General features: G+C 55.0%; 51 protein-coding genes, 1 pseudogene and 1 other annotated feature (2 of these 53 cut by a window edge). Of the genes and pseudogenes, 34 read left to right on the top strand and 18 right to left on the bottom strand.

Annotated features, from left to right (window positions below):
• Positions 1–235, top strand: partial view of a multifunctional transcriptional regulator/nicotinamide-nucleotide adenylyltransferase/ribosylnicotinamide kinase NadR gene (nadR, locus tag ACOTXC_RS15850; protein WP_003856522.1) — the end only. The gene continues 998 nt to the left of window position 1, outside the view; only the last 235 of its 1233 coding nucleotides appear in the window; its start codon lies beyond the left edge, outside the window; the stop codon is at positions 233–235.
• A gap of 99 nt (positions 236–334) precedes the next feature.
• Here nadR and ACOTXC_RS15845 read toward each other — a convergent pair whose 3' ends face one another.
• Positions 335–1336, bottom strand: a complete 1002-nt coding sequence (locus tag ACOTXC_RS15845) for a zinc-binding alcohol dehydrogenase family protein (RefSeq protein ID WP_032676682.1) — start codon at positions 1334–1336, stop codon at positions 335–337.
• A 107-nt stretch (positions 1337–1443) separates the two neighbouring features.
• On the opposite strand from ACOTXC_RS15845, the gene ACOTXC_RS15840 reads away from it, so the two are divergent.
• The gene (locus tag ACOTXC_RS15840) at positions 1444–2343 is read left to right on the top strand and encodes a LysR family transcriptional regulator (RefSeq protein ID WP_421767824.1); all 900 of its coding nucleotides are present in this window, start codon (positions 1444–1446) and stop codon (positions 2341–2343) included.
• Between the two features lie 128 nt (positions 2344–2471).
• Here the strand turns inward: ACOTXC_RS15840 and ettA are convergent, their stop codons facing one another.
• On the bottom strand, positions 2472–4139 hold the full coding sequence (gene ettA / locus ACOTXC_RS15835) for an energy-dependent translational throttle protein EttA (protein ID WP_014882470.1): 1668 nt from the start codon (positions 4137–4139) through the stop codon (positions 2472–2474).
• A 226-nt stretch (positions 4140–4365) separates the two neighbouring features.
• Here ettA and sltY point away from each other — a divergent pair, with 226 nt between their 5' ends.
• Positions 4366–6303, top strand: coding sequence for a murein transglycosylase (gene sltY, locus ACOTXC_RS15830; RefSeq protein ID WP_022646993.1), 1938 nt, complete (start codon positions 4366–4368; stop codon positions 6301–6303).
• A gap of 55 nt (positions 6304–6358) precedes the next feature.
• Positions 6359–6688, top strand: coding sequence for a trp operon repressor (gene trpR / locus ACOTXC_RS15825; protein WP_003856511.1), 330 nt, complete (start codon positions 6359–6361; stop codon positions 6686–6688).
• Between the two features lie 27 nt (positions 6689–6715).
• Here the strand turns inward: trpR and yjjX are convergent, their stop codons facing one another.
• Positions 6716–7231, bottom strand: coding sequence for an inosine/xanthosine triphosphatase (gene yjjX, locus ACOTXC_RS15820; RefSeq protein ID WP_157508460.1), 516 nt, complete (start codon positions 7229–7231; stop codon positions 6716–6718).
• A 48-nt stretch (positions 7232–7279) separates the two neighbouring features.
• Between yjjX and gpmB the strand changes: the two genes are divergently transcribed.
• Complete coding sequence (gpmB, locus tag ACOTXC_RS15815; RefSeq protein WP_006810187.1) at positions 7280–7927, top strand: 2,3-diphosphoglycerate-dependent phosphoglycerate mutase GpmB; 648 nt, start codon at positions 7280–7282, stop codon at positions 7925–7927.
• On the opposite strand, the gene robA is transcribed toward gpmB, so the two are convergent.
• Complete coding sequence (gene robA / locus ACOTXC_RS15810) at positions 7924–8793, bottom strand: MDR efflux pump AcrAB transcriptional activator RobA (protein ID WP_022646995.1); 870 nt, start codon at positions 8791–8793, stop codon at positions 7924–7926. The genes gpmB and robA overlap by 4 nt on opposite strands.
• 214 nt (positions 8794–9007) lie before the next feature.
• On the opposite strand from robA, the gene creA reads away from it, so the two are divergent.
• Positions 9008–9478 (top strand): protein CreA, encoded by a 471-nt coding sequence (gene creA, locus ACOTXC_RS15805; protein ID WP_421767823.1) that lies wholly within the window; start codon positions 9008–9010, stop codon positions 9476–9478.
• 48 nt (positions 9479–9526) lie between these two features.
• Here the strand turns inward: creA and arcA are convergent, their stop codons facing one another.
• On the bottom strand, positions 9527–10243 hold the full coding sequence (gene arcA / locus ACOTXC_RS15800; RefSeq protein ID WP_003856501.1) for a two-component system response regulator ArcA: 717 nt from the start codon (positions 10241–10243) through the stop codon (positions 9527–9529).
• Positions 10244–10338: 95 nt separating this feature from the next.
• Here arcA and yjjY point away from each other — a divergent pair, with 95 nt between their 5' ends.
• From yjjY to ACOTXC_RS15765, 7 genes are all read left to right on the top strand, one after another.
• Positions 10339–10479 (top strand): protein YjjY, encoded by a 141-nt coding sequence (gene yjjY, locus ACOTXC_RS15795; protein ID WP_001541509.1) that lies wholly within the window; start codon positions 10339–10341, stop codon positions 10477–10479.
• Positions 10480–10878: 399 nt separating this feature from the next.
• Positions 10879–11565 carry a tRNA/rRNA methyltransferase gene (locus tag ACOTXC_RS15790; protein WP_032625413.1) on the top strand — a complete coding sequence of 229 codons (687 nt, stop codon included), beginning with the start codon at positions 10879–10881 and terminating at the stop codon, positions 11563–11565.
• Between the two features lie 211 nt (positions 11566–11776).
• Positions 11777–11845 (top strand): thr operon leader peptide, encoded by a 69-nt coding sequence (gene thrL, locus ACOTXC_RS15785; RefSeq protein ID WP_015572623.1) that lies wholly within the window; start codon positions 11777–11779, stop codon positions 11843–11845.
• Positions 11784–11901 (top strand) — a sequence feature (Thr leader region). Its footprint overlaps the gene before it by 62 nt.
• 24 nt (positions 11902–11925) lie before the next feature.
• The gene (gene thrA, locus ACOTXC_RS15780) at positions 11926–14388 is read left to right on the top strand and encodes a bifunctional aspartate kinase/homoserine dehydrogenase I (RefSeq protein WP_022646997.1); all 2463 of its coding nucleotides are present in this window, start codon (positions 11926–11928) and stop codon (positions 14386–14388) included.
• 1 nt (position 14389) lies between these two features.
• Complete coding sequence (thrB, locus tag ACOTXC_RS15775) at positions 14390–15319, top strand: homoserine kinase (RefSeq protein ID WP_023299286.1); 930 nt, start codon at positions 14390–14392, stop codon at positions 15317–15319.
• Positions 15320–15322: 3 nt separating this feature from the next.
• Positions 15323–16609 carry a threonine synthase gene (gene thrC, locus ACOTXC_RS15770; RefSeq protein ID WP_003856490.1) on the top strand — a complete coding sequence of 429 codons (1287 nt, stop codon included), beginning with the start codon at positions 15323–15325 and terminating at the stop codon, positions 16607–16609.
• 248 nt (positions 16610–16857) lie between these two features.
• Positions 16858–17145 (top strand): DUF2502 domain-containing protein, encoded by a 288-nt coding sequence (locus ACOTXC_RS15765; protein ID WP_421767822.1) that lies wholly within the window; start codon positions 16858–16860, stop codon positions 17143–17145.
• 31 nt (positions 17146–17176) lie between these two features.
• Here ACOTXC_RS15765 and yaaA read toward each other — a convergent pair whose 3' ends face one another.
• Complete coding sequence (yaaA, locus tag ACOTXC_RS15760) at positions 17177–17950, bottom strand: peroxide stress protein YaaA (RefSeq protein WP_022650381.1); 774 nt, start codon at positions 17948–17950, stop codon at positions 17177–17179.
• Between the two features lie 66 nt (positions 17951–18016).
• Positions 18017–19450 carry an alanine/glycine:cation symporter family protein gene (locus ACOTXC_RS15755; RefSeq protein ID WP_023299289.1) on the bottom strand — a complete coding sequence of 478 codons (1434 nt, stop codon included), beginning with the start codon at positions 19448–19450 and terminating at the stop codon, positions 18017–18019.
• A gap of 262 nt (positions 19451–19712) precedes the next feature.
• Here ACOTXC_RS15755 and tal point away from each other — a divergent pair, with 262 nt between their 5' ends.
• The 3 genes from tal to ACOTXC_RS15740 all read left to right on the top strand — a co-directional run bounded on the left by tal (position 19713) and on the right by ACOTXC_RS15740 (position 22809).
• Positions 19713–20666, top strand: coding sequence for a transaldolase (gene tal / locus ACOTXC_RS15750; protein ID WP_003856481.1), 954 nt, complete (start codon positions 19713–19715; stop codon positions 20664–20666).
• A 110-nt stretch (positions 20667–20776) separates the two neighbouring features.
• Positions 20777–21364 (top strand): molybdopterin adenylyltransferase, encoded by a 588-nt coding sequence (gene mog, locus ACOTXC_RS15745; RefSeq protein WP_003856479.1) that lies wholly within the window; start codon positions 20777–20779, stop codon positions 21362–21364.
• A 122-nt stretch (positions 21365–21486) separates the two neighbouring features.
• Positions 21487–22809: an MFS transporter gene (locus ACOTXC_RS15740; RefSeq protein ID WP_023305417.1), complete on the top strand. Its 1323-nt coding sequence runs from the start codon at positions 21487–21489 to the stop codon at positions 22807–22809.
• On the opposite strand, the gene satP is transcribed toward ACOTXC_RS15740, so the two are convergent.
• The gene (gene satP / locus ACOTXC_RS15735; RefSeq protein WP_022647004.1) at positions 22786–23352 is read right to left on the bottom strand and encodes an acetate uptake transporter; all 567 of its coding nucleotides are present in this window, start codon (positions 23350–23352) and stop codon (positions 22786–22788) included. The two genes, ACOTXC_RS15740 and satP, sit on opposite strands and share 24 nt — an antisense overlap.
• Before the next feature lie 296 nt (positions 23353–23648).
• Here satP and dnaK point away from each other — a divergent pair, with 296 nt between their 5' ends.
• The 4 genes from dnaK (at position 23649) to nhaR (ending at position 29102) form a co-directional block, all read left to right on the top strand.
• Positions 23649–25562 (top strand): molecular chaperone DnaK, encoded by a 1914-nt coding sequence (gene dnaK, locus ACOTXC_RS15730; protein WP_006810169.1) that lies wholly within the window; start codon positions 23649–23651, stop codon positions 25560–25562.
• A gap of 87 nt (positions 25563–25649) precedes the next feature.
• Positions 25650–26795, top strand: a complete 1146-nt coding sequence (dnaJ, locus tag ACOTXC_RS15725; RefSeq protein WP_008502040.1) for a molecular chaperone DnaJ — start codon at positions 25650–25652, stop codon at positions 26793–26795.
• 173 nt (positions 26796–26968) lie between these two features.
• Positions 26969–28144 (top strand): Na+/H+ antiporter NhaA, encoded by a 1176-nt coding sequence (gene nhaA / locus ACOTXC_RS15720; RefSeq protein ID WP_045621246.1) that lies wholly within the window; start codon positions 26969–26971, stop codon positions 28142–28144.
• 58 nt (positions 28145–28202) lie between these two features.
• Positions 28203–29102, top strand: coding sequence for a transcriptional activator NhaR (nhaR, locus tag ACOTXC_RS15715; RefSeq protein WP_003856462.1), 900 nt, complete (start codon positions 28203–28205; stop codon positions 29100–29102).
• Between the two features lie 58 nt (positions 29103–29160).
• On the opposite strand, the gene rpsT is transcribed toward nhaR, so the two are convergent.
• Positions 29161–29424: a 30S ribosomal protein S20 gene (gene rpsT / locus ACOTXC_RS15710; RefSeq protein ID WP_003856458.1), complete on the bottom strand. Its 264-nt coding sequence runs from the start codon at positions 29422–29424 to the stop codon at positions 29161–29163.
• A 101-nt stretch (positions 29425–29525) separates the two neighbouring features.
• Here rpsT and ACOTXC_RS15705 point away from each other — a divergent pair.
• The 10 genes and pseudogenes from ACOTXC_RS15705 to ACOTXC_RS15660 all read left to right on the top strand — a co-directional run bounded on the left by ACOTXC_RS15705 (position 29526) and on the right by ACOTXC_RS15660 (position 41846).
• Positions 29526–29743, top strand: a pseudogene (locus tag ACOTXC_RS15705) (DUF2575 domain-containing protein).
• A 7-nt stretch (positions 29744–29750) separates the two neighbouring features.
• Positions 29751–30677, top strand: a complete 927-nt coding sequence (gene ribF, locus ACOTXC_RS15700) for a bifunctional riboflavin kinase/FAD synthetase (protein WP_023299293.1) — start codon at positions 29751–29753, stop codon at positions 30675–30677.
• A 45-nt stretch (positions 30678–30722) separates the two neighbouring features.
• Positions 30723–33539, top strand: coding sequence for an isoleucine--tRNA ligase (gene ileS, locus ACOTXC_RS15695; RefSeq protein WP_063148248.1), 2817 nt, complete (start codon positions 30723–30725; stop codon positions 33537–33539).
• Positions 33539–34039 (top strand): signal peptidase II, encoded by a 501-nt coding sequence (gene lspA / locus ACOTXC_RS15690; protein ID WP_421767821.1) that lies wholly within the window; start codon positions 33539–33541, stop codon positions 34037–34039. The genes ileS and lspA overlap by 1 nt, the downstream gene beginning before the upstream one ends.
• 116 nt (positions 34040–34155) lie before the next feature.
• Positions 34156–34605 (top strand): FKBP-type peptidyl-prolyl cis-trans isomerase, encoded by a 450-nt coding sequence (gene fkpB / locus ACOTXC_RS15685; RefSeq protein ID WP_022647009.1) that lies wholly within the window; start codon positions 34156–34158, stop codon positions 34603–34605.
• A 1-nt stretch (position 34606) separates the two neighbouring features.
• On the top strand, positions 34607–35557 hold the full coding sequence (ispH, locus tag ACOTXC_RS15680) for a 4-hydroxy-3-methylbut-2-enyl diphosphate reductase (protein WP_022647010.1): 951 nt from the start codon (positions 34607–34609) through the stop codon (positions 35555–35557).
• Positions 35558–35762: 205 nt separating this feature from the next.
• Positions 35763–36584 carry a 4-hydroxy-tetrahydrodipicolinate reductase gene (gene dapB, locus ACOTXC_RS15675; protein ID WP_022647011.1) on the top strand — a complete coding sequence of 274 codons (822 nt, stop codon included), beginning with the start codon at positions 35763–35765 and terminating at the stop codon, positions 36582–36584.
• Positions 36585–37038: 454 nt separating this feature from the next.
• Positions 37039–38187, top strand: coding sequence for a glutamine-hydrolyzing carbamoyl-phosphate synthase small subunit (gene carA / locus ACOTXC_RS15670; RefSeq protein ID WP_023299297.1), 1149 nt, complete (start codon positions 37039–37041; stop codon positions 38185–38187).
• An 18-nt stretch (positions 38188–38205) separates the two neighbouring features.
• On the top strand, positions 38206–41430 hold the full coding sequence (gene carB, locus ACOTXC_RS15665; RefSeq protein WP_022647013.1) for a carbamoyl-phosphate synthase large subunit: 3225 nt from the start codon (positions 38206–38208) through the stop codon (positions 41428–41430).
• Between the two features lie 182 nt (positions 41431–41612).
• The gene (locus tag ACOTXC_RS15660; RefSeq protein ID WP_003856439.1) at positions 41613–41846 is read left to right on the top strand and encodes a YgdI/YgdR family lipoprotein; all 234 of its coding nucleotides are present in this window, start codon (positions 41613–41615) and stop codon (positions 41844–41846) included.
• Between the two features lie 49 nt (positions 41847–41895).
• Here the strand turns inward: ACOTXC_RS15660 and ACOTXC_RS15655 are convergent, their stop codons facing one another.
• Positions 41896–44871 (bottom strand): autotransporter outer membrane beta-barrel domain-containing protein, encoded by a 2976-nt coding sequence (locus tag ACOTXC_RS15655; RefSeq protein ID WP_421767820.1) that lies wholly within the window; start codon positions 44869–44871, stop codon positions 41896–41898.
• Between the two features lie 374 nt (positions 44872–45245).
• On the opposite strand from ACOTXC_RS15655, the gene kefF reads away from it, so the two are divergent.
• From kefF to folA, 3 genes are all read left to right on the top strand, one after another.
• Positions 45246–45776 carry a glutathione-regulated potassium-efflux system oxidoreductase KefF gene (gene kefF / locus ACOTXC_RS15650; protein WP_023305423.1) on the top strand — a complete coding sequence of 177 codons (531 nt, stop codon included), beginning with the start codon at positions 45246–45248 and terminating at the stop codon, positions 45774–45776.
• Complete coding sequence (gene kefC, locus ACOTXC_RS15645; protein ID WP_022647016.1) at positions 45769–47634, top strand: glutathione-regulated potassium-efflux system protein KefC; 1866 nt, start codon at positions 45769–45771, stop codon at positions 47632–47634. The genes kefF and kefC overlap by 8 nt, the downstream gene beginning before the upstream one ends.
• A gap of 114 nt (positions 47635–47748) precedes the next feature.
• Positions 47749–48228, top strand: a complete 480-nt coding sequence (gene folA / locus ACOTXC_RS15640; RefSeq protein WP_003856431.1) for a type 3 dihydrofolate reductase — start codon at positions 47749–47751, stop codon at positions 48226–48228.
• Positions 48229–48267: 39 nt separating this feature from the next.
• Here the strand turns inward: folA and apaH are convergent, their stop codons facing one another.
• Genes apaH through lptD form a run of 6 tightly spaced genes read right to left on the bottom strand, consistent with a single transcriptional unit; the run spans position 48268 to position 54997 of the window.
• Positions 48268–49116, bottom strand: coding sequence for a bis(5'-nucleosyl)-tetraphosphatase (symmetrical) ApaH (gene apaH, locus ACOTXC_RS15635; RefSeq protein ID WP_154850103.1), 849 nt, complete (start codon positions 49114–49116; stop codon positions 48268–48270).
• A 4-nt stretch (positions 49117–49120) separates the two neighbouring features.
• Positions 49121–49498 (bottom strand): Co2+/Mg2+ efflux protein ApaG, encoded by a 378-nt coding sequence (gene apaG, locus ACOTXC_RS15630; RefSeq protein WP_003856425.1) that lies wholly within the window; start codon positions 49496–49498, stop codon positions 49121–49123.
• A 3-nt stretch (positions 49499–49501) separates the two neighbouring features.
• Positions 49502–50323, bottom strand: coding sequence for a 16S rRNA (adenine(1518)-N(6)/adenine(1519)-N(6))-dimethyltransferase RsmA (gene rsmA / locus ACOTXC_RS15625; RefSeq protein ID WP_003856423.1), 822 nt, complete (start codon positions 50321–50323; stop codon positions 49502–49504).
• Positions 50320–51306 (bottom strand): 4-hydroxythreonine-4-phosphate dehydrogenase PdxA, encoded by a 987-nt coding sequence (gene pdxA / locus ACOTXC_RS15620; RefSeq protein ID WP_022647019.1) that lies wholly within the window; start codon positions 51304–51306, stop codon positions 50320–50322. The genes rsmA and pdxA overlap by 4 nt, the downstream gene beginning before the upstream one ends.
• Complete coding sequence (surA, locus tag ACOTXC_RS15615; protein ID WP_003856417.1) at positions 51306–52592, bottom strand: peptidylprolyl isomerase SurA; 1287 nt, start codon at positions 52590–52592, stop codon at positions 51306–51308. The genes pdxA and surA overlap by 1 nt, the downstream gene beginning before the upstream one ends.
• Before the next feature lie 53 nt (positions 52593–52645).
• Entirely contained in the window at positions 52646–54997 is a 2352-nt protein-coding gene (lptD, locus tag ACOTXC_RS15610) for an LPS assembly protein LptD (RefSeq protein ID WP_421767819.1), read from the bottom strand.
• A 239-nt stretch (positions 54998–55236) separates the two neighbouring features.
• Here lptD and djlA point away from each other — a divergent pair, with 239 nt between their 5' ends.
• Positions 55237–56052 (top strand): co-chaperone DjlA, encoded by an 816-nt coding sequence (djlA, locus tag ACOTXC_RS15605; RefSeq protein ID WP_023299305.1) that lies wholly within the window; start codon positions 55237–55239, stop codon positions 56050–56052.
• Between the two features lie 31 nt (positions 56053–56083).
• Here djlA and rluA read toward each other — a convergent pair whose 3' ends face one another.
• Together rluA and rapA are read right to left on the bottom strand one after the other, a co-directional pair.
• Positions 56084–56743 carry a bifunctional tRNA pseudouridine(32) synthase/23S rRNA pseudouridine(746) synthase RluA gene (gene rluA, locus ACOTXC_RS15600; RefSeq protein WP_003856412.1) on the bottom strand — a complete coding sequence of 220 codons (660 nt, stop codon included), beginning with the start codon at positions 56741–56743 and terminating at the stop codon, positions 56084–56086.
• A gap of 12 nt (positions 56744–56755) precedes the next feature.
• Positions 56756–57671: the 3' end of an RNA polymerase-associated protein RapA gene (gene rapA / locus ACOTXC_RS15595; protein ID WP_046619877.1), read on the bottom strand. The gene runs 1991 nt beyond the window's last position; only the last 916 of its 2907 coding nucleotides appear in the window; the start codon falls outside the window, past its right edge; its stop codon occupies positions 56756–56758.

Below are 57671 nucleotides of genomic sequence, written 5' to 3'. Positions count from 1 at the left end.
GATTGATGAATACCGCTTTGATCTGGTTATCCTGCTGGAAAACAACACCCCATGGGTAGCCGACGGCATGCGCAGCCTGGGCAGCTCGGTGGACAGGCGTGAGTTCCAGACCATGCTGGTGGAGATGCTTAACGAGAACAACGTTGAGTTTGTGCATGTGGAAGAGTCGGATTACGACACCCGTTTCCTGCGCTGCGTCGAGCTGGTGAAAGAGATGATGGGTGAGCAGGGGTAAAAAACTTACCCCTCACCCCAAAGGGGAGAGGGGATCGCACGGAGCTGTCTTTACCCTCTCCCCCGTGGGGAGAGGGCAGGGTGAGGGGGAACAAACCACTCAGAACTCAACCACCACTTTCCCACGCATATGCCCCTCCAGCACCATGCGGTGCGCTTCGGTAATGCTTTCCACGCTCAGCCCGTGCAGCGTTTCGCTGAGCGAGCTTTCCACCACGCCGTTATCCACCAGCTTCGCCACCTCATTTAAAATCTCGCCCTGGCGCGCCATATCCGCGGTTTGGTACATGCTGCGGGTGTACATAAATTCCCAGTGCAGGGCGGCAGATTTGGACTTCAGCTTGTCCTGGTTTAGCGGATGCGCATTTTCAACGATGGAACAAATGTGTCCCTGAGGGGCAATCAGATCGCTGACCGCATCCCAGTGCCCGTCGGTGTCGTTGAGGATAAAAATGTAATCCACAAAGGTGAGCCCCTGTTTCGCCAGTTCACCCTTCAGGTCGCGGTAATCTACTACAACGTCAGCCCCGCGATCGCGACACCATCGGGCGGAATCTTCTCGTGAGGCGGTTGCGACGATCTTCACCTTGCTGTTGTGCTTCGCAAACGGGATCGCCAGCGATCCGACTCCACCCGCGCCGCCAATTATCAGCAGCGTTTTATCTGCGTCGGCATCCTGAATCTTCAGCCGTTCAAACAGGCCTTCCCACGCGGTGAGCGCCGTCAGCGGCAGTGCTGCCGCAGAGGCCCAGCCAAGGTTTGCAGGCTTGTGCCCGACAATGCGCGCATCGATAAGCTGGTGCGTGGTATTGCTGCCCGGTCGGGTGATATCCCCCGCGTACCATACTTCGTCACCCGGTTTGAATCCGGTGACGCCAGCCCCGACGGCTTTGACGATCCCGCTGGCATCCCACCCGAGAATGCGCGGCTCCTTCAGTCCGCTTTTGGCAATGCCTGCATGTACTTTGGTATCCACCGGGTTTACGGAGACGGCTTTCACCTCCACCAGCAGATCGTACTCGCCGGGCTGCGGCATCGGCGGGGTAATTTCAACGAAGGTGGAGGGATTTTCTGGGTTAACGGCAATGGCTTTAACAGACATGATGTTCTCCTCAATGAATGCGTTGTGTTGAGGCTAGTCTATTAAGTGGTCAGTTGCATGATAAGATGGACAATCAAGAACTCAGCGTTCGTACAGGGTGAACAATCATGTTTAAACAGCTACAGGATATGGCGCTGTTTGCGCTGGTGGCTGAGATGGGCAGCTTTACTGCGGCGGCGCAGAAGGCTGAACTGCCGAAATCCAGCGTCAGCCAGCGCATTAGCCAGCTGGAGCAGCAGGTGGGGATCCGCCTGCTTAACCGCACGACGCGCAGAATAAGCCTGACGTTTGCGGGCGAGCACTATCTGGTGAACTGCCGCGAGATGCTGGCGGCCAGCGAGCGCGCGGAGTATGCCATTCAGCGGCTGCGAGAAAACCCCAGCGGACGGCTGAGGATCACCTGTCCGGCAGGGATTGGCGCGACGCTGCTGGCGCATATGAATGCCGAGTTCCAGCTTCGCTACCCTGACGTGTCGCTGGATGTATCAATTTCAGACGATGTGGTAGATCTGGTCGAGTCGGGTTTTGACGTGGCGCTGCGCACCGGCAAACCGCAGGATTCTTCCCTGATTGGTCGCATGATTGGGCACTGTCCGCGCTACATGCTGGCCTCGCCTGACTATCTGGCACGTCGGGCGCCGTTAATCCATCCCCGACAGCTGGTGGATCACCGCTGCATTACGCACCGGGCATGGTCGGAGTGGCTTCTGCGAAGCGAGAGTGAGGATTACCGCTACCTGCCGGATAACGCCCACATGACGGATAACCTGGTGTACGCCCGAGAATGCGCCATTGCCGGGGCGGGGATCACGCTGTTACCCGCATTCCTGCTGGAAGATAAAATCGAAAAGGGCGCGCTGGTAAAGGTGCTACCGGAGTGGCGCGTTGAGGGGAACGATCTCTGGCTGGCCTATCCGAGCCGTAAGCTCAATTCGCCTGCGCTGATGAGCTATATCGACTTTGCGATGCAGTTTGATGAGGTGAAGCGGTATTACGTGGGCAAATAAAAAAGCCGGGTGGCGGCTTCGCCTTACCCGGCCTACACACTGTGCGGCCTGATGCCCTCACCCAGGCCCTCTCCCACGCGGAGAGGGAACAAACATAAAAAACGGCAACCGAAGTTGCCGTTTTGCTTTTATTTCGCAATACGCTTGTACTTAATACGCTTCGGCTCCAGCGCGTCTGCGCCCAGCGTGCGTTTCTTGTACTCTTCGTATTCGGTGAAGTTACCTTCGAAGAACTCCACTTTACCTTCGTCCTGGTAGTCCAGAATGTGGGTCGCGATACGGTCAAGGAACCAGCGGTCGTGCGAGATAACCATGGCGCAGCCCGGGAATTCCAGCAGGGCGTTTTCCAGCGCGCGCAGGGTTTCGATGTCCAGGTCGTTGGTAGGTTCGTCGAGCAGCAGAACGTTGCCGCCAACCTGAAGCAGCTTCGCCAGGTGCAGACGACCACGCTCACCGCCAGACAGCTCGCCCACGCGTTTGCCCTGGTCGGTGCCCTTGAAGTTAAAGCGGCCAACATAGGCGCGGCTTGGCATCTCGGTGTTGCCGATACGCATGATATCCAGACCGCCGGAGACTTCTTCCCACACGGTTTTGCTGTTGTCCATCGCGTCACGGAACTGGTCAACGGAGGCCAGCTTCACGGTCTCACCCAGGGTGATAGAGCCGCTGTCAGGCTGTTCCTGACCGGACATCATGCGGAACAGGGTGGATTTACCCGCGCCGTTCGGACCGATGATGCCGACGATAGCGCCTTTCGGTACGGAGAAGGTCAGATCGTCGATCAGCAGGCGGTCGCCGTATGACTTACGCAGGTTGGTCACTTCAACCACTTTATCCCCCAGACGTGCTCCAGGCGGGATAAACAGTTCGTTGGTTTCGTTACGCTTCTGGTATTCGGTGTTGTTCAGCTCTTCGAAGCGTGCCAGACGGGCTTTGCCCTTGGACTGACGGCCTTTCGCGCCCTGACGCACCCACTCCAGCTCTTTCTCAATAGATTTACGGCGCGCCGCTTCCTGAGACGCTTCCTGCGCCAGACGCTGATCTTTCTGTTCCAGCCAGGAGGAGTAGTTACCTTCCCACGGAATACCTTCGCCGCGGTCCAGCTCCAGGATCCAGCCCGCCACGTTGTCGAGGAAGTAGCGGTCGTGGGTAATTGCCACCACGGTGCCTTCGAAGTCGTGCAGGAAGCGTTCCAGCCACGCCACGGATTCCGCATCCAGGTGGTTGGTCGGTTCGTCGAGCAGCAGCATGTCTGGTTTTTCCAGCAGCAGGCGGCACAGCGCCACGCGGCGGCGTTCACCACCGGAGAGATTCGCGATTTTCGCATCCCAGTCCGGCAGACGCAGGGCATCTGCCGCGCGCTCCAGCTGCACGTTCAGGTTGTGACCGTCGTGCGCCTGGATAATCTCTTCAAATTTGCCTTGCTGAGCGGCCAGTTTGTCGAAGTCCGCATCCGGCTCGGCGTATTTGGCATACACTTCATCCAGACCTTTCAGGGCGTTAACCACTTCGGATACCGCTTCTTCAACGGATTCACGCACGGTGTGTTCCGGGTTCAGCTGAGGTTCCTGCGGCAGGTAGCCGATCTTGATGCCAGGCTGCGGACGGGCTTCACCTTCGATGTCTGTATCGATGCCGGCCATGATGCGCAGCAGGGTGGACTTACCGGCACCGTTGAGACCCAGAACACCGATTTTTGCGCCCGGGAAAAAGCTCAGCGAGATATTTTTAAGAATATGACGTTTCGGCGGGACAACTTTGCCGACACGATGCATGGTATAAACGAATTGAGCCACGTTGGACTTCGCCTCTTTTATCGTGATGAGAATGAATTTCAGCCTCGAAGTGTAGCCTTTTTCACGCCCTAATCCCAGCCAGGAACGTCGGGAGTGTTAAAACGCGCAAGAAAGGTAAAAAAGTGTCCATGACGTGGCGCGTTGTGGGATGCCTGGTTAGCATAAGTTGAGGTAACTTTAACGTGGCAAGACGCTGCAACTGACGAAAAACAATGAGGAAGAGCTTGTGGAAAAAGCCAAACGGGTGGTCTGGCGTCTGCTGGCTGCCAGCGTATGCGTAATGGCGGTAAGCCAGGCGGTGCATGCCGATTCACTGGATGAACAACGTAACCGCTATGCCCAGATTAAGCAGGCATGGGACAACAAGCAGATGGATACCGTGCAGGCGCTGATGCCGACGCTGAAGGATTATCCGCTGTATCCGTATCTGGAGTATCGTCAGATCACTGATGATCTCATGAATCAACCGACCGTCACCGTAAATAACTTCATTCAGGCGAACCCGACACTGCCGCCTGCGCGCACCCTGAAGTCCCGGTTTGTGAACGAGCTGGCCCGTCGCGAAGACTGGCGCGGCCTGCTGGCTTTCAGCCCGGATAAACCGGGCGCGACGGAAGCGCAGTGTAATTACTATTATGCGAAATGGGCGACCGGTCAGCAGGAGGAAGCCTGGACCGGCGCGAAAGAGCTGTGGTTGACGGGCAAAAGCCAGCCAAACGCCTGTGACCCGCTGTTCAGCGCCTGGCGCGCCTCGGGCAAGCAGGATCCGCTCTCTTACCTGGAACGTATTCGCCTGGCGATGAAGGCCGGTAACACCCGGCTGGTCACCGTGCTGGCGGGCCAGATGCCCGCGGATTATCAGACCATTGCCTCTGCCGTTATCAGTCTGGCAAACGATCCCAATACCGTGCTGACGTTTGCGCGTACCACCGGCGCGACCGATTTTACCCGCCAGATGGCGGCGGTGGCCTTTGCCAGCGTGGCGCGTGAGGATGTGGAAAACGCCCGGCTGATGATCCCGCAGCTGGTGCAGGCCCAGCAGCTTAATGACGATCAAACCCAGGAACTGCGCGATATTGTGGCATGGCGACTGATGGGAACAGATGTCACCGACGAACAGGCGCGCTGGCGTGACGACGCGGTAATGCGTTCAAACTCTGTCTCGCTGGTGGAGCGTCGCGTGCGCATGGCGCTGGGAACGGGCGATCGTCGTGGCCTCAATACCTGGCTAGCGCGCCTGCCGATGGATGCTAAAGAGAAAGATGAATGGCGTTACTGGCAGGCGGACCTGCTGCTGGAGCGTGGTCGTGAAGACGAAGCCAAAGCGATCCTCCACTCCCTGATGCAGCAGCGCGGCTTCTACCCGATGGCGGCGGCGCAGCGTCTGGGCGAGGAGTACACCCTGAAGATCGACAAAGCGCCAGCCAACGCGAACCCGGCGCTGACGCAGGGTCCGGAAATGGCGCGCGTGCGCGAGCTGATGTACTGGAATCTGGATAATACCGCGCGCAGCGAATGGGCCAACCTGGTCACCAGCCGTACCACCGACGAGAAGGCGCAGCTTGCCCGCTATGCGTTTGATAATCGCTGGTGGGATCTGAGCGTGCAGGCGACGATCGCCGGCAAGCTGTGGGATCATCTCGAAGAGCGTTTCCCGCTGGCTTATAAGGATCTGTTCGATCGCTACACCAGCGGCAAAGATATTCCGCAAAGCTACGCGATGGCCATTGCCCGTCAGGAAAGCGCCTGGAACCCGAAAGTGCGTTCGCCGGTGGGGGCCAGCGGCCTGATGCAAATTATGCCGGGCACCGCGACGCACACGGTGAAGATGTTTAATATCCCAGGCTACAGCAGCCCGTCCCAGCTGCTGGATCCGGAGACCAACATCAACATCGGTACCAGCTACTTGCAGTACGTCTATCAGCAGTTCGGTAATAACCGTATCTTCGCGTCAGCGGCGTACAACGCCGGGCCAGGCCGCGTGCGGACATGGCTTGGTAACAGCGCAGGGCGACTCGACGCCGTGGCGTTCGTCGAGAGCATTCCGTTCTCGGAAACGCGCGGATATGTGAAGAACGTGCTGGCGTATGACGCCTACTATCGGCACTTCATGGGGGAGAAAGATGCCCTGATGAGCGATGCCGAGTGGCAGAGACGTTACTGATCGGCGCGGGTTGTGTTATGCTGTACTCGCTAATGAGTACAAGAGGCAGCATAACATGACCCAGCATTCCCCGTATTCCTCGGCCATGGCCGAACAGCGTCATCAGGAGTGGCTTCGTTTTGTGGAGTTGCTCCGCCAGTCTTACGACAAAGATCTGCATTTACCCTTGCTACAGCTGATGCTGACGCCAGACGAGCGTGAAGCGCTGGGTACACGGGTACGCATTATTGAGGAACTGCTGCGTGGCGAAATGAGCCAGCGTGAACTGAAAAACGAGCTGGGCGCGGGCATCGCGACGATTACCCGGGGTTCAAACAGCCTGAAGTCGGCGCCGGTTGAACTGCGTCAGTGGCTGGAAGCGGTATTGCTTAAAAACGCCGGATGACGGCTTCGCCTAATCCGGCCTACAAACTTAACGATAAATCGCGTTATGGAACGGACTTAACGCCAGAATAACGGCCTGGTGGTAAACGCTCGAACGGGTGAGCTTGCCCGCGGTAAAGACGCCAATCGCCCCCTCTTTACGACCAATCTCATCAATGCCGGTGTAGTGCGACATTACCGGCCCCAGCGCCTCACCCGCGCGGACTTTCTCCAGTATGACCTCCGGCAGCGGCAGCGTGGCTGAACGCGCTTCGCCGTGCTGCTCGCGGCTTTCGATGACAACCCAGCTGAAGGTCGCCCCTTCGTCGATACCTGCTTCAATCGCGACCCAGAAGTCAGCATCTGGCGCGGCGGCTTTTGCATTCGCCACGCGATTTCGTGCGCCAGCGCGTGTTTCCTCGCTGCCAAACGGCTGTTCCGGCACACCGCTCTCGACGCCGACGGCGTCAATATGGCAGGATCCTTCGCCGAAGATCTCTTCAAATGCCCTTAGAATTGCCTGAATTTTGGCAGGATTGGTGGTAGCAGAGACAACATGGTGCATAATTAAGCTCGATTTAAAAAATTCATCGCAGTATAACGGAAAAAAAGCATGTTACAGGTATACCTTGTTCGCCACGGTGAAACGCAGTGGAACGCCGAGCGACGTATTCAAGGCCAGTCAGACAGTCCTCTCACCGACAAAGGTGTGCAGCAAGCGTGGCAGGTGGCGGAGCGCGCCAGAACGCTGGGTATCACTCACGTCATCTCCAGTGATTTAGGCCGCACGCAGCAGACGGCACGCATCATCGCCGATGCCTGTGGCTGCGACGTGACCCTTGAACCGCGCCTGCGCGAGCTGGATATGGGCGTGCTGGAAAAACGCCCTATCGATACGCTGACGGAAACCGAAGAAGGCTGGCGTCGCACGCTGGTGAACGGCACTGAAGATGGTCGCATCCCTGAGGGGGAATCCATGCAGGAGCTGAGCGTGCGCATGCATGCCGCGCTGGCCGAGTGCCTGAAACTCCCGGCAGGTAGCCGACCGCTGCTGGTGAGCCACGGTATCGCGCTGGGTTGCCTGGTGAGTACCATTCTGGGGCTGCCGGCTTACGCCGAGCGCCGTTTGCGTCTGCGCAACTGTTCCATTTCCCGTATCGACTATCAGGAAAGTGCCTGGCTGGCATCGGGGTGGGTGGTTGAGATGGCAGGGGACATTTCGCATCTTGATGCCCCTGCACTGGATGAGTTGCAGCGTTAACGACGTACCGGAATCAGGAATTCCATCCGCAGATTGATAGGGCCTTCTTCCGGTTTTGCATCTTGCGCCGGATAGTAGCGCTCAATGTCCTGACCTTTACGGCGATTCAGATTCAGCATTGGCATGCAGGTCCCGTAAACGGTCAGGATGAACTCCTGAACGCCCGTTCCTAACCCTTCGTATGAGAACATCACATACTCGCCGCCTTCCAGCACGACAGGCTTCGAGCCATGAATGTAACCGTTCGCCATGTCAGGCGTCAGCGCCGTGGTATAGAACACTTCCTGCTCGTCGTCTTTTTCCTGGCTTGGATACGTTTCGTTCAGGCCATACAGAATCGGCGGGATCGCCGGAGCGTGACTTAAAAATTCGCGCCAGAACTGAACGCGCATCTGATGGCGGAACTCGGAGATCTGCTCCAGGGAACAGGAGTAGCTCTGCGTGGTGCCGACCAGGTGCGTTTCCGGCAGGGTGATGATTTCATATTTTGGCATCGCAAACTCGCCCAGACGCAGCGGCGGACGCATACCAAAGGAGCTCCAGTCCGGCGAGCGGCGATAAAGCGCTGGCGTTAACGAGAACTGTTTTTTAAAGGCGCGAGTGAAGGTTTGCTGTGAATCGAAGCGATATTGCAGGGCAATATCAAGGATTGGTCGCGCGGTCAGGCGCAACGCGACAGCAGACTTTGATAAACGACGTGCGCGAATATAGGCACCGATAGCATGACCGGTGACATCCTTGAACATCCTTTGCAGATGCCACTTGGAATAGCCTGCTTTTGCCGCCACATTATCCAGTGACAAAGGCTGGTCGAGATGACCTTCCAGCCAGGTGAGCAGGTCGCGAATAATTCCAGCCTGATCCATATACTATCCTCATCCTTAAAACTGCCGCAGGTGCCTGTTTACAGGTTAGCGGATAATAGCATTTTTTGACGTTTTAGCATTCAGTGTTTTTTTTGCGCATAAATGCTTTTTGTGGTGATTTAAGTGCGGATATATTCTAATCCTGTGATCTTGCTACATTTTTATCTAACCTGTTGAATAATCGCTCAGCGTAATTTTTATGAATGGTAACAATATGAAATACAAGGTTTTAGTCTTTGCAGCACTGGCGCTGATGGCAGGGCGCATGGCACAGGCGGAGCAAATTGGCTCCGTGGACACCGTGTTTAAAATGTTTGGGCCGGACCACAAAATTGTGGTGGAGGCCTTTGACGATCCGGACGTTAAAAACGTCACCTGCTATGTCAGCCGGGCGAAGACCGGCGGGATTAAAGGCGGCCTGGGGCTGGCTGAAGACACGTCTGACGCGGCCATCTCCTGTCAGCAGGTTGGTCCGGTGGAATTGAGTGACAAAATTAAAAACGGCAAAGCGCAGGGCGACGTTGTATTCCAGAAACGGACCTCGCTGGTGTTCAAAAAGCTACAGGTGGTCCGTTTTTATGACGCGAAGCGTAACACACTGGCTTATCTGGCTTATTCCGACAAAGTCGTGGAAGGCTCACCGAAAAACGCGATTAGCGCGGTGCCGATTATGCCGTGGCATTGATAAAAAAAACGGCGCAAAAGCGCCGTTTTTTACTGCGTGACGGGAGGATTACTCCTGGAGGTCACCGCAGAAACGATAGCCTTCACCATGGATCGTGGCGATGATTTCCGGCGTATCAGGCGTAGATTCGAAATGTTTACGAATACGACGGATGGTTACGTCAACGGTACGATCGTGTGGCTTCAACTCACGACCGGTCATTTTCTTCAGCAGTTCTGCACGGGACTGGATCTTGCCCGGGTTTTCGCAGAAGTGCAGCATCGCGCGGAATTCACTGCGCGGCAGTTTGTACTGCTCACCGTTCGGGCTAATCAGCGAACGGCTATTGATATCAAGTTCCCAGCCGTTGAATTTGTAGCTGTCGACGCTACGACGCTCTTCACTGACCGTACCCAGATTCATGGTGCGGGACAGCAGGTTGCGTGCACGAATGGTTAACTCGCGAGGGTTGAACGGCTTGGTGATGTAGTCATCCGCGCCGATTTCCAGACCAAGAATTTTATCAACCTCGTTGTCACGGCCTGTCAGGAACATCAACGCGACGTTCGCCTGTTCACGCAGTTCGCGCGCCAGAAGAAGCCCGTTTTTGCCCGGCAGATTGATATCCATAATCACCAGGTTGATATCATTTTCAGAAAGGATCTGATGCATCTCTGCGCCATCGGTCGCTTCAAAGACATCGTAGCCTTCTGCTTCGAAAATGCTCTTTAACGTGTTGCGTGTTACCAACTCGTCTTCAACGATAAGAATGTGCGGGGTCTGCATGTTTGCTACCTAAATTGCCAACTAAATCGAAACAGGAAGTACAAAAGTCCCTGACCTGCCTGATGCATGTCGCAAATTAACATGATCGGCTTAACGTGACTAAAGTACGTAATTGCGTTCTTGATGCACTTTCCATCAACGTCAACAACATCATTAGCTTGGTCGTGGGTACTTTCCCTTTGGACCCGACAGTGTCAAAAACGGCTGTCATCCTAACCATTTTAACAGCAACATAACAGGCTAAGTGACACCGGACACCCAATAAAACTACGCTTCGTTGACATATATCAAGTTCAATTGTAGCACGTTAACAGTTTGATGAAATCATCGTAGCTGAATGCTAGCCTTTGTCACAATTTTTCAATAAACCAACTAGTTGCGGACATTGATTGATAAACGGTACGAATCCAATCGGAAAAGAGTATTCATAAGGTCATTATCATTACAAAACATAAGGATAATGGACTTCTGTTAACATTCTAACTGATTGTTCAGCCACAAAATAGTTTAGCTTTTTTTAATTGTTATGAAACGCTATTTCGGTGATTTGTGTTGCAAAATTGTAAATTCGTGCTGCGTAATATGTTGAAGTGAATCACATTTTTACCTGCTAACTGATTAAAAAGAGAGCATAAATGCATCTGTCGATTGTGCTGGTGGCACCAGCAAGAGCTGAAAATATTGGCGCTGCGGCGCGTGCCATGAAGACCATGGGTTTTACCGATTTGCGTATCGTAGACAGCGCGGCGCATCTGGAGCCTGCTGCGCGATGGGTGGCGCACGGTTCGGGTGATATTCTCGATAATATAACCACTTACGCTACGCTCGCTGAGGCGCTGCACGATATTTCGTTTACCGTCGCGACGACCGCGCGCAGCCGGGCGAAGTTTCATTATTACGCCACGCCTGCTGAACTGGTGCCAATGCTGGAAGAGAAAAGCCAGTGGCTGGAGAAAGCCGCGCTGGTGTTTGGGCGAGAAGATTCCGGGCTGACTAACGAAGAACTGGAACTGGCTGACGTCCTGACGGGCGCGCCGATGGTGGCGGATTATCCGTCACTCAATCTGGGGCAGGCGGTGATGGTGTACTGCTATCAATTAGCATCCTTAATACAAATTTCTCAGCCGCCAGCGTCAGTAACGGATGAAAACCAGTTGGCGGCGCTGCGTATTCGTGCAGATAAGCTTCTCGAGCAACTGGGCGTCGCTGACGATCAAAAAATGGTGGACTGGTTACAGCAGCGCCTGGGGCGTCTTGAACAGCGCGACACGGCAATGCTGCACCGATTGCTTCATGATATTGAAAAAAAATTAGCCGAGTAAAATAGTGTCATAAGTTTTTATTATGGCCGATCCTGCTAATGTCTGGGGTTGCATCTGGGGTATTCCGATGAAAATAATTCTGCACGCAGCGGGACGTGAGAATGTCCCGAATTGTGATCAAATTAAAAATTCATTGACTTAAGGTGTCCGATCCTTTAACCCTAAAAGAATAGAGCACAGACAGATAATAATGACAGAGTACACAACATCCATGAAACGCATCAGCATCACCACCATTACTACAACCATCATCATTACCACAGGTAACGATGCGGGCTGACGCGTACAGGAAAAACAGAAAAAAGCCCGCACCTGAACAGTGCGGGCTTTTTTTTCGGCTAAAGGAAATGAGGTAGAACCATGCGAGTGTTGAAGTTCGGCGGTACATCAGTGGCAAATGCAGAGCGTTTTCTGCGTGTTGCCGATATCCTGGAAAGTAACGCCAGGCAGGGGCAGGTTGCTACCGTGCTCTCTGCCCCGGCAAAAATCACGAACCACCTGGTGGCGATGATTGAAAAAACCATCGGTGGCCAGGATGCACTTCCGAACATCAGCGACGCCGAACGTATCTTCGCTGAACTGCTTCAGGGGCTGGCAGACGCCCAGCCTGGCTTCCCGCTGGCGCAGCTGAAAACCACCGTTGAACTCGAATTTGCCCAGATTAAACATGTCCTTCACGGTATCAGCCTGCTGGGTCAATGCCCGGACAGCATCAACGCGGCGCTAATTTGCCGGGGTGAAAAACTCTCTATCGCCATCATGGCGGGCGTGCTGGAAGCGCGCGGTCACCACGTGACGGTCATCGATCCGGTTGAAAAACTGCTGGCTGTGGGACACTACCTTGAATCCACCGTCGACATTGCCGAGTCGACACGCCGCATTGCGGCGAGCAAAATCCCGTCTGACCACATGATCCTGATGGCAGGCTTCACCGCCGGTAACGAGAAGGGCGAACTGGTGGTGCTGGGGCGTAACGGCTCTGACTACTCCGCTGCCGTGCTGGCGGCCTGTTTACGTGCAGACTGTTGTGAGATCTGGACTGACGTTGATGGTGTATATACCTGTGACCCGCGCCAGGTGCCGGACGCCAGGCTGTTGAAGTCGATGTCGTACCAGGAAGCGATGGAGCTTTCCTACTTCGGCGCCAAAGTGCTTCACCCGCGTACCATCTCCCCGATTGCCCAGTTCCAGATCCCTTGCCTGATTAAAAACACCGGTAATCCGCAGGCGCCGGGTACGCTGATTGGCGCCAGCGCTGATGAAGATGACCTGCCGGTAAAAGGCATTTCGAACCTTAATAACATGGCGATGTTCAGCGTCTCTGGCCCGGGTATGAAAGGTATGGTTGGCATGGCGGCACGCGTGTTTGCGGCCATGTCCCGTAATGGGATCTCCGTGGTGCTGATCACGCAGTCTTCTTCCGAATACAGTATCAGCTTCTGCGTCCCGCAGGGCGATTGCCTGCGCGCCCGTCGCGCGCTGGAAGAAGAGTTCTACCTGGAGCTGAAAGAAGAGCTGCTGGAGCCGCTCTCTATTCAGGAGCGTCTGGCCGTGATCTCCGTGGTAGGCGACGGCATGCGCACCCTGCGCGGAATCTCCGCCAAATTCTTTGCCGCCCTGGCGCGGGCCAATATCAATATCGTGGCGATTGCCCAGGGCTCATCAGAGCGTTCAATTTCCGTTGTCGTGGATAACGATGACGCCACTACCGGCGTGCGCGTGGTGCATCAGATGCTGTTCAACACCGACCAGGTGATTGAGCTGTTCCTGGTGGGCGTCGGCGGCGTCGGCGGCGCGCTGCTGGAGCAGGTAAAGCGCCAGCAGGAGTGGCTTAAGAAGAAACATATCGATTTGCGCGTCTGCGGAATTGCGAACTCGAAAGCGTTGCTGACTAACGTCCACGGTCTGAACCTGGAAAACTGGCAGGCGGAACTGGAAGAGGCGAAAGAGCCGTTCAACCTGGGTCGTCTGATCCGTCTGGTGAAAGAGTATCACCTGCTTAACCCGGTGATCGTCGACTGTACCTCCAGCCAGGCTGTGGCCGATCAGTACGCGGATTTCCTGCGCGAAGGTTTCCATGTGGTGACGCCGAACAAAAAGGCCAACACCTCGTCGATGGATTACTATCACCAGCTGCGTCTGGCGGCGAGCAAGTCGCGCCGCAAGTTTCTGTATGACACCAACGTGGGCGCAGGCCTGCCGGTCATCGAGAACCTGCAAAACCTGCTGAACGCGGGCGACGAACTACAGCGTTTCTCCGGCATCCTCTCCGGCTCCCTGTCGTTTATCTTCGGCAAGCTGGACGAAGGGATGAGCCTGTCGGAAGCCACCCGCGCCGCGCGCGAGCTGGGCTACACCGAGCCGGATCCGCGCGACGACCTCTCCGGTATGGATGTGGCGCGTAAGCTGCTGATCCTGGTGCGCGAAACCGGCCGCGAGCTGGAGCTTTCGGATATCGTGATTGAGCCGGTGCTGCCAGCAGAATTTGATGACAGCGGCGACGTCAGCGCTTTTATGGCCAGGTTGCCGCAGCTTGACGACGCCTTTGCCGCCCGCGTTGCGAAAGCCCGTGATGAAGGTAAGGTATTGCGCTATGTTGGCAATATTGAAGAAGACGGCGTCTGCCGCGTGAAGATTGCCGAAGTGGATGGCAACGATCCGCTGTACAAGGTGAAAAACGGCGAGAACGCCCTGGCGTTCTACAGCCATTATTATCAGCCATTGCCGCTGGTACTTCGCGGCTATGGCGCAGGGAATGATGTCACGGCGGCGGGCGTGTTTGCCGATCTGCTGCGTACCCTGTCATGGAAGTTAGGAGTTTAAGATGGTTAAAGTATATGCCCCGGCTTCCAGCGCCAATATGAGCGTCGGATTTGACGTGCTGGGCGCGGCGGTTACGCCGGTGGATGGTTCGCTGCTGGGCGATACGGTAACGGTTGAGGCGGCAGAGCGCTTCAGCCTGAATAACGTCGGCCGTTTTGCCAGCAAGCTGCCGCCTGAACCGCGTGAGAATATCGTTTATCAGTGCTGGGAACGCTTCTGTCAGGAGATCGGTAAAAACGTGCCGGTCGCCATGACGCTGGAAAAGAGCATGCCGATTGGTTCGGGACTCGGCTCCAGCGCCTGCTCGGTGGTCGCCGCGCTGGTGGCGATGAATGAGCACTGCGGCAAGCCGCTGAACAACAGCCGCCTGCTGGCGCTGATGGGCGAGCTGGAAGGGCGCATCTCCGGCAGCATTCATTATGATAACGTGGCGCCGTGCTTCCTTGGCGGCATGCAGCTGATGATTGAAGAAAATGGCATCATCAGCCAGCAGGTGCCAGGGTTTGATGAGTGGCTGTGGGTGCTTGCCTATCCGGGCATTAAGGTTTCTACCGCCGAAGCGCGTGCGATCCTGCCGGCGCAGTATCGTCGTCAGGACTGTATCGCCCACGGGCGTCATCTGGCGGGCTTTATTCATGCCTGCTATACCCGACAGCCGCAGCTGGCGGCGAAACTGATGAAAGACGTTATTGCCGAGCCGTATCGCACGAAGCTGCTGCCGGGCTTTAACGAAGCGCGACAGGCATCCATGGATATCGGCGCACAGGCGTGCGGCATCTCCGGCTCCGGCCCGACGCTGTTCGCCTTATGCGACAAGCCAGACACCGCGCAGCGTGTGGCGGACTGGCTCTCTAAACACTACCTGCAAAATCAGGAAGGCTTTGTTCATATTTGCCGTCTGGACACGGCTGGCGCACGAGTACTGGGATAACGAATGAAACTCTACAACCTTAAAGATCATAACGAGCAGGTCAGCTTTGCGCAGGCGGTAACGCAGGGTTTGGGCAAAAATCAGGGGCTGTTCTTCCCCCACGACCTGCCGGAATTTCAACTGACTGAAATCGATGAACTGCTTAAGCAGGACTTTGTCACCCGCAGCACCAAAATTCTGTCTGCGTTTATTGGCGACGAAATCCCGCAGGAGCTGCTCGAAGAGCGCGTGCGCGCGGCGTTTGCTTTCCCGGCCCCGGTGAAGCAGGTGGAGCCTGACGTTGGCTGTCTGGAGCTGTTCCACGGCCCGACGCTGGCGTTCAAAGATTTCGGCGGTCGCTTCATGGCGCAGATGCTGACCCACATCAGCGGCGACAAACCGGTGACCATCCTGACCGCGACCTCAGGTGATACCGGTGCGGCGGTGGCTCATGCGTTCTACGGCCTGAAAAACGTCCGCGTGGTGATCCTCTATCCGAAAGGCAAAATCAGCCCGCTTCAGGAAAAACTGTTCTGCACTCTTGGGGGCAACATTGAAACCGTGGCGATCGACGGCGATTTCGATGCCTGCCAGGCGCTGGTGAAGCAGGCCTTTGATGACGAAGAGCTGAAGGCGGCGCTGGGGCTGAACTCTGCCAACTCCATCAACATCAGCCGTCTGCTGGCGCAGATCTGCTACTACTTCGAAGCGGTGGCCCAGCTGCCGCAGGACGCGCGCAATCAGCTGGTAGTTTCCGTGCCAAGCGGGAACTTCGGCGATCTGACGGCGGGCCTGCTGGCGAAATCACTCGGCCTGCCGGTGAAGCGCTTTATCGCCGCTACCAACGCCAACGACACCGTGCCGCGTTTCCTGAAGGACGGAAAATGGGCGCCGAACGCGACGCAAGCCACGCTCTCCAATGCGATGGATGTGTCACAGCCTAACAACTGGCCGCGTGTGGAAGAGCTGTTCCGCCGTAAGGTCTGGCGTCTGGGCGACCTGGGCTACGCAGCGGTGACGGACGAAACCACGAAAGCCACCATGCGCGAGCTGAAAGCGGTGGGCTATACCTCTGAGCCGCACGCGGCGATTGCCTATCGTGCCCTGCGCGATCAGCTTCAACCGGGTGAGTATGGCCTGTTCCTCGGTACCGCCCATCCGGCCAAGTTCAAAGAGAGCGTGGAAGCGATCCTGGGTGAAACGCTGCCGCTGCCAAAAGAGCTGGCCGAGCGCGCCGACCTGCCGTTGCTGTCCCATGAGCTGCCCGCAGACTTTGCCGCACTGCGTAAGCTGATGATGACCCGAGCGTGAGTTTATTGCCCGGTGGCGGCTACGCCTTACCGGGCCTGGAACATTTCAGAAAGTAGGCCGGGTAAGGCGAAGCCGCCACCCGGCTTTTTTATGGAGAAAATAAGGAGAAAAACAGCAGGAAAAAAGCAGAAATTCCCAATAAATGCGGTTACTTAGGGTTTAGGATTGCAGAGAATAACATCCACCGTTCCCATCACGTACTCTCCTTACATCGGCCCACGTTGGGCAAGAAGAATAAGGAGTCACCTATGTCTACACTGAAACCTGCACTTATCGCGCTTTCACTGATGCTGGTCGCTCCCATGGCGGTGCAGGCAGCTGAGATCACCCTCGTCCCTGCGGTAAAACTGCAAATTGGCGATCAGGATAATAACGGACACTACTGGGATGGCGGCCGCTGGCGCGACCATGACTGGTGGAAAGCGCACTATGACTGGCGCGATAACCACTGGCGTCCGCACGATGAACATCGCGATCGTCACGATCATCACCGTCATGACGATCATCGCCCGGGGCCGGACCGGAAGCACCATTAACACAAACCCCGCCAGCTGGCGGGGTTGTCTTTTATTGCTCGTGACGCTTAAACACCAGCTCGTTTTTTCCTGACGATGCCTCGTCGAAGAAATACCCTTCACTGTTAAAGCCAGTGAGCTGCTCTGGCTTCGTCAGGCGGTTTTGAATGATGAAACGGCTCATCAGACCGCGCGCTTTTTTGGCGTAGAAGCTGATCACTTTAAATTTGCCGTTTTTCTCGTCGAGGAACACCGGCTTGATAATGTCCGCATCCAGCTTTTTCGGCTTCACCGATTTGAAGTACTCATCGGAGGCCAGGTTGATCACCACGTTGTCCCCCTGGGCTTGCAGCGCCGCGTTAAGCTTATCGGTAATGACATCGCCCCAGAACTGGTACAGATCTTTGCCTTTGGCATTTTCCAGGCGGATACCCATCTCCAGACGATACGGCTGCATCAGATCCAGCGGGCGCAGCACCCCGTACAAGCCGGATAACATGCGCAGATGCTGCTGGGCAAAATCGAAATCGGCTTCGCTAAACGTTTCTGCTTGCAGGCCAGTGTAGACGTCACCTTTGAAGGCCAACAGCGCCTGACGGGCGTTAGCGGGCGTGAAGTCAGGCTGCCACTCATGAAAACGGGTGGCGTTCAGGTCGGCGAGTTTATCACTGATGCTCATCAGCGAAGCGATTTGCGGAGCCGAAAGCTTACGCGCCTCGTGGATCAGCTGTTGCGAGTAGTCCAGCAATTCCGGCTGGGTATAACGCTCAGTGGCGAGCGGGCTCTGGTAGTCGAGCGTTTTGGCAGGTGAAATCAGAATCAGCATATCCAGTCCTTGCAGGAAATTTAGAGCGACTTTAACAAAAAATCGCCCTGAATTGATCGATAGCTGTTATTGCCGCGGCAAATCATCCCAGGTGCCAGGAGCAATTTGTGATTCGATTTCGGGATAGCGTGAGGCGTCAAAGACGGGCTGTACGCCGAGCTTGCGCTGACGCAGATAATCGCGCGCGATCAGCGCCACAACCGGTGAAAGAAGCAAAATTGCCGTCAAATTGGTGATGGCCATCAGCGCCATAATGACATCCGCCAGTTGCCAGATCATCGGCATGCTGAGCAGGCAACCGACAAATACCATGGCCAGCACACCCGCGCGAAGGATGTTGCGGGCCAGACGCGAGTCAACTTTCAGGAAAATAAGGTTGTTCTCGGCATAGATATAGTTCACCACAATAGAACTGAAGGCAAAAAGCCCCACGACAAGGGCGACAAGGCCTGCGCCCCAACCGCCGACGAGGGAGACCAGCGCCTGTTGTACCCAGTGAATGCCTGCTGTACTGCCGGATGGATGTTCAACGGCGCCGGACAGCAACATTATCATCGCACTGGCGGAGCAGATAACAATGGTGTCTGTGAAGACGCCAATCATCTGTACAATGCCCTGCGCGGCGGGATGCGGGGGCCAGGATGCGGCCGCTGCGGCGGCATTCGGCGTGGAGCCCATTCCCGCCTCGTTGGAGAACATGCCTCGCTGAAAACCCGCAGTGAGAGCCTGGCTAAGGGTGTAACCCAGCGCGCCGGAAGCCGCTTCGCGCCAGCCGAACGCGCTTTGGAAAATGGTGACGATGACGTTCGGCACTTCGTCGATATGTATCGCGCATACCAACAGGCTGGTTGACACCCACAGCAGCGCCATCAGCGGAACCAGCCACTGCATCAGGCGGGCAACCCCTCTCAGCCCGGTCACAATGGTCAGCAGGGTGAGAAGGGCAAGCGCGCTGCCCGTCAGCCACTCCGGACAATTGAAGGCAAAGCGCAGCGCGTGGGCGACGGAATTAGCCTGAACGGTATTGAAAATAAGACCATAGGCCATCAGTAAAAAGATTGAGAACAGGACGCCCATCCAGCGCATTCCCAGTCCGCGAGCCATATACCAGGCGGGGCCGCCGCGAAATTGACCGTTGCCGTCTTTTTCTTTGTAGAGCTGCGCAAGCGAGCATTCAGCAAAGGAGGTGGCCATACCGATAATCGCCGTCACCCACATCCAGAATACCGCGCCCGGACCGCCCGCGCCGATTGCCAGCGCGACACCGGCCAGGTTACCGCTGCCGACGCGCGCGGCCAGGCTGGTACAGAGCGCCTGAAACGAGGTCAGGCCGCCCGGCTGTGGTGTGACGCTGTTTTTCAGACTTCTGCCAAATTTGCGAATATAGCGAAACTGAATCAGTCCGCTGCGCCACGTAAACCAGATACCTGCTCCTGAAAGCAGGTATATCATGATAGAACCCCAGAGGACTTCGTTAATAAAGAAAAAGAAATCAGGCACTAACGTCCCTCTTGTTGATGCCAACGTGAATATGTAAGCGCTACCACTGATTGTGCATGCTGTTACTTAGCAGCCTGTTAATATTCTGAGTTTATCATACTCTGCCTAAGCGCACTGTCTGCGGTTGCGCTGCCTCTCACTCGTGTTATCATCAGGGCAGACCGGTTACATCCCCCTAACAAGTAAACCTGTCATTTTTCCGCTGCTGGCAGGCTGTCGGTAGTGTGAATTATCCAGGGAACGTTAAAAGAGAAACACTATCATGACGGATAAATTGACCTCCCTTCGTCAGTTCACCACTGTCGTCGCTGACACCGGAGATATTGCGGCAATGAAGCTGTACCAGCCGCAGGATGCTACAACCAACCCTTCTCTGATCCTTAACGCCGCGCAGATCCCTGAGTATCGCAAACTGATCGACGAGGCGGTGACCTGGGCAAAAGCACAGAGCAATGACCGCGCGCAGCAGGTTGTGGATGCGACTGACAAACTGGCAGTAAACATCGGTCTGGAAATCCTGAAGCTCGTTCCTGGCCGTATCTCTACTGAAGTTGATGCTCGCCTGTCCTACGACACCGAAGCGTCTATTGCCAAAGCAAAACGCCTGATCAAACTGTACAACGATGCGGGCATCAGCAACGACCGTATCCTGATCAAACTGGCCTCTACCTGGCAGGGCATTCGCGCCGCTGAACAGCTGGAAAAAGAAGGGATCAACTGTAACCTGACTCTGCTGTTCTCCTTCGCACAGGCGCGTGCATGTGCCGAAGCTGGCGTATACCTGATTTCTCCGTTTGTGGGCCGTATTCTGGACTGGTACAAAGCCAACACCGACAAGAAAGAGTATGCGGCGTCTGAAGATCCAGGCGTGATTTCCGTGACGGAAATCTACGAATACTACAAACAGCACGGCTATGAGACCGTTGTTATGGGCGCAAGCTTCCGTAACGTCGGTGAAATCATTGAGCTGGCTGGCTGTGACCGCCTGACCATCGCCCCTGCGCTGCTGAAAGAGCTGGCAGAAAGCGAAGGAGCTATCGAGCGTAAACTGTCCTACACCGGTGAAGTGAAAGCGCGCCCAGAGCGCATCACCGAGTCCGAGTTCCTGTGGCAGCACAACCAGGATCCAATGGCCGTAGATAAACTGGCGGACGGTATCCGTAAGTTTGCTATCGACCAGGAAAAACTGGAAAAAATGATCGGCGACCTGCTGTAATCATTCTGCGTGACCGGGTTCCCGGTCACGCCTCTTTCCCCCGCCTCTGTCTGAATTTTCTCTCTGCGTGTATCATTCCCTTTAATCAGTACTTTTTGAATGGAATGGATATGAATACCTTACGCATCGGCTTAGTGTCGATTTCTGACCGCGCCTCCAGCGGTGTTTATCAGGATAAAGGCATCCCTGCTCTGGAAGCGTGGCTGGGCAGCGCGCTCACTACCCCGTTTGAGATCCAGACTCGCCTGATCCCGGACGAGCAGCCGATCATCGAGCAGACCCTGTGTGAGCTGGTGGATGAGATGAGCTGCCACCTTGTGCTGACGACGGGCGGAACCGGCCCCGCGCGCCGCGATGTAACGCCGGACGCGACGCTGGCTATCGCCGATCGTGAAATGCCGGGCTTCGGTGAACAGATGCGCCAGATCAGTCTACACTTTGTCCCGACGGCCATTCTTTCCCGTCAGGTCGGGGTGATCCGCAAACAGGCGCTGATCCTGAACCTGCCGGGGCAGCCGAAGTCGATAAAAGAAACGCTGGAAGGAGTAAAAGCCGAAGACGGGAGCGTTATCGTCCACGGTATCTTTGCGAGTGTACCGTATTGTATACAACTGCTTGACGGTCCGTACGTGGAAACTGACGGCAACGTGGTAGCAGCATTTCGCCCTAAAAGCGCTCGCCGCGAAACAATCTCCTGAAAATGCTTTAAATGTGACATTTGCGCCAGCCGCAGTAGCGTGTAAATGGATTTACGATATAGTAATTTTTTCTTTACGATTGCTGTAAAAAATAATCCACAACACATGCACAATGGTTCGCTATGTCACATAACACCCGACCTCTGAATCGACAGGACTACAAAACCCTCACGCTCGCTGCTCTGGGCGGCGCGCTGGAGTTTTACGACTTCATCATCTTTGTCTTCTTCGCCGCCGTCGTGGGGGCGCTGTTTTTCCCGGCGGATATTCCTGAATGGCTGCGTCAGGTGCAAACCTTCGGCATTTTCGCTGCCGGGTATCTGGCGCGTCCGCTGGGCGGCATTGTTATGGCGCACTTTGGCGATCTGGTTGGGCGCAAGAAGATGTTTACCCTCAGCATCCTGCTGATGGCCGTGCCGACGCTGGCGATTGGCCTTTTGCCTACCTATGAGTCGATGGGCATTATCGCCCCGTTATTGCTGCTACTGATGCGTATTCTCCAGGGCGCGGCCATCGGCGGGGAAGTGCCGGGCGCGTGGGTTTTTGTCGCTGAGCACGTCCCGGTGCGCCGCATCGGCATTGCGTGCGGAACCCTGACCGCAGGACTGACGATCGGGATCCTGCTTGGCTCCGTGGTTGCAACCATCATCAATACCAGCATGACGCAACAGGCCGTTCACGACTGGGGCTGGCGTATCCCGTTCCTGCTGGGCGGGGCGTTTGGGCTGGTGGCAATGTACCTGCGACGTTGGTTGCAGGAGACGCCAGTATTTCTGGAAATGCAGCAGCGGAAGGCGCTGGCGCAAGAATTGCCGGTAAAAACCGTAGTAGTGCGGCATAAAAAAGCGGTAGTCGTGTCGATGCTTCTGACCTGGCTGCTGTCTGCGGGTATCGTGGTGGTCATTTTGATGTCGCCGGTCTGGCTGCAAAAACAGTACGGTTTTGCGCCTGCTGTGACGTTACAGGCGAACAGTATCGCGACAATTATGCTCTGCTTTGGCTGTCTGGCCGCGGGACTGGCGGCGGATCGTTTCGGTGCCAGCGTGACCTTTATTGTCGGCAGCCTGCTGCTGGCCGCGTCGAGCTGGGCATTCTACCATCTTGCGGGCAGCCATCCTGAACAGTTGTTCCTGCTGTACGGCATCGTCGGGCTGTGCGTGGGCGTCGTTGGCGCCGTACCGTACGTAATGGTCCGCGCCTTCCCGCCGGAGGTACGCTTCACCGGCATCTCTTTCTCTTATAACGTCTCGTATGCCATTTTCGGTGGGCTGACCCCGATTGTGGTCACGGTGTTGATGGGGCTGTCACCCCTTGCACCTGCATGGTACGTGCTGGCGTTATCGCTGATGGGGCTGGTATTGGGGATGTGGCTTCGCCAGTCAGAGGGATGTCGTGCCCGCGACGCGGGCACGACAGAGGGATCAGTGTTTTTCACCAATCGGTAATACGGTGCGGCCGAACTGCTCGTTCAGCACTTCACCCATTGCCAGGTAGATAGCGCTTGCGCCGCACACCAGACCGACCCAGCCGGCAACGTGAACGATGCCTTCGTTATCCGCCAGGTGACCCGCGGCAAGCAGAGCGAACAGCACGGTCAGGCTCAGGAAGACGAATTGCAGCGCGCGGTTCGCCTTCAGGGTGCCGAAGAACATGAACAGGGTGAACACGCCCCACAGTCCCAGGTACACGCCCAGGAAATGGGCGTTTGAAGCATCTGCCAGGCCCATTTTAGGCATCAGCAGAATGGCGACCAGCGTCAGCCAGAACGAACCGTAAGAGGTAAAGGCGGTTAAGCCGAAGGTATTGCCTTTCTTATATTCCAGCAGGCCCGCGAAAATTTGCGCGATACCGCCGTAAAAAATGCCCATCGCCAGGATTACGCCGTCCATCGGGAACATCCCGATGTTGTGCAGGTTCAGCAGAATGGTGGTCATGCCAAAACCCATCAGGCCCAGCGGAGCCGGATTAGCCAACTTAGTGTTGCCCATAAGTCCTCAAAAAAATCATCATTAATATGGTGAAATGGTTAAACCCGCGCCAGTTCTACCTGACGGGGCGCGGCATCATAATGGGCGGCATCGGCGCCGTCTATGATCTCATCGGGGTGAAATTAAAAAATTTTTTATCCTTCCCCCTTGATGGATGCCGTTGTGACCCCATCTTGTAAGCAACCGCAGTGTGTGGACCTGAAAAAAATCAAATCTGGGCAGTTGAAAAAGCACGTTCTGCCCTTATTACAGGTACACAACCACATGTTGACTGAATTTTTAGTGGAGACGTTTAGATGGGTAAAATTATTGGTATCGACCTGGGTACTACCAACTCTTGTGTAGCGATTATGGATGGCACTACTGCACGTGTGCTGGAGAACGCCGAGGGCGATCGCACCACGCCTTCTATCATTGCTTATACCCAGGATGGTGAAACTCTGGTTGGTCAGCCGGCTAAACGTCAGGCAGTGACAAACCCGCAAAACACCCTGTTTGCAATCAAACGCCTGATTGGCCGCCGCTTCCAGGACGAAGAAGTTCAGCGTGACGTTTCCATCATGCCTTACAAAATCATCGCAGCCGATAACGGCGATGCATGGCTTGATGTGAAAGGCACCAAAACTGCACCTCCGCAGATCTCTGCTGAAGTGCTGAAGAAAATGAAGAAAACCGCGGAAGATTACCTGGGTGAACCGGTAACTGAAGCTGTTATCACCGTACCTGCTTACTTCAACGATGCTCAGCGTCAGGCAACCAAAGATGCTGGCCGTATCGCAGGTCTGGAAGTAAAACGTATCATCAACGAACCAACCGCAGCAGCACTGGCTTACGGTCTGGATAAAGAAGTTGGTAACCGTACTATCGCGGTTTACGACCTGGGTGGTGGTACCTTCGATATCTCTATTATCGAAATCGACGACGTTGACGGCGAAAAAACCTTCGAAGTTCTGGCAACCAATGGTGATACCCACCTGGGTGGTGAAGACTTCGATACCCGTCTGATCAACTACCTCGTTGACGAGTTTAAGAAAGATCAGGGCATTGACCTGCGTAACGACCCGCTGGCCATGCAGCGCCTGAAAGAAGCCGCTGAGAAAGCGAAGATCGAACTGTCTTCCGCTCAGCAGACCGACGTGAACCTGCCGTACATCACCGCAGACGCGACCGGTCCAAAACACATGAACATCAAAGTGACCCGTGCGAAACTGGAAAGCCTGGTAGAAGACCTGGTGAACCGTTCTATCGAGCCGCTGAAAGTTGCATTGCAGGACGCTGGCCTGTCCGTGTCTGATATTCAGGACGTTATCCTGGTAGGTGGTCAGACCCGTATGCCAATGGTTCAGAAGAAAGTTGCTGAATTCTTTGGTAAAGAGCCACGTAAAGACGTGAACCCGGACGAAGCGGTTGCTATCGGTGCTGCGGTTCAGGGTGGTGTTCTGACGGGTGAAGTGAAAGACGTACTGCTGCTGGATGTTACTCCGCTGTCACTGGGTATCGAAACCATGGGTGGCGTGATGACTCCGCTCATCAACAAAAACACTACTATCCCGACGAAACACAGCCAGGTGTTCTCCACCGCTGAAGACAACCAGTCTGCGGTAACCATCCATGTGATTCAGGGTGAGCGTAAGCGTGCGGCGGATAACAAATCTCTGGGTCAGTTCAACCTGGACGGTATTAACCCGGCACCACGCGGCATGCCACAGATCGAAGTCACCTTCGACATCGATGCTGACGGTATCCTGCACGTGTCTGCGAAAGACAAAAACAGCGGTAAAGAGCAGAAGATCACCATCAAGGCATCTTCTGGCCTGAACGAAGCGGAAATCGAAAAAATGGTTCGTGATGCCGAAGCTAACGCGGAATCCGACCGTAAGTTCGAAGAGCTGGTTCAGACCCGTAACCAGGGTGACCATCTGCTGCACAGCACCCGTAAGCAGGTTGAAGAAGCGGGCGATAAACTGCCAGCGGAAGACAAAACTGCGATCGAAACTGCACTGAGCGCGCTGGAAACGTCTCTGAAAGGCGAAGACAAAGCGGACATTGAAGCGAAGATGCAGGAGCTGGCACAGGTTTCTCAGAAGCTGATGGAAATCGCTCAGCAGCAGCACGCACAGCAGCAGGCGGGCGCTGATGCTTCTCAGAACAACGCGAAAGACGACGATGTTGTCGACGCTGAGTTCGAAGAAGTGAAAGATAAAAAATAATCGCCCTGATGCAGGGTAATTAATCGGCACGGGCGTAGGAGTATTCTCCACGCCCGTGCTCGCATGTTAAGGGGCTTAAAAAAACCAATGGCAAAGCAAGACTATTACGAGATTTTAGGCGTTCCGAAAACTGCGGAAGAGCGTGAAATCAAAAAGGCATATAAGCGCCTGGCCATGAAATTCCACCCTGACCGTAATCAGGGTGACAAAGAGGCTGAAGCCAAATTTAAAGAGATTAAAGAAGCCTACGAAGTCCTGACCGATGCACAAAAACGTGCGGCTTATGACCAGTATGGTCACGCGGCCTTTGAACAGGGCGGCATGGGCGGCGGTGGATTTGGTGGCGGCGGCTTCGGCGGCGGCGCTGATTTCAGCGACATCTTTGGCGATGTATTTGGCGATATCTTCGGCGGCGGTCGTGGTCGTCAGCGCGCGGCGCGCGGCGCAGATCTGCGCTATAACATGGACCTGACGCTGGAAGAAGCGGTTCGTGGCGTAACCAAAGAGATCCGTATCCCGACGCTGGAAGAGTGTGACGTTTGCCACGGCAGCGGCGCGAAAGCGGGGACTCAGCCACAGACCTGTCCAACCTGTCACGGTTCCGGTCAGGTGCAGATGCGCCAGGGCTTCTTCGCGGTGCAGCAGGCCTGTCCGCATTGTCATGGTCGCGGTACGCTGATTAAAGATCCGTGCACCAAATGCCACGGTCACGGTCGCGTGGAGAAAACCAAAACGCTGTCCGTTAAGATCCCGGCAGGCGTGGATACGGGCGACCGCATCCGTCTGGCAGGTGAGGGTGAAGCTGGCGAGCACGGCGCACCGGCAGGGGATCTGTACGTTCAGGTTCAGGTTAAACAGCACGCCATCTTCGAGCGTGAAGGTAACAACCTGTACTGTGAAGTGCCGATCAACTTTGCGATGGCGGCGCTGGGCGGCGAAATCGAAGTGCCGACGCTGGACGGTCGCGTTAACCTGAAAATCCCTGGCGAAACCCAGACCGGGAAGCTGTTCCGCATGCGCGGCAAAGGCGTTAAATCCGTTCGCGGTGGCGCGCAGGGTGACCTGTTATGCCGCGTGGTCGTTGAAACGCCGGTCGGCCTGAACGACAAGCAGAAACAGCTGCTGAAAGAGCTTCAGGAAAGCTTTGGTGGCCCGACGGGTGAGAAAAACAGCCCGCGCTCCAAAAGCTTCTTCGATGGCGTCAAAAAATTCTTCGACGATTTAACCCGCTAACCTGCCAGCTGGTTACTATCCTTTAAAGCCCGGAAGCGATTCCGGGCTTTTTGCTTTATAGCGTTATTCCTCGGTTAAACTGAATCTATAACCAATATTAATCTGTTTTTACCGATCTGTTTGCGCTGATATTATGGTTTTACCGAGGTATTGTTGTAAAAGAGAGTTTAAACGTGAAATTACTACACCGTTTCTTTAGCAGTGAGGCATCCGGCGGCGTCATCCTGATTATTGCTGCTGCAGCCGCCATGCTGCTCGCCAATATGGGCATGACGCGCGATCTCTATCACGCATTTCTGGAAACCCCCGTCGAGCTGAAGGTCGGGGCGCTGGAAATTAACAAGAACATGCTGCTGTGGATCAACGATGCGCTGATGGCGGTGTTCTTCCTGCTGGTAGGCCTGGAGGTCAAACGTGAGCTGGTGATCGGTTCTCTTGCCAGCCGTCAGCGCGCGGCGTTTCCGGTGATCGCGGCGATTGGCGGGATGATCGTTCCCGCGTTGCTCTTTCTCGCGTTTGCGTGGCAGGATCCGATTGCGCGTGACGGCTGGGCGATCCCGGCCGCAACGGATATCGCGTTTGCGCTCGGGGTCTTAGCCTTGCTCGGTAGCCGCGTCCCGGTAGCACTGAAAATTTTCCTGATGGCGCTGGCGATTATCGATGACCTGGGCGCTATCGTGATTATCGCGCTGTTCTACACCAGCGATCTGTCGGTTCTGTCGCTGAGCGTGGCGGCCGTGGCTATTGCGGTGCTGGCGTTGCTGAACGTCTTCAACGTCCGACGCACGGGTATTTATATTCTGGTGGGGATGGTGCTGTGGACGGCGGTGCTGAAGTCTGGCGTGCATGCCACGCTGGCGGGCGTCATCGTTGGCTTCTTTATTCCGCTGAAGGAGCAGGACGGCAAATCGCCTGCCAGACAGCTGGAGCATGTGCTTCATCCGTGGGTGGGCTTTATGATCCTGCCGCTGTTTGCATTTGCCAACGCGGGTGTTTCCCTGGCCGGTGTTACCCTGGACGGACTCACCTCTGTGCTGCCGCTGGGTATCATCGCTGGTTTGTTTATCGGTAAGCCGCTGGGTATCAGCCTGTTCTGCTGGCTGGCGCTGAAGCTGAAGCTGGCGTCATTGCCAAACGGAACCACCTTTAGTCAGATTATGGCCATCGGCGTGCTGTGCGGTATTGGATTCACCATGTCGATCTTTATCTCGACGCTGGCGTTTGGTGCCAGCGCGCCTGAGCTTATCGTCTGGGCGAAACTCGGCATTCTTATCGGGTCGTTACTGGCCGCGGTTATTGGTTATACCTTGTTGAAGGTGAAGTTGTCCGGACAGGCTGTCCAGGCATAACAGGAAACCGGGAGAAGGGAAGCCTTCTCCCGATAAACTATCAGGGAGTGAAAACGTGATGTCTCATTTGAACTATAACCATCTCTATTACTTCTGGCATGTCTACAAGCAGGGCTCGGTCGTGGGAGCGGCAGAGGCGCTCTACCTGACACCACAAACTATTACCGGGCAAATCAAAGCCCTGGAAGAGCGCTTACAGGGCAAGCTTTTTAAGCGGAAAGGACGTGGCATTGAGCCGAGCGAGCTGGGCGAACTGGTGTTCCGCTATGCGGACAAGATGTTCACCCTGAGCCAGGAGATGCTGGATATCGTTAACTATCGCAAAGAGTCGAACCTGCTCTTTGACGTGGGCGTGGCGGATGCGTTGTCCAAACGGCTGGTAAGCGGTGTGCTGGATGCGGCGGTGGTGGAAGATGAACAGATTCATTTACGCTGCTTTGAGTCCACTCACGAGATGCTGCTGGAACAGCTGAGCCAGCATAAGCTGGATATGATCATTTCGGATTGCCCAATCGACTCCACGCAGCAGGAAGGCTTGTTCTCGGTGAAAATTGGCGAATGCGGCGTCAGTTTCTGGTGCATTAATCCGCCGCCGGAAAAACCGTTTCCTGCTTGCCTGGAAGAGCGCCGCCTGCTGGTGCCGGGTAGGCGGTCTATGCTCGGACGTAAGCTGCTGAACTGGTTTAACTCGCAGGGGCTGAACGTGGAGATCCTCGGTGAGTTCGACGATGCGGCTTTGATGAAGGCTTTTGGCGAGGCGCACAACGCTATCTTCGTTGCCCCGACGCTGTACGCGCACGATCTCTATTCAGACGACAAGATTACCGAGATTGGCAGGGTGGATAACGTGATGGAAGAGTATCACGCCATATTCGCCGAAAGGATGATTCAGCACCCGGCGGTGCAGCGAATCTGCAACCGCGACTACTCGGCGCTGTTTACGCCGCCGGCAATCTGAAGACATAAAAAAACCCGCGTTAAGCGGGTTCTTTCAAACAAGCAACAACAAGTAGCGATTAAGCCAGTTTGTTGATCTGCGCGGTCAGGTTTGCTTTATGACGCGCTGCTTTGTTTTTGTGGATCAGACCTTTAGCAGCCTGACGATCCACGATTGGTTGCATTTCGTTAAATGCGTTCTGCGCTGCAGCTTTGTCGCCTGCTTCGATTGCTGCGTATACTTTCTTGATGAAAGTACGCATCATAGAGCGACGGCTTGCGTTGTGCTTACGAGCCTTTTCAGACTGAACGGCACGTTTCTTAGCTGATTTGATATTAGCCAAGTCCAACTCCCAAATATGTTCTATGTGGACAATTCAAAGGCCGAGGAATATGCCCTCTTTGCCTTCTTTTGTCAATGGATTTGTGCAAATAAGCGCCGTTAATGAGCGACGCTACGTTACGTAGTGATGGCGCAGGATTCTACCAGCTTGTCTTTCGTGAATACAGCCTTTCGGCATAAAAATCGCAGTTCTCGGGCAGATTTTTTTGCTGTGAAAGGTCAGCCTGATGAAATCATACGGCTTTCTGTTTCGCGTGAACAATCGCCGGTTAACCTTAACCGCCGTACAAGGTATACTTTGGCGATTTTCACTGTTTTGAGCCAGTCATGAAGCTGATACGCGGCATACATAATCTCAGTCAAGCCCCGCACGGGTGCGTGCTGACCATTGGTAATTTTGACGGCGTGCATCGTGGGCATCAGGCGCTGTTGCAGGGATTGCGTAAAGAAGGGGAGGCGCGTGGCCTGCCCGTTGTGGTGATGATTTTCGAACCGCAGCCGCTGGAGTTGTTTGCCGGCGAGAAATCCCCCGCGCGGCTGACGCGTCTGCGTGAGAAGTTACGCTACCTGGCGGAGTCCGGCGTGGACTACGTCCTGTGCGTACGCTTCGACCGTCGGTTTGCCGCGCTGACCGCACAAAACTTTGTCAGCGATCTGTTGGTCAGGCAGCTTGGCGTGCAGTTTCTCGCCGTGGGCGATGATTTCCGCTTTGGCGCTGGTCGTCAGGGCGATTTCTTGTTATTACAGAAGGCTGGCCTGGAGTACGGGTTTGACGTCACCAGTACGATGACCTTCTGTGAGGGCGGGGTGCGCGTCAGCAGCACGGCGGTACGTCAGGCGCTGGCGAACGATGAACTGGACACGGCAGAAACGCTACTGGGTCATCCGTTCACAATTTCAGGTCGTGTGGTCCATGGCGATGCGCTGGGCCGCACGATAGGTTTTCCGACGGCGAATATACCGCTGCGTCGTCAGGTCTCCCCGGTTAAAGGGGTCTATGCGGTGGAAGTGGCAGGACTGGGTGAGAAGCCTTTCTACGGTGTTGCCAACATTGGTACACGTCCAACGGTTTCCGGTGTGCGTCAACAGTTAGAAGTACACCTGCTGGACGTTGTAATGGACCTCTACGGTCGCCATATAGATGTGATACTGCGTAAAAAAATACGCAATGAACAGCGATTCGCTTCGCTGGATGAACTTAAGGCGCAAATCGCGCGAGATGAATTAACGGCCCGCGAGTTTTTTGGGCTTTAGAACCGGCTTAACTGCCTACGTGATAAATACGGAACCGAGAATCTGATGAGTGACTATAAATCAACCCTGAATTTGCCGGAAACAGGGTTCCCGATGCGCGGCGATCTCGCCAAGCGCGAACCGGGAATGCTGGCGCGTTGGACTGATGATGACCTGTACGGCATCATTCGTGCAGCCAAAAAAGGCAAAAAAACCTTCATTCTGCATGATGGCCCTCCCTATGCGAATGGCAGCATTCATATTGGTCACTCTGTAAACAAGATTCTGAAAGACATTATCGTGAAGTCCAAAGGACTCGCGGGATATGACTCGCCTTATGTTCCGGGCTGGGACTGCCATGGTCTGCCAATCGAGCTGAAAGTGGAGCAAGAGTACGGTAAGCCGGGTGAGAAGTTCACCGCCGCAGAGTTCCGCGCGAAATGCCGCGAATACGCTGCCACCCAGGTAGACGGTCAGCGCGCTGACTTCATCCGTCTGGGCGTGCTAGGCGACTGGTCGCACCCGTACCTGACCATGGACTTCAAAACCGAAGCCAACATTATCCGTGCGCTGGGTAAAATCATCGGTAACGGTCACCTGCATAAAGGCGCTAAGCCGGTGCACTGGTGCGTGGACTGCCGTTCTGCGCTGGCAGAAGCGGAAGTAGAGTATTACGACAAAACCTCGCCTTCTATCGACGTGGCGTTCGAAGCGGTCGATCAGGATGCGATCAAAGCTAAATTTGGCCTGCCAGGCGTAAGCGGTCCAGTCTCGCTGGTTATCTGGACCACCACCCCGTGGACGTTACCAGCCAACCGTGCCATTTCCCTGTCCGGTGAGTTTGAGTACGCGTTGGTGCAGATTGATGGTCGCGCGGTTATCCTGGCAAAAGATCTGGTTGAAAGCGTGCTTAAACGCGCGAACATCAACGATTACAGCGTGCTGGGCACCGTAAAAGGCGACGCGCTGGAACTGATGCGCTTCAAACACCCGTTCCTGGACTTCGACGTTCCGGCGATCCTGGGCGACCACGTCACGCTGGACGCGGGTACCGGTGCGGTGCATACCGCCGGCGGCCACGGTCCTGACGACTACAACATCAGCCTGAAATACGGTCTGGAAATCGCCAACCCGGTCGGTCCGGATGGCTCTTACCTGCCTGGCACCTACCCGGCGCTGGACGGTATCAACGTCTTTAAAGCCAACGACATCATCGTTGACATGCTTCGCACCAGCGGCGCGCTGCTGCACGTTGAGAAAATGCAGCACAGCTATCCGTGCTGCTGGCGCCATAAGACCCCGATTATCTTCCGTGCGACCCCGCAGTGGTTCGTCAGCATGGACCAGAAAGGCCTGCGCGAGCAGTCTCTGAAAGAGATCAAAGGCGTGCAGTGGATCCCGGACTGGGGCCAGGCGCGTATCGAATCCATGGTGGCTAACCGTCCTGACTGGTGTATCTCCCGTCAGCGCACCTGGGGCGTGCCGATGTCGCTGTTCGTGCATAAAGAGACGCAGGAACTGCACCCGAACACCCTGGAACTGATGGAAGAGGTGGCTAAGCGCGTTGAAGTTGACGGCATTCAGGCGTGGTGGGATCTCGATTCCCGTGACATCCTGGGCGCTGACGCGGACAACTACGAGAAAGTGCCGGATACCCTGGACGTGTGGTTCGACTCCGGGTCTACCCACTCCTCCGTGGTTGACGTGCGCCCTGAGTTCGCCGGTCACGCTGCCGACATGTATCTGGAAGGCTCCGACCAACACCGCGGCTGGTTCATGTCATCCCTGATGATCTCCACCGCCATGAAGGGCAAAGCACCTTACCGCCAGGTACTGACCCACGGCTTCACCGTGGATGGTCAGGGCCGTAAGATGTCCAAATCCATCGGTAACACCGTTTCTCCGCAGGACGTGATGAACAAGCTGGGCGCGGATATTCTACGCCTGTGGGTGGCATCCACCGACTACACGGGCGAAATGGCGGTGTCTGACGAGATCCTGAAACGTGCTGCTGACAGCTATCGTCGTATCCGTAACACCGCGCGCTTCCTGCTGGCGAACCTGAACGGGTTTGATCCGGTAAAAGACATGGTGAAGCCGGAAGAGATGGTGGTGCTCGATCGCTGGGCGGTAGGCTGCGCGAAAGCGGCACAGGAAGATATTCTGAAAGCCTATGAGTCTTACGACTTCCACGAAGTGGTGCAGCGCCTGATGCGCTTCTGCTCCATTGAGATGGGGTCGTTCTATCTCGACATCATCAAAGACCGCCAGTACACCGCGAAAGCGGACAGCGTGGCGCGTCGTAGCTGCCAGACCGCGCTGTTCCACATCGCAGAGGCGCTGGTACGCTGGATGGCGCCGATCATGTCCTTCACCGCAGATGAAATCTGGGGTTACCTGCCGGGCGACCGTGAGAAGTATGTCTTCACCGGCGAGTGGTACGAAGGTCTGTTCGACCTCTCCAGCACTGAAGCAATGAACGACGCCTACTGGGACGAGCTGCTGAAAGTGCGTGGCGAAGTGAACAAGGTTATCGAGCAGGCGCGCGCTGACAAGAAAGTCGGTGGCTCTCTGGAAGCGACGGTGACCCTTTACGCAGAGCCTGAGCTGGCCGCGAAGCTGACCGCGCTGGGCGATGAATTACGATTTGTCCTGTTGACCTCCGGTGCGAAAGTTGCGGATTATGCCGAGGCATCTGCTGATGCTCAGCAGAGCGAACTGCTCAAAGGACTGAAGGTCGCACTGAGCAAAGCCGATGGTGAAAAATGCCCGCGTTGCTGGCATTACACTACCGATGTCGGCCAGGTGGCGGAACACGCAGACATCTGCGGACGCTGTGTAAGCAACGTCGCCGGCGACGGCGAAAAACGTAAGTTTGCCTGATGAGTAAAACTCTCTGTTCAACAGGACTGCGCTGGCTGTGGCTGGTGGTAGTGGTGCTGATTATTGATTTGGGCAGCAAGTTCCTGATCCTCCAGAATTTCGCTCTGGGGGATACGGTCCCGCTGTTCCCGTCGCTTAACCTGCACTACGCCCGCAACTACGGCGCGGCGTTTAGTTTCCTTGCCGACAGCGGTGGCTGGCAGCGTTGGTTCTTCGCAGGTATCGCAACGGGTATCTGCGTCGTGCTCGCGGTGCTGATGTACCGCTCGAAGGCCACGCAAAAGCTGAATAACATCGCCTACGCGCTGATCATTGGTGGCGCACTGGGTAACCTGTTTGACCGCCTGTGGCACGGCTTTGTAGTCGATATGATCGACTTCTACGTCGGCAACTGGCACTTTGCGACCTTTAACCTCGCCGATAGCGCAATATGCGTTGGTGCAGCGTTAATCGTGCTGGAAGGCTTCTTGCCTAAACCGGCCGCGAAAGAGCAGGCGTAACAAAACCAGCCGGGTGACGCGTAGCGATCCCGGCCTACAGAATTTGTGGCCCCCGTAGGCCCGGTAAGCGTAGCGCCACCGGGCAACAGGTGACCCAAAACAAGCGAGCAATTTGCATGTCTAAATCCGTACAGAGCAACAGCGCGGTTCTCGTTCATTTCACGCTGAAGCTGGATGACGGCTCCACGGCCGAATCCACCCGCAACAATGGCAAACCGGCGCTGTTTCGTCTGGGCGACACCTCCCTGTCTGAAGGCCTAGAACAACAGCTTCTCGGGCTGAAAGAGGGTGAGAAAAAAGCGTTCTCACTGGAGCCGGATGCGGCATTCGGTGTGCCAAGCCCGGATCTGATTCAGTACTTCTCGCGCCGTGAGTTTATGGATGCGGGTGAACCGGAGATCGGGGCGATTATGCTCTTTACCGCTATGGACGGCAGCGAAATGCCTGGCGTGATCCGCGAAATCAACGGGGATTCCATCACCGTTGACTTCAACCATCCGCTTGCCGGGCGTACCGTTCATTTTGATGTAGAAGTGCTGGAGATCGATCCGGCGCTGGAGGACTGAGATGCAGATCCTGTTGGCTAACCCGCGCGGTTTTTGCGCCGGTGTAGACCGCGCTATCAGCATTGTTGAAAATGCGCTGGAGATTTACGGCGCGCCGATTTACGTGCGTCACGAAGTGGTGCACAACCGCTACGTGGTCGACAGCCTGCGCGAGCGCGGTGCGATTTTTATCGAGCAGATCAGCGAAGTGCCGGACGGCGCAATCCTCATCTTCTCCGCGCACGGCGTATCCCAGGCCGTACGTAACGAAGCCAAAAGCCGCGATCTGACCGTATTCGATGCCACCTGTCCGTTAGTGACCAAGGTGCATATGGAAGTGGCGCGTGCAAGCCGTCGTGGTGAAGAGTCGATTCTGATTGGCCATGCCGGTCACCCGGAAGTTGAAGGCACCATGGGTCAGTACAGCAACCCGGAAGGGGGCATGTATCTGGTTGAGTCGCCGGAAGACGTTTTTACGCTGAATGTGAAAAACGAAGCGCGTCTGTCGTTTATGACCCAGACGACGCTTTCCGTGGACGACACCTCAGACGTGATTGACGCCCTGCGCCAGCGCTTCCCAAAAATCGTCGGGCCGCGCAAAGATGATATCTGCTACGCAACCACCAACCGTCAGGAAGCCGTGCGCGCGTTGGCTGAACAGGCGGACGTGGTGCTGGTGGTCGGTTCAAAAAACTCCTCTAACTCTAACCGTCTGGCCGAACTGGCGCAGCGTATGGGGAAAGCGGCGTTTCTGATCGACGACGCAACGGACATTCAGGAAGCGTGGGTGAAAAACGCGGCCTGCGTCGGTGTTACCGCAGGTGCTTCAGCGCCAGATATTCTGGTGCAAAACGTCATTGCCCGCCTGCAAGAGCTGGGTGGTGGCGAAGCGGTGCCGCTGGAAGGCCGTGAAGAGAACATTGTCTTTGAAGTGCCGAAAGAGCTGCGAATCGACGCCCGCGAAGTGGAATAATTTCTTTTCTGATGAAAGGCCAGCACCTTCTGTGCTGGCCTTTTTTTTGCTTCGTATCTTATCGTGACGACAAAATCATGTCTTTTACTGATATCTGAGTCGGTTTCACGTTAAATTCTAATTATTGGTGTTTTCAGTTGGCAGCCTTAGCGAAGGCTGGTTAATCTGAAAACGGTTTACATCATTTTAACGTAAGAGAATAACTATGCATGATGCACAGATCCGTGTCGCCATTGCGGGCGCGGGTGGACGTATGGGTCGCCAGCTGATTCAGGCGGCACTACAGATGGATGGCGTGGCACTTGGCGCGGCGCTGGAGCGTGAAGGTTCATCCCTGCTGGGCTCCGATGCGGGCGAGCTGGCAGGCGCGGGCAAGACAGGCGTTACCGTACAGAGCAACCTGGAGGCGGTGAAAGAAGACTTTGACGTGTTCATCGACTTTACCCGTCCGGAAGGCACTTTGACTCACCTGGCGTTTTGCCGCCAGCACGGTAAAGGGATGGTGATTGGCACCACCGGTTTCGATGATGCCGGTAAACAGGCCATTCAGGAAGCAGCCGCCGACATTGCAATTGTCTTCGCCGCGAACTTTAGCGTAGGCGTTAACGTTATGCTTAAACTGCTGGAAAAGGCAGCGAAGGTGATGGGCGACTATACCGACATTGAGATTATTGAAGCGCACCACCGCCATAAAGTCGATGCCCCATCTGGCACGGCGCTGGCGATGGGCGAAGCGATTGCTTATGCAATGGATAAAGATTTGAAAGACATCGCGGTCTATTCTCGCGAAGGTCACACTGGCGAGCGCGTGCCTGGCACCATTGGTTTTGCCACCGTTCGCGCGGGTGATATCGTCGGCGAACATACCGCTATGTTCGCCGATATTGGTGAAAGGGTCGAAATCACACATAAAGCATCCAGCCGCATGACGTTTGCAAACGGGGCGGTACGCTCCGCACTGTGGCTAAAAGGTAAGCCAAATGGTCTTTTTGATATGCGAGATGTGCTCGAACTCAACAATTTGTAAGCGTTATTACCCATCGCGATGTGGTTATTGCAGTCGTAACTGTTTGATTGCATAGGGCAATATTTTATTGCCCTTTTATTTTGTCTATTTCAAAGAATTATTCTATTTAACTCGTTTAAAGTAAGTGTTTTCATGCTATTTTATGTTGCTGTACTGTAAATTTTGACCGTCTGGTCCACTTTTTATTCCAGCAAGATAACTATTTCTTTTAAACTGCCTGCGCAAGCGGTTTCTACAGTGATTTAGTTGATCTTTTTGCCGCTTAATTTGAAATCAAGCCATCAGGCCTGCAAAAGAATAAACAAAATCCCCGTTTTAAGTTGACTTTTACATGGCAAATCCCCAGAATGCCGCCGTTTGCCAAAAATCCGCTGGCAACACATTTGCATTGATCCATGACATGGTTATGAATTAATATGCAAATAAAGTGAGTGAATATTCTCTGGAGGGTGTTTTGATTAAGTCAGCGCTATTGGTTCTGGAAGACGGAACCCAGTTTATCGGTCGGGCCATAGGGGCAACGGGTTCGGCGGTTGGGGAAGTCGTTTTCAATACTTCAATGACCGGTTATCAAGAAATCCTCACTGATCCTTCCTATTCTCGCCAAATCGTTACTCTTACTTATCCTCATATCGGCAATGTCGGCACCAATGCGGCTGACGAAGAATCCTCTCAGGTACATGCACAAGGCCTGGTCATTCGCGACCTGCCGCTGATTGCCAGCAACTTCCGCAACACCGAAGACCTCTCTTCTTACCTGAAGCGCCATAACATTGTGGCGATTGCCGATATCGATACCCGTAAGCTGACGCGTCTGCTGCGCGAGAAGGGTGCACAAAATGGCTGCATCATCGCAGGGGACAACCTCGATGCGGCGCTGGCGCTGGAAAAAGCGAAAGCCTTCCCGGGCCTGAACGGGATGGACCTGGCGAAAGAAGTGACTACCACAGAAGCCTACAGCTGGACGCAGGGAAGCTGGACGCTGGAAGGCGACCTGCCGGAAGCGAAACCGGAAAGCGAGCTGCCGTTCCACGTGGTGGCCTACGATTTTGGTGCCAAGCGCAACATCCTGCGTATGCTGGTTGACCGTGGCTGCCGCCTGACGGTCGTCCCGGCACAAACGTCTGCGGAAGATGTTCTGAAGATGAACCCGGACGGCATCTTCCTCTCTAACGGTCCTGGCGACCCGGCGCCGTGTGACTACGCTATCGACGCCATTAAGTCCTTCCTTGAAACCGATATCCCGGTATTCGGCATCTGTCTCGGCCATCAGCTGCTGGCGCTGGCGAGCGGAGCGAACACCGTCAAGATGAAGTTCGGCCACCATGGTGGTAACCACCCGGTGAAAGATATCGACAACAACACGGTAATGATCACCGCGCAGAACCACGGCTTCGCTGTGGATGAAGCGACGATGCCCGCTAACCTGCGTGTGACGCACAAATCACTGTTCGATGGTACCTTGCAGGGTATCCATCGCACCGATAAGCCTGCGTTCAGCTTCCAGGGCCACCCTGAAGCCAGCCCGGGCCCACACGATGCCGCGCCGCTGTTCGATCACTTCATCGAACTTATCGAGCAATACCGTAAGACTGCTAAATAATCAGGAGCTGAGAAGACCATGCCAAAACGTACAGACATAAAAAGCATCCTGATCCTTGGCGCTGGCCCGATCGTGATCGGTCAGGCCTGCGAATTTGACTACTCCGGCGCGCAGGCGTGTAAAGCCCTGCGCGAAGAGGGTTACCGCGTCATCCTGGTCAACTCTAACCCGGCCACCATCATGACCGACCCGGAAATGGCAGATGCGACCTACATTGAGCCGATTCACTGGGAAGTGGTACGCAAAATTATCGAGAAAGAGCGTCCGGATGCGGTGCTGCCGACCATGGGCGGCCAGACGGCGCTGAACTGTGCACTGGAGCTGGAGCGTCAGGGCGTGCTGGAAGAGTTCGGCGTGACCATGATTGGTGCAACCGCCGACGCGATTGATAAAGCAGAAGACCGTCGTCGCTTCGACGTAGCAATGAAAAAAATTGGCCTCGACACCGCGCGTTCCGGTATCGCACACAACATGGAAGAAGCGCTGGCCGTCGCGGCTGACGTGGGCTATCCGTGCATCATCCGTCCATCATTCACCATGGGCGGCACCGGCGGCGGTATCGCCTACAACCGCGAAGAGTTCGAAGAGATTTGCGAACGCGGTCTGGATCTCTCCCCAACCAAAGAGCTGCTGATTGATGAATCGCTGATTGGCTGGAAAGAGTACGAGATGGAAGTGGTGCGTGATAAAAACGACAACTGCATCATCGTCTGCTCCATCGAAAACTTCGACGCGATGGGGATCCACACCGGCGACTCCATCACCGTTGCGCCAGCTCAGACGCTGACCGACAAAGAGTACCAAATCATGCGTAACGCCTCGATGGCGGTACTGCGTGAAATCGGCGTGGAAACCGGCGGCTCGAACGTGCAGTTCTCGGTGAACCCGAAAACCGGCCGTCTGATTGTTATCGAAATGAACCCGCGCGTGTCCCGTTCCTCCGCGCTGGCCTCCAAAGCCACCGGCTTCCCGATTGCGAAAGTGGCGGCGAAACTGGCGGTGGGTTACACCCTTGACGAGCTGATGAACGACATCACCGGTGGCCGCACGCCAGCGTCCTTCGAACCGTCCATCGACTACGTTGTGACCAAAATTCCTCGCTTTAACTTCGAGAAATTCGCCGGCGCGAACGACCGTCTGACTACCCAGATGAAATCCGTTGGTGAAGTCATGGCGATTGGCCGCACGCAGCAGGAATCCCTGCAAAAAGCGCTGCGTGGCCTGGAAGTGGGCGCGACCGGCTTTGACCCGAAAGTCAGCCTGGACGACCCGGAAGCACTGACCAAAATCCGCCGCGAGCTGAAAGACGCGGGTGCAGAGCGTATCTGGTACATCGCCGATGCCTTCCGCGCGGGCCTGTCCGTTGACGGCGTATTTAACCTGACCAACATCGACCGCTGGTTCCTGGTGCAGATTGAAGAGCTGGTGCGTCTGGAAGAGAAAGTGGCAGAGCTGGGCATCAACGGCCTTGACGCAGACTTCCTGCGCATGCTGAAGCGTAAAGGCTTCGCCGATGCGCGTCTGGCTAAACTGGCGGGCGTACGTGAAGCGGAGATCCGCAAGCTGCGCGACCAGTATGACCTGCACCCGGTTTACAAGCGCGTGGACACCTGTGCGGCAGAGTTCTCGACCGATACCGCGTACATGTACTCCACCTATGAAGACGAGTGCGAGGCGAACCCGTCCGTCGACCGCGACAAGATTATGGTGCTGGGCGGCGGTCCAAACCGTATCGGCCAGGGCATTGAGTTCGACTACTGCTGCGTGCATGCCTCGCTGGCACTGCGCGAAGACGGTTACGAGACCATCATGGTCAACTGTAACCCGGAAACCGTCTCGACCGACTACGACACTTCCGACCGCCTCTACTTCGAGCCGGTTACGCTGGAAGACGTGCTGGAAATCGTGCGCATCGAGAAGCCGAAAGGCGTGATCGTGCAGTATGGCGGCCAGACTCCGCTGAAGCTGGCGCGTGCGCTGGAAGCAGCAGGTGTGCCGGTCATCGGCACCAGTCCGGACGCGATTGACCGTGCGGAAGACCGCGAGCGTTTCCAGCAGGCAGTTGATCGTCTCAAGCTGAAACAGCCGGCGAACGCCACCGTGACCGCGATTGAAATGGCCGTTGAGAAAGCGAAAGAGATTGGTTACCCGCTGGTGGTGCGTCCATCCTACGTACTGGGCGGCCGTGCGATGGAAATCGTCTATGACGAAGCCGACCTGCGTCGCTACTTCCAGACGGCGGTGAGCGTTTCCAACGATGCGCCAGTGCTGCTTGACCGCTTCCTCGACGACGCGGTTGAAGTCGACGTTGACGCTATCTGCGACGGCGAAATGGTGCTGATTGGCGGCATCATGGAGCACATCGAGCAGGCTGGTGTGCACTCCGGTGACTCCGCATGTTCTCTTCCTGCGTACACCCTGAGCCAGGAGATTCAGGATGTGATGCGTCAGCAGGTGCAGAAGCTGGCCTTCGAGCTACAGGTTCGCGGCCTGATGAACGTCCAGTTCGCAGTGAAAGACAACGAAGTTTATCTGATTGAAGTCAACCCGCGTGCGGCACGTACCGTACCGTTCGTCTCTAAAGCGACCGGTATTCCGCTGGCGAAAGTGGCGGCGCGCGTGATGGCTGGCCAGACGCTGACTCAGCAGGGCGTCACGAAAGAAATCATCCCGCCGTACTACTCGGTGAAAGAGGTGGTGCTGCCGTTCAACAAATTCCCGGGCGTTGACCCACTGTTAGGGCCAGAGATGCGCTCTACCGGGGAAGTGATGGGCGTGGGCCGCACCTTCGCAGAAGCGTTTGCCAAGGCACAGCTGGGCAGCAGCTCCACCATGAGAAAATCGGGCCGTGCGCTGCTCTCCGTTCGCGAAGGCGATAAAGAGCGCGTGGTTGACCTGGCCGCCAAGCTGCTTAAACAGGGCTTCGAGCTGGATGCAACCCACGGCACGGCAATTGTGCTGGGTGAAGCTGGGATCAACCCGCGTCTGGTGAACAAGGTGCATGAAGGTCGTCCGCACATTCAGGACCGTATCAAGAATGGTGAGTACACCTACATCATCAACACCACCGCAGGTCGCCAGGCGATTGAAGACTCCAAGCTGATTCGCCGCAGCGCGCTCCAGTATAAAGTGCATTACGACACCACCCTGAACGGCGGTTTCGCGACGGCCATGGCGCTGAATGCGGATGCTACCGAGAAGGTGATTTCGGTGCAGGAAATGCACGCTCAGATTAGCAAGTAATCTGCGTAGGCCCGGCAAGCGTTAGCGCCGCCGGGCAAGTGGCGGGTGGCGCTTCGCTTACCCGCCCTACGGTTTTCTTTACCCATCTTAAGAACCTTCTGGTTTTTCATCCGCTTTCAGTCAGTTAGCCTAAAATGGTTAGGTCGATAACGAAAATTCAACTGAGAGCAGGGGAAAACACCATGCAAAATAAACTACTGATCGCTTCCGTTCTGGCTGCCACTGCAATGTTCACCGTGGCGGGCTGTTCGTCAAATCAGGCCGTAAAAACCACCGATGGTAAAACTATCGTTACTGACGGGAAACCGCAGGTGGATGACGATACCGGTCTGGTATCGTACAAAAACGCCGAAACCGGTCAAACTGAACAGATTAACCGTGACCAGGTTAAATCAATGGGTGAGCTGGATAACTAAAAAAAAGCAGTGGCACATGCCACTGCTTTTTTTGCGTCAGAATGATCGATTACCAGCGATGGTTTAACAAAATATGACCGCCGTAAGCGGCATAGCTGTTTTCACCCCACTCACCGCTGGCACGCAGGGAGATCGTTGTGGTTTCGTTCAGGTTGCCGGTTACGCCCAGCTCTAACTGACCACGATCTTCTGGCGTATCGTTGCTGACGGTTTCGTCATTGAATGCCAGATCGTTTTGACCAGCACCTTTCAACCAGTTAACTGCGACGTATGGCTGCCAGGCCTTGACGTCCTTCTGCTGGAAGTAGCTTGCTTTAACGCCAAGACGACCAAAGACGCTGTCATTGTCCAGCGTGGTTACGCGTACGCCGTCGCGATCGGTGTGATTTTCCTGATCGAGATAGCTGTAGATCACCTGCGCCTGTGGCTCGATCTTCCATGTACGTTCATTTTCAGACTGGATAACCCACGCGTGGCCGACTTCAACAGACGCGGCGAAACCTTCGCTATCGTAATCTTCATCGTTACGATTGCTGGTGACTTTGTTGTTGTACCAGCTATAAGCGGCCCAGGTATCAACGTAGCTGCCCAGACGTAATTTCTGATCTTCCTGCCAGGTGGCGTACAGCCCAACATTGAAGCCATCAACTTTACCCTGTGCGTCACGCACGTTGTGCTTCGCATCAGAGTGGGTCTTCGCCTGGCCTGCACCGAACATACCACCGGCACGCAGGATGCCGTTATCCATTGGCTTGCTCATGAAATCGCTGCCGACTTGCAGAACGGTGGTGGTGGTGTCGTAGCTGACTTTATCGCCACCCGCATCGTTCTCATGATAGCGACCCTTAACGTACATCCAGGTGTTCAGATCGTCTTCATTGCGGAAAGTGAGCTGGTCGCGATCGTCGCGCTTATGCAGGAACATGCTCTGCGCGGCAAGGTAGTTACCTAAGTAAGCACCCACTTCAGGTGCCATAACTTCCGGGGCACTGTTACCGCCGTTATCGGTGTTGCCGCCGTTATCGGTGTTGCCGCCGTTGTCAGTGTTGCCGCCGTTGTCGGTGTTGCCGCCGTTGTCGGTGTTACCACCATCATCGGCGTTACCACCGTCATCTGTGTTACCACCGTCATCGGTGTTACCACCGTCATCGGTGTTACCACCATTATCGGTGTTGCCACCGCCGTCGGTGTTACCGCCGTCATCATTATTGCCACCGTCATCGGTGTCGTCGGAAGGATCATCAGAAGGCGTCGCCTTTGATTCCAGATACCAGTTTCCGTCACTGTGCTGGTAGAGGTTATACTCCCAGGCGCCTGCGACGACCGGTTTTGCCAGCGTCAGCTGGGCTTCGGAACTGCCGCCAATGCTGACAATTTCCATACCGTTAATGGTTTGCGCGCCTGCGCCGCCAATGTTGGTAATGCTGACGCCGGACTGACCGAAGCTGCTGCCCGTAATGGTGAGGTGGTCAGTTGGTGAGTTATCTTCACCCAGAGTGCTGTTCATCACAATCTGGCTACCGTCAGAGCCGGTGTAGTCGCCATTAATCGTAAAATTATTGCCAACGCTATTATCAGCCGCACTCAGCAACAGCGTGCCGCCATTAGCCACGTTGCCGTTGATGGTATCAACACCGGAAGCGCTGAGCGTGGAGTTACCCTGGACTGCATTCCATGCCGCCAGCGTACCGCCGCTAAGAATCGCGATGTTGTTGTTCACTTCGCCTGCGGTGGCAAAGGTCGCGCCGTTTTCAACGGTAACGGTGGCGTTACTGCCCTTGACGCCGAGCGTTGCTCCGGTGGAGATAAGCGTGGTGCCACCGTGCAGAACCGTATTCCCTGTATAGCTATTTTTGCCTGTCAGGGTCAGCGTGTTGGAATCAACTTTTTCGACGTTACCGCTACCGGTCATGTCGGTGGCGAAAGTGAAATCGCTACCCTGATTAAAAATGACGGTACCATTGTTGGTGAGCCCACCGCTGAGCGTCGCAGTTTTTTCGCCATCGCCCAGTTGCAGCGAGGCGTCTTTGGCCACCCGCGTATTACCGGTATTCGATACCGCACCCGACAGGGTTAACGCGCCAGTCTCTATCAGCAAGGAGTCGCCAGAGCCAATAATGTCGAGATCGCCCGACAGTGCCCAGCTTTCACCCTCCATTTTTACGCTGGCAAAACCGTCGCCTTCATTCAGACCCACGAAGTTACTGTCTTCCGTACCGGTGCCGATCAGAGTGAGAGTGTTTCCCATGGAATTGGTGGAAATAACGTCACCGATAAGAGTGGAACCCGTATCAAGTACCAGGGTGTTATTTTTATTGCTGGCGAACATAATAGCCGCAGTATCGCCACTAATCGTTCCGCTATTCGTAATATCTACTTTTGCCGTATCTTTTACATTAATGCCGTTCTGGGTTCCTTGTACGGTACCACTGTTTAATATCTTTGTATTGCCAGTGCCTAGTGCGATAGCGTCACCGCTTGTACCAATAATTGCACCACTGTTATTAATACCAATGCCAGTCTGAGAACTCAGGCCTGTTTTTCCTTTTATCACTCCAGTGCTGGTGTTGGTAATATTTACTGCTGAGGAGCTTTCACTGACATAAATGCCATTTTCCGCACCGATGATATTTCCATTGTTGTTGAAATCGCCGAGTAATGACTGAATATTGACAGCATTCGCTGTGGTGGAAGAAATGGTTGCACCACTGTCATTGTTAATAACTACACGTTGCGCGCCAGTATTAATATCCAGGCCAGTTCCTGTACCGGAAATATTTCCTTTGTTAGTGACATTATCGATCGCAAACCCAGAGACCGATACCGCCGCTTCACTACCAGCGGAGGAGATCGTCACGTTTTTATTAATAATATATTCAGCATCGGCTGAGAAATCTTGAGGAACAGAAGTTGATTGGTCAATCGTTGCAGAAAACGCAACCGCAGGGGTGCATATCAACAAGGCAGGAAATATCTTTCCAAGAGTTTTGGTTGTATGATTTAATCTAAAGAAATTGTTGCTCATGTACACATCCATTTGAGTGAGAAGGAACATTAGATAACGTGCGTAAAACGTATTTAGTCCGTCTTAAAGCGTGAGCTTAAAACAAAAAAGCATAAAATTATTATTTTTTCAATAGGTTATGTACAGGTTGATTTATTAAATAATGACTTAAGTTTCGCTAAAAATATCTGTTGATAATATGAATGGCCATAACTATTTTGTAGGATGAATTTGTCTCGCGTATCGCTCTTCGTGTTTAGCGCCACTGTCGCTGGTAAGGTGGGATGGGTTGCCAATACTTGCGTTTTACTTTTAACCGTTAGATAGCCCCTTTAAGTCGGGGTGGTAACTGTCTACACTCAATGCTACAAGAAAAGTAAAAGACAGGCATATTCATGGTTCTGATAATTTATGCGCATCCCTATCCGCAACATTCGCATGCGAATAAACGGATGCTTGAGCAGGCAAGGACGCTCGAAAACGTTGAGATACGTTCCCTCTATCAACTCTATCCTGATTTCAGTATCGATGTCGCCGCCGAACAGGAGGCGCTCTCTCGTGCCGATCTGATCGTCTGGCAGCATCCAATGCAGTGGTACAGCACACCTCCGCTGCTGAAATTGTGGATCGACAAAGTCTTGTCGCACGGTTGGGCATACGGACATAACGGCAAAGCGCTTCAGGGAAAAAGCCTGATGTGGGCTGTAACCACCGGTGGGGGTGAAAGCCACTTTGAGATTGGCGCTTTCCCCGGATTTGACGTGCTGGCGCAGCCGCTCCAGGCTACCGCCCTTTACTGTGGCCTGAACTGGCTTCCGCCCTTTGCAATGCACTGTACCTTTGTCTGCGACGATGAAACCTTGCAGGCGCAGGCTCGTCACTACAAACAACGCTTACTCGAGTGGCAGGAGGGGCACAATGGATAGCCATACGATGATACAGGCGCTGATTTACCTCGGCGCGGCGGCATTAATTGTGCCCGTGGCGGTCCGTCTGGGGCTGGGCTCGGTGCTCGGCTATCTGATTGCCGGGTGTGTGATTGGCCCCTGGGGCTTTCGGCTGGTGACGGATGCCGAGTCAATCCTGCATTTTGCGGAAATCGGCGTGGTGCTGATGCTGTTTGTGATTGGCCTGGAATTGGATCCGCAGCGGCTGTGGAAACTGCGCGCCTCGGTGTTTGGCGGTGGCGCTTTGCAAATGCTGGCCTGCGGTCTGCTGTTGGGCGGGTTCTGCATTTTGCTGGGGATGGAGTGGAAAGTCGCAGAGCTGATTGGCATGACGCTGGCGCTCTCCTCGACGGCGATTGCCATGCAGGCAATGAACGAACGTAACCTGACGGTCTCGCAAATGGGGCGCAGCACCTTCTCCGTACTGCTGTTCCAGGATATTGCCGCCATCCCGCTGGTAGCGATGATCCCGCTGCTGGCAACCAGCGGCGCATCAACGACGCTGGGGGCATTTGCCTTATCTGCGCTGAAGGTTGTCGGTGCGCTGGCGCTGGTAATTCTTCTGGGGCGCTACGTAACGCGTCCGTTGCTGCGCTTTGTGGCTCGCTCTGGCCTGCGCGAAGTATTCAGCGCCGTTGCGTTATTCCTGGTGTTTGGTTTTGGATTGCTGCTTGAAGAGGCTGGGCTGTCGATGGCGATGGGCGCTTTCCTCGCAGGGGTCTTACTGGCAAGCTCCGAATATCGTCACGCGCTGGAAAGCGATATCGAGCCGTTTAAAGGATTGCTGCTTGGGCTGTTTTTCATCGGCGTCGGGATGTCTATCGACTTCGGGACGCTGGTAACCCACCCGCTGCGCATCATCATTCTGCTGGTGGGTTTCCTGGTCATTAAAATGGCGATGCTGTGGCTGATTGCCCGACCGTTAAACGTGCCAAAACCGCAACGCCGTTGGTTTGCCGTGCTGCTGGGGCAGGGGAGTGAGTTTGCTTTCGTGGTCTTTGGCGCAGCGCAAATGGCAAATGTACTCGATCCGGAATGGGCAAAAGCGCTGACGCTGGCGGTCGCGCTGTCGATGGCCGCAACGCCAATTCTGCTGGTGCTGCTGACGCGTCTGGAAAAAACGGGAAGCGAACAGGAGCGAGAAGCCGATGAGATCGACGAGGAGCAGCCGCGCGTGATCATCGCCGGATTTGGCCGCTTCGGGCAGATCGCCGGCCGTTTACTGCTCTCCAGCGGTGTGAAAATGGTTATCCTCGATCACGATCCTGACCATGTTGATACGCTGCGTAAATTCGATATGAAAGTGTTTTACGGTGATGCGACCCGGGCGGACCTGCTGGAATCCGCCGGGGCGGCGAAAGCCGAGGTGCTGATTAACGCCATCGACGATCCTGAGACCAGCATGCAGATGGTTGAGCTGGTTAAAGAGCATTTTCCGCATCTGACCATTATCTCACGTGCGCGCGATGTGGATCACTACATCCAGCTGCGTCAGGCGGGGGTGGCAGCCCCTGAACGTGAAACCTTCGAAGGGGCGCTCAAATCTGGCCGCATGGCGCTGGAAAGTCTGGGGCTTGGTGCGTATGAAGCGCGTGAACGTGCCGATCTGTTCCGCCGCTTTAACCATGAGATGGTTGAAGAGATGGTGGCGATGGCGAGCAGTACGGCAACCGAACGCGCAGCGGTGTTTAAACGCACCAGCACCATGCTGACGGAAATCATCAACGAGGATCGTAATCACCTGTCGCTGGTTCAGCGCCACGGCTGGCAAGGGACGGAAGAGGGCAAGCATACCGGTGATCCTGCGGATGAACCGGAGAGTAAACCCTCTGCGTGAAGTGGAGTTGCCAGCAATATTAAAAAATTTCTAATTCTTTACCCTGCCGCCAGTCGACGAAAGATTAAGCTTTCCGTATAGTGGCGGCAATTTTTTGCATCCGGGAAATTTTCAATGATCAGTCTGATTGCAGCGCTGGCGGTAGACCGCGTTATCGGCATGGAAAACGCCATGCCGTGGAACCTGCCTGCCGATCTCGCATGGTTTAAACGTACTACGTTAAACAAGCCGGTAGTGATGGGCCGCCTGACCTGGGAGTCGATTGGTCGTCCATTGCCGGGTCGTAAGAATATTGTGATCAGTAGCCAGCCGGGCACTGACGATCGCGTGCAGTGGGTGAAATCCGTTGATGAAGCGATTGCAGCCTGCGGCGATGCCGAAGAGATCATGGTGATCGGTGGTGGTCGCGTGTATGAGCAGTTCCTGCCAAAAGCGCAGAAACTGTATCTGACGCACATTGATGCGGAAGTGGAAGGGGATACCCATTTTCCGGATTACGATCCGGACGAGTGGGAGTCCGTATTCAGTGAGTTTCACGATGCGGATGCGCAGAACTCGCACAGCTACTGCTTCGAAATTCTGGAACGTCGTTAACGTTTTTATCCTCTCCCCAAAGGGAGAGGATAAACATCTTCAGGAGGCGACCGCCTCTCCCTTGCCTAAATCCAGCTGTCGGTTGGATGGCTGGACAAAGTAGGTTTTATCTTCCCAGCGTAAGCAGGTTAAATCCCCGCCCCAGCAGCATCCGGTATCCAGCGCATAGATATTTTCCGGGGTGCCTTTTCCTTCCAGTGATGCCCAGTGCCCAAATACCACGCTATATTCGTTTGTCACGGGGCCCGGAATCGCAAACCATGGCTTAAGCGGCGCAGGGGCATTTTCCGGCGTATCTTTGCAATACATATCCAGCTGCCCGTTCGGGAAGCAGTAGCGCATCCGCGTAAAAGCATTGGTGATAAAACGTAGCCGCGCCAGGCCGCTGAGGTCATCACTCCAGTTATTCGGCATGTCGCCGTACATCGCATCGAGGAAGAACGGGTAGGAGTCGCTCGCCAGCACCGCTTCGGCGTCGCGCGCACAGGTTTTTGCCGTCTCAAGATCCCACTGAGGCGTGATGCCGGCATGAGCCATCACCAGCTTTTTCTCTTCGTCAATCTGTAGCAGTGGCTGGCGACGCAGCCAGTTGAGCAACTCATCGGCATCCGGTGCTTCCAGCAGGGGGGTAATGCGATCTTTCGGCTTATTACGGCTGATCCCGGCGTATACGGCCAGCAGATGCAGATCGTGGTTGCCCAGTACCAGCCGCACGCTGTCGCCCAGAGATTTGACGTAACGCAGGACGTCAAGGGAGCCAGGGCCGCGCGCCACTAAATCGCCTGTAAGCCAGAGCGTGTCCTGCCCGGGAGTAAAATCGACCTGTTTTAATAATGCGATCAGTTCATCGTAGCAACCGTGAACGTCGCCAATCAGATATGTAGACATTAGATTAATGAATAAGTGTAGGTACGGCGAGACGGAACACAGGAATAGCAATGCGGAAAGCATTACCGTCGGCATCGACCATTTCGTAATGGCCTTGCATGGTACCCAGTGGCGTTTCAATGACCGCACCGCTGGTGTACTGATACTCTTCGCCAGGGGCGATATGGGGTTGTTCACCGACCACACCTTCACCCTGGACTTCAATTTCGCGGCCATTGCCGTTGGTGATAAGCCAGTAGCGCCCGAGCAGTTGCACAGGCATCCGCCCCAGATTGCGAATGGTTACGGTATAAGCAAAGACAAAACGTTCTTCATCCGGTGTGGATTGGGACTCAATGTAGACGCTTTGAACCTGAACACAGACGCGGGGCGAATCAATCATGGCTTAGCTCTCCTTCGGCGGCGCATTGTCGCTGATGTAATTAGCCAGCTTGCAGTACTGCTCTACGGAAATATTTTCCGCACGCATTGCCGGGTCGATGCCCAACTCAGCTAACACGTCAACGGTAAACAGATTGCCAAGGCTGTTACGAATCGTTTTACGGCGCTGGTTAAAGGCTTCTGTCGTTATACGGCTCAGCACGCGCAGGTCTTTGACCGGATACGGCATCGTTTTATGTGGCACCAGGCGCACAACCGCAGAATCCACTTTTGGTGGTGGCGTGAACGCGGAAGGCGGCACTTCTAATACCGGGATCACATTGCAGTAATATTGCGCCATCACGCTTAAACGACCATACGCTTTACTGTTCGGCCCTGCAACCAGACGGTTAACGACCTCTTTTTGCAACATGAAGTGCATGTCGGCAATGGCATCAGTATAGCTAAACAGATGGAACATCAGCGGGGTGGAGATGTTGTACGGCAGGTTACCGAACACGCGCAGCGGCTGTCCCATTTTTTCTGACAGTTCGCCAAAGTTCATGGTCATCGCATCCTGCTGATAAATCGTCAGCTTCGGCCCGAGGAAAGGGTGCGTTTGCAGACGCGCGGCCAGATCGCGGTCGAGTTCGATAACGGTCAGTTCGTCAAGGCGTTCGCCTACCGGCTCGGTCAGCGCGGCAAGACCCGGGCCGATTTCGACCATGGCCTGGCCTTTCTGCGGATTAATGGCAGAAACGATACTGTCGATCACAAACTGATCGTTGAGGAAGTTTTGCCCGAAGCGTTTACGGGCTAAGTGGCCCTGATGGACTCGATTAGTCATTGAGTATTAACAATCATTTTGATGGCGAGATTAAGCGCCGTGATAAAACTGCCGACATCCGCTTTTCCCTGGCCTGCCAGATCCAGCGCAGTACCGTGGTCAACAGACGTTCGAATAAAGGGTAAGCCGAGGGTGATATTCACCCCGCGACCAAATCCCTGGTATTTTAGCACGGGCAGACCCTGATCGTGGTACATCGCGAGTACGGCATCGGCTTTATCCAGGTATTTGGGCTGGAAAAGGGTGTCGGCAGGCAGTGGCCCGCTGAGGTTCATCCCCTTCGCCCGCATCTCCTCAAGCACCGGAATGATGGTGTCGATCTCCTCAGTGCCCATATGTCCGCCCTCACCCGCGTGCGGATTCAGGCCGCAAACCAGCACATGCGGCTGCGGAATACCGAATTTGGTTTGCAGATCGTGATGCAAAATGCCAATGATCTCACGCAGGAGTTCAGGCGTAATGGCATCCGGAATGGCTTTGATCGGCAGGTGCGTTGTTACCAGCGCAACGCGCATTGCTTCGGTTGCCAGCATCATCACCACTTTCGGGCTGTGCGAACGCTCTTCGAAAAATTCGGTATGCCCGGTAAACGGAATGCCCGCGTCGTTGATTACGCCTTTATGCACCGGACCGGTGATCAGGGCTGCAAATTCGCCCTGAAGGCAACCGTCACAGGCGCGCGCCAGCGTCTCGACAACGTAGTGGCCGTTTTCGATGTGTAACTCACCGGGGACAACAGGTGCACGGAGCGGAACAGAAAGCAGGGTGAGAGTACCAGCCTGCTGCGGTGCGGGCTGTTGGCCTTCAACGTAAGGGAGGAGCGTTAAAGGCAGACCGAGCAAGGCTGCCCGGTCTTGTAACAGTGTTGCATCTGCGCAAACAACCAACTCTACCGGCCAGCTGCGCTGGGCGAGCTGAACCACAAGGTCAGGCCCAATCCCGGCGGGTTCGCCGGGAGTGATCACAACACGATGCGGTTTCATTAGTTGCTCAACACTTTCACGTAAGCGCTGGCGCGTTGTTCCTGCATCCAGGTTGCGGCTTCTTCAGAGAACTTACGGTTAAACAGCATGCGATACGCACGATCTTTCTGCGCCGCGTCGGTTTTATCCACGTTGCGCGTGTCCATCAGCTGGATCAGATGCCAGCCGAAGGAGGAGTGCACTGGCGCGCTCATCTGACCCTTATTCAGCTTCATTAACGCATCGCGGAAAGCTGGATCGTAAATATCCGCTGCCGCCCAACCCAGGTCACCGCCCTGGTTTGCAGAGCCAGGATCCTGAGAGAACTCTTTTGCCGCTTTATCGAAGGTGGTTTTACCGCTCTTGATGTCTGCGGCGATCTGTTCCAGCTTCGCACGGGCCTGATCGTCAGTCATGATCGGAGACGGTTTGAGCAGGATATGGCGCGCATGCACTTCGGTAACCGAAATGTTCTGGCTCTGACCGCGCAGGTCGTTCACTTTCAGAATGTGGAAGCCCACACCGGAACGGATTGGACCGACGATGTCGCCTTTCTTCGCCGTGCTCAGCGCCTGGGCAAACAGGGATGGCAGCTCCTGAATACGGCCCCAGCCCATCTGGCCGCCTTTCAGCGCCTGCTGGTCAGCAGAGTAGGTGATCGCCAGTTTGCCGAAGTCATCGCCATTACGCGCCTGCTCAACGATAGCGCGCGCCTGACTTTCCGCCTCAGCCGCCTGATCGGAGGTTGGGTTTTCCGGCAGTGGGATCAGGATGTGGCTCAGGTTAAGTTCAGTGCTGGCATCATTCTGATTACCCACCTGTTTCGCCAGGGCATCCACTTCCTGAGGCAGGATGGTGACGCGGCGACGGACTTCATTGTTACGCACTTCTGAAATCAGCATCTCTTTTCGGATCTGATTACGGTAGGTGGCATAGCTGATGCCGTCATAGGCCAGGCGGCTACGCATCTGGTCCGGGGTAATGTTGTTCTGCTTTGCAATGTTGGCGATCGCCTGATCGAGCTGCTCGTCAGAGATCTTCACACCCATTTTCTGGCCCATTTGCAGGACAATCTGATCCATGATCAGACGTTCCAGGATCTGGTGGCGCAGCGTAGCGTCATCCGGAAGTTGTTGACCTGCCTGGCCCGAGTTGAGCTTTACAGATTTCATCAAACCGTCAACGTCACTTTCAAGCACGACGCCGTTGTTAACCACAGCCGCGACTTTATCGACAACCTGTGGGGCCGCGAAGCTGGTATTCGCAACCATAGCGACACCGAGTAGCAGCGTTTTCCAGTTCTTCATACTTTTTCCATTTCAATTAACCGCAAAGCGGATTACGTTGTAAATCAAGCACATTACAATGAACTACGATACGGCAGAATGTTCGAGCGCAGCATCTGCTGCGTGCCCAGACCGTAGTTAGAGCTCAGGCCGCGCAACTCGATATTAAAGCCAATCACGTTATCGTATTTGCCCTGACTGTTTTGCGTATCCCAGCCGTTAAGTTTGCGTTCGTAACCGACACGTATTGCGTAACAGCAGGAGTTATATTGCAGACCCAGCATCTGGTCAGCAGGTTTTTGGGCATTCGTGTCATAGTAGTAGGCTCCGACGACTGACCAACGATCGGCGATCGGCCAGCTCGCGGCGGTACCCACCTGTGAAATACCGTCTTTGTATTGGTCTGTATTCGCATAGTTTGGCAGTGTCGCCTGAATATACTCCGGGCTGGCGTAACGGTACGTCAACTGCAACATGCGATCTTCATCACGACGATATTCGATGGCAGCGCTGCCCGTCGCGATATTGTCCAGTCGTGTATCGTACTGAACACCACCGCGCAGACCCCAACGATCCGTCATACGCCAGTAGGTGTCGCCCGCCCATACCAGTGAGCCCGTTTTGTTGTCTTTCTCCCAGTTAATGTCGTCATCACCGGTACGAGACTCGGTGAAATAGTAGATTTGACCAACAGAAACGTTAAAACGTTCAACGGCAGCATCATCATAAATGCGCGTTGTGACGCCGGTCGTTAACTGGTTAGTAGACGCAATACGGTCAAGGCCGCCGTAGGTACGATCCCGGAACAGGCCGCTGTAGTCTGATTGCAGGAAGGACGAGTCGTAGTTTTGAATTTTGCTCTGATCGCGATAAGGCACGTACAGATACTGCATACGTGGCTCAAGCGTCTGGGTGTATCCATCCGCGAGAAGAGCCATATCACGTTCGAAAATCAGCTTCCCATCCATTTTGAATTGCGGAAGCGTACGGTTTACCGACTCTTCAAGATCGGTGCCATAGCGTTTGTTATACCAGTCCAGATTTTTCTGCTGATAGTGGGTGGCCATCAGCTTGGCTTCGGTATTCAGGCTCGCCCAGTCGTTTGACCACGGCAGATTGATCGTCGGCTCGATATGCAGACGCGTTGATTCCGGCATATCCGAGTTGGTGTTGACGAAATGGACCGCCTGAGCGTAAACGTGCGTGTCGAAAGGACCCACATCGTTCTGGTACCAGTTCACGTCCAGCTGCGGCTCTGCACCATAGGTACTACGCGATTGCGTATCAAATACCTGGAACTGCTTGGTCGACACCGTCGCGTCAAAGTTCTCAATGGCGTAGCCCACGCTGAATTTCTGCGTGGCGTAACCGTCGGTACTGGACCCGTATTTAGAGTCGAAGTCGTTGAAGTAATACGGATCGCTGACTTTGGTGTAGTCGATGTTGAAGCGCCACACCTGATCCAATACCCCGGCGTGCTTCCAGTAGTACATCCAGCGGTGCTTATCACCTTCGCTCGGATGTTCGTCCTGGAACACCTTATCTGATGGCAGATAATCAAACTCCATCAGACCCGCGCCCGCTTTGGTCAGATAGCGGAATTCGTTCTCCCACATGATGTTACCGCGCTTATGGATGTAGTGCGGCGTGATCGTGGCGTCCATGTTGGGCGCAATGTTCCAGTAGTATGGCAGGTAGAACTCAAAGTAGTTCGACGTGCTGTACTTGGCGTTCGGGATCAGGAAGCCTGAACGACGTTTGTCACCCACAGGCAGTTGCAGGTAAGGACTATAGAAAATGGGCACCGGGCCGAGTTTAAAACGGGCGTTCCAGATCTCTGCAACCTGTTCTTCACGGTCGTGGATCACTTCGCTGCCCACAACGCTCCAGGTATTTGACCCTGGCAAACAGGACGTAAACGAGCCGTTTTCGAGAATAGTGTAGCGGTTCTCGCCGCGCTGCTTCATCAGGTCTGCGGTACCGCGCCCCTGACGACCGACCATCTGATAATCACCTTCCCAGACGTTGGTGTCTTTGGTATTCAGATTCGACCAGGCTTTCGGACCTTTCAGGATGACCTGATTGTCGTCATAGTGCACATTACCCAGCGCATCCACCGTACGGACAGGCGCCTGAGCACCTTCCGGCTGCTTCTGGTGCAATTGCACTTCGTCAGCCAGCAGACGGCTGTTTCCCTGGTTAATATCGACATTGCCCGTAAAGGTTGCATTGTCAGGATAATTACCTTTTGCGCTGTCGGCATTAATGGTGACGGGTAAGTCATTCGTATCGCCTTTCACCAGTGGGCGATTGTAACTTGGGACGCCAAGCATACACTGCGAGGCGAGATCGGCTGCGAGCCCCTGTTGGCTATACAGGGCGGTGCCAATCATTGTGGCCAGAAGGGTGGGGATACGTTTTTTCATACGTTGTATTTTATTGTTCCGTCATCAGTGGCTACGGCTTACAAACGCTCAGAGACTATCTTACTCATCAGCGCAGTACCAGCGTTAATCCTGCCCGTTTGCGCGCCAGAGTGTTAGGCTCGCTATCGAATGACGAGTATGATAATGCAAATTATAGGCGATGTCCCTCAATTGACCGTGGCGCGACCACTGTAATGATGGCGTTGCGTCGGCCAGGAACATGACCATTCGGGGAGTATATGCAGTATTGGGGTAAAATAATCGGCGTTGCGTTCGCAATTATTATGGGTGCCGGATTCTGGGGTGTTGTTCTTGGCCTCATTATCGGCCATATGTTTGATAAAGCACGCAGCCGCAAAATGGCCTGGTTTGCCAACCAGCGCGAGCGCCAGTCACTCTTCTTCTCCACCACCTTCGAGGTGATGGGGCACTTAACCAAATCAAAAGGGCGCGTAACGGAAGCCGATATTCAGGTTGCCAGCGTCTTTATGGATCGCATGAATCTGCACGGCGAATCCCGCGTCGCGGCGCAGAATGCATTCAGGATTGGTAAAGCGGATAACTACCCGCTGCGTGAAAAAATGCGGCAGTTCCGTAGCATCTGCTTCGGGCGCTTTGATTTAATTCGGATGTTTCTGGAAATTCAAATCCAGGCCGCCTTCGCGGATGGCTCTCTGCATCCGAATGAACGGGACGTCCTGTATGTGATTGCTGAAGAGCTGGGCATTTCCCGCATGCAGTTCGATCAGTTCCTGCGCATGATGCAGGGTGGCGCGCACTTTGGCGGCGGTTATCAACAGCAATCGTCCGGTGGCGGCTGGCAGCAGGCGCAGCGTGGCCCTACGCTTGAAGATGCCTGTAATGTCCTCGGCGTGAAGCCCTCTGACGATGTCACGACCATCAAACGCGCCTATCGTAAGCTGATGAGCGAGCACCATCCGGATAAGCTGGTGGCGAAAGGCCTGCCGCCTGAGATGATGGAGATGGCGAAACAGAAAGCGCAGGAAATCCAGAAAGCCTACGAGCTGATTAAAGAGCAGAAAGGTTTTAAATAAAAAAATGGCCCGACAGTGTCGGGCCATTTTTTCAGAAGTCCACCGGGGCTTTGAACGTCATGGCGTTGCCGAAAGCAGGGTGGGTGATGGTGAGCGTCTGCGCATGCAGTTGCAGGCGCGGCGCTAACGCCAGCGCTTCCGGCGGCGCATAGAATCTGTCACCCAGAATCGGGTGACCCATCGCAAGCATATGCACACGCAGCTGATGGGAGCGCCCGGTAATCGGCTTCAGCAGGACGCGCGCGGTATTATCCGGCGCGTACTCCAGCACTTCATACTCGGTCTGCGCAGCCTTGCCGGTTTCATAACACACCTTCTGCTTTGGCCGGTTCGGCCAGTCGCAAATCAGCGGTAAATCCACCAGCCCTTCCGCCTGCGCCGGATGGCCCCACACGCGGGCGACATACTGCTTCTTCGGCTCGCGCTCGCGGAACTGACGCTTCAGCTCACGTTCTGCCGCCTTATTAAGAGCCACCACAATCACGCCGCTGGTCGCCATATCCAGACGATGGACAGACTCGGCCTGGGGATAATCGCGCTGGATACGCGTCATCACGCTGTCTTTATGCTCTTCCAGACGCCCCGGCACGGACAACAGGCCGCTCGGCTTGTTAACCACCATAATGTGCTCGTCCTGATACAGAATGACCAGCCACGGATCCATCGGGGGATTGTAGGGCTCCATTACCATTTTGCGCTCCGCTTACTGATGCGTCACAACGATAAGACGCAGGGCGTCGAGACGCCATCCCGCCTGATTCAGGCTTTCCAGCACCTGCTGGCGGTTGCTCTCAATCGCGGCCAGCTCATCGTCACGAATGTTCGGGTTCACCGCTTTCAACGCTTCCAGACGCGACAGCTCGGCAGAAAGCTTCTCATCGGCTTCGCTGCGCGCCGCATCAATCAGCACTCTGGCCGCTTTTTCGGCCTGGGTTTCACCCAGTTGCAGAATGGCATGCACGTCCTGTTGCACCGCATTCACCAGCTTGCTGCCGGTATGGCGGTTCACCGCGCTCAACTGACGGTTGAAGCTTTCAAACTCCACCTGGCTGGCCAGATTCGTACCGTTTTTATCCAGCAGCAGACGCACCGGCGTTGGCGGGAGGAAGCGGTTAAGCTGAAGCTGTTTCGGCGCCTGCGCTTCCACAACGTAGATCAGCTCCACCAGCAGCGTGCCCACAGGCAAGGCTTTGTTCTTCAACAGGGAAATGGTGCTGCTGCCGGTATCGCCGGAGAGGATCAGATCCAGACCGTTGCGGATCAGCGGGTGCTCCCAGGTAATGAACTGTGCGTCTTCGCGGGACAGCGCCACATCACGCTCAAAGGTGATAGTGCAGCCGTCTTCCGGCAGGCCCGGGAAATCCGGCACCAGCATATGATCGGACGGGGTCAGCACGATCATGTTCTCGCCGCGATCGTCCTGGTTTATACCGACGATGTCGAACAGATTCATGGAGAAGCTGATCAGGCTGGTGTCGTCGTCCTGCTCTTCAATGCTTTCGGCCAGCTGCTGCGCTTTTTCACCGCCGTTGGAGTGGATCTCCAGCAGGCGATCGCGACCCTGCTCCAGCTGCGCTTTCAGTGCGTCGTGCTTCTCACGGCAGGATTTAATCAGCTCA

The organism is Enterobacter cloacae complex sp. IR5428 (assembly GCF_049238585.1).
In the GTDB taxonomy this organism is placed as follows: Bacteria; Pseudomonadota; Gammaproteobacteria; order Enterobacterales; family Enterobacteriaceae; genus Enterobacter; species Enterobacter intestinihominis.
The sequence above is the reverse complement of the archived record's forward strand: the minus strand, read 5'-3'. Positions and strand labels throughout refer to the sequence as shown.

Bases quoted from the DNA above. Each gene is read 5' to 3' on its own strand.
- thrA (WP_022646997.1), top strand. From the start codon at position 11,926: ATGCGAGTGTTGAAGTTCGGCGGTACATCAGTGGCAAATGCAGAGCGT.
- surA (WP_003856417.1), bottom strand. From the start codon at position 52,592: ATGAAGAACTGGAAAACGCTGCTACTCGGTGTCGCTATGGTTGCGAAT.
- tal (WP_003856481.1), top strand. From the start codon at position 19,713: ATGACGGATAAATTGACCTCCCTTCGTCAGTTCACCACTGTCGTCGCT.
- trpR (WP_003856511.1), top strand. From the start codon at position 6,359: ATGACCCAGCATTCCCCGTATTCCTCGGCCATGGCCGAACAGCGTCAT.
- rsmA (WP_003856423.1), bottom strand. From the start codon at position 50,323: ATGACTAATCGAGTCCATCAGGGCCACTTAGCCCGTAAACGCTTCGGG.
- folA (WP_003856431.1), top strand. From the start codon at position 47,749: ATGATCAGTCTGATTGCAGCGCTGGCGGTAGACCGCGTTATCGGCATG.
- ACOTXC_RS15655 (WP_421767820.1), bottom strand. From the start codon at position 44,871: ATGAGCAACAATTTCTTTAGATTAAATCATACAACCAAAACTCTTGGA.
- djlA (WP_023299305.1), top strand. From the start codon at position 55,237: ATGCAGTATTGGGGTAAAATAATCGGCGTTGCGTTCGCAATTATTATG.
- fkpB (WP_022647009.1), top strand. From the start codon at position 34,156: ATGTCTAAATCCGTACAGAGCAACAGCGCGGTTCTCGTTCATTTCACG.
- apaH (WP_154850103.1), bottom strand. From the start codon at position 49,116: ATGTCTACATATCTGATTGGCGACGTTCACGGTTGCTACGATGAACTG.
- ACOTXC_RS15790 (WP_032625413.1), top strand. From the start codon at position 10,879: ATGCATCTGTCGATTGTGCTGGTGGCACCAGCAAGAGCTGAAAATATT.
- ACOTXC_RS15845 (WP_032676682.1), bottom strand. From the start codon at position 1,336: ATGTCTGTTAAAGCCATTGCCGTTAACCCAGAAAATCCCTCCACCTTC.
- ribF (WP_023299293.1), top strand. From the start codon at position 29,751: ATGAAGCTGATACGCGGCATACATAATCTCAGTCAAGCCCCGCACGGG.
- robA (WP_022646995.1), bottom strand. From the start codon at position 8,793: ATGGATCAGGCTGGAATTATTCGCGACCTGCTCACCTGGCTGGAAGGT.
- ispH (WP_022647010.1), top strand. From the start codon at position 34,607: ATGCAGATCCTGTTGGCTAACCCGCGCGGTTTTTGCGCCGGTGTAGAC.
- creA (WP_421767823.1), top strand. From the start codon at position 9,008: ATGAAATACAAGGTTTTAGTCTTTGCAGCACTGGCGCTGATGGCAGGG.
- arcA (WP_003856501.1), bottom strand. From the start codon at position 10,243: ATGCAGACCCCGCACATTCTTATCGTTGAAGACGAGTTGGTAACACGC.
- pdxA (WP_022647019.1), bottom strand. From the start codon at position 51,306: ATGAAACCGCATCGTGTTGTGATCACTCCCGGCGAACCCGCCGGGATT.
- ACOTXC_RS15660 (WP_003856439.1), top strand. From the start codon at position 41,613: ATGCAAAATAAACTACTGATCGCTTCCGTTCTGGCTGCCACTGCAATG.
- gpmB (WP_006810187.1), top strand. From the start codon at position 7,280: ATGTTACAGGTATACCTTGTTCGCCACGGTGAAACGCAGTGGAACGCC.
- kefF (WP_023305423.1), top strand. From the start codon at position 45,246: ATGGTTCTGATAATTTATGCGCATCCCTATCCGCAACATTCGCATGCG.
- apaG (WP_003856425.1), bottom strand. From the start codon at position 49,498: ATGATTGATTCGCCCCGCGTCTGTGTTCAGGTTCAAAGCGTCTACATT.
- ileS (WP_063148248.1), top strand. From the start codon at position 30,723: ATGAGTGACTATAAATCAACCCTGAATTTGCCGGAAACAGGGTTCCCG.
- ACOTXC_RS15840 (WP_421767824.1), top strand. From the start codon at position 1,444: ATGTTTAAACAGCTACAGGATATGGCGCTGTTTGCGCTGGTGGCTGAG.
- dnaK (WP_006810169.1), top strand. From the start codon at position 23,649: ATGGGTAAAATTATTGGTATCGACCTGGGTACTACCAACTCTTGTGTA.
- mog (WP_003856479.1), top strand. From the start codon at position 20,777: ATGAATACCTTACGCATCGGCTTAGTGTCGATTTCTGACCGCGCCTCC.
- dapB (WP_022647011.1), top strand. From the start codon at position 35,763: ATGCATGATGCACAGATCCGTGTCGCCATTGCGGGCGCGGGTGGACGT.
- lptD (WP_421767819.1), bottom strand. From the start codon at position 54,997: ATGAAAAAACGTATCCCCACCCTTCTGGCCACAATGATTGGCACCGCC.
- yjjX (WP_157508460.1), bottom strand. From the start codon at position 7,231: ATGCACCATGTTGTCTCTGCTACCACCAATCCTGCCAAAATTCAGGCA.
- nhaR (WP_003856462.1), top strand. From the start codon at position 28,203: ATGTCTCATTTGAACTATAACCATCTCTATTACTTCTGGCATGTCTAC.
- dnaJ (WP_008502040.1), top strand. From the start codon at position 25,650: ATGGCAAAGCAAGACTATTACGAGATTTTAGGCGTTCCGAAAACTGCG.
- thrB (WP_023299286.1), top strand. From the start codon at position 14,390: ATGGTTAAAGTATATGCCCCGGCTTCCAGCGCCAATATGAGCGTCGGA.
- kefC (WP_022647016.1), top strand. From the start codon at position 45,769: ATGGATAGCCATACGATGATACAGGCGCTGATTTACCTCGGCGCGGCG.
- carB (WP_022647013.1), top strand. From the start codon at position 38,206: ATGCCAAAACGTACAGACATAAAAAGCATCCTGATCCTTGGCGCTGGC.
- lspA (WP_421767821.1), top strand. From the start codon at position 33,539: ATGAGTAAAACTCTCTGTTCAACAGGACTGCGCTGGCTGTGGCTGGTG.
- yaaA (WP_022650381.1), bottom strand. From the start codon at position 17,950: ATGCTGATTCTGATTTCACCTGCCAAAACGCTCGACTACCAGAGCCCG.
- ACOTXC_RS15740 (WP_023305417.1), top strand. From the start codon at position 21,487: ATGTCACATAACACCCGACCTCTGAATCGACAGGACTACAAAACCCTC.
- rluA (WP_003856412.1), bottom strand. From the start codon at position 56,743: ATGGTAATGGAGCCCTACAATCCCCCGATGGATCCGTGGCTGGTCATT.
- satP (WP_022647004.1), bottom strand. From the start codon at position 23,352: ATGGGCAACACTAAGTTGGCTAATCCGGCTCCGCTGGGCCTGATGGGT.
- ACOTXC_RS15765 (WP_421767822.1), top strand. From the start codon at position 16,858: ATGTCTACACTGAAACCTGCACTTATCGCGCTTTCACTGATGCTGGTC.
- thrC (WP_003856490.1), top strand. From the start codon at position 15,323: ATGAAACTCTACAACCTTAAAGATCATAACGAGCAGGTCAGCTTTGCG.